This window comes from Deltaproteobacteria bacterium, assembly GCA_019308905.1.
Lineage (GTDB): Bacteria > Desulfobacterota > BSN033 > WVXP01 > WVXP01 > JAFDHF01.
The window spans coordinates 1-57671 of sequence record JAFDHF010000013.1 but is presented as its reverse complement, the minus strand read 5'-3'; the positions used below and the strand labels follow the sequence as shown (position 1 = coordinate 57671).

Here is a 57671-nt window from a genome sequence, read left to right as displayed (position 1 = left end):
ATTATCAAAGCCTATGAACGGGCCGAGAAGAATCTCCGCCTGGTCAAATCAAAAGAAAGGAATGCGTGAGGTTCCCTGTGCAGCCTCGACATGATGTGATCCGCCTCGGCAAAGAGGAACGGACAAGAAAGACCGAAGAGAACGGGCTGAAAAGGCCCCCCAACTATCTGAGCCGCCTCAAGAAGAGGTGGCTCGGCCGAATGGGGGTGGTAGGCGGTTTCTTTTCCAACCCCACCGTACAAAAATCGATGATCCTAGCCGGAACAGGGTTGGTTTTGGCAGTCCTCCTCTCACCGACCTTCAGGCTCCCCCCCCGGGAATATGCCGCAGGAGATATCGCCCTCAAAGACGTCAGGGCGACACGTGACATGCTTGTGGAAGACAAGGCTTCCACCGAAAAGAGGCGCCGTGACGCGGCTGAAAAAGTACGTTCCGTCTACGACTTTGACCCCGGCGTCCTCGAGGAGACGGAAAAAAGGGTGAAAGAGGCTTTCGATCTTCTGGAAGAACTCCTGCCGGCTCAGTCTCTTTCCCTGGAGTCGAGGGAGAACAGGAGGAGGCAGATCCAAGAGAAACTCGGGGTTAGACTCAGCCCAGAACAGTGGAAGGTCCTCGAAAAGCATTTTGATCCTTCCCTGGGGGAAGAGATCCTGGGACTCGTGCGTCCCTTGCTGAAAAGAGAGATCGTCAGCAACCGGCGGCTTCTCGAAGAGGACCGAAAGAAGGGACTCACCATCAGGAACATCGTAAACCATGAGGAGAGACAAGAGGATCGAGTAATATCCATCGCCGACCTTGACATCGCCAGGCGTTCGATCAAGAGGAGTTCGGAGGGATTGATCAAGACGCGGGGAAAAGCCGTTGCCGCCTTGGTCAACCGGATTGCAGGCGCCCTTGTCAGACCCAACCTGACATTCAACCGCCAGGAGACAGAGGACAGGAAGAACGCCGCGGTGAAATCCGTGGAACCGGTCTACCTGAGCATAAAAAAGGGGGAAATACTGGTTCGAGAGGGCGACCCGATCCATCCTGACCAGCTTGTCAAACTCCGGGCTCTCGAAGCCCTCCGGACACGGGTCAACACCCCGATGATGATAGTGGGATGGATGCTGGTAATCGTACTTATCCTACTGATCCTGTACACTTTTTCTACTGGAAATATTCGCAAGATCTCCCCTTCCACCAAAGATCTTCTCTTCCTGGCTCTCCTCGCCGTAGGCACCGCTCTCTCTCTGCGGATATCGGGTCTTGTGACCGGCTCGCTGGAAAACAGCTTCTCCCCTATCCCCTCCACGTCCTACTACTACCTCTTTCCGGTTGCCGCCGGAGCGATGCTCGTCCGTATCGTCTTGAACTCCGAGACCGCCCTCGTGTTCTCGGTCGTCATCAGCTATCTGGCCGGGCTGCTCCTGGACAACAGCCTCTTCTTTTTCGTCTATACGTTTGTCGGCGCCGTCGTGGGCGCCCACAGGGTTGCACGCTGTGAGGAGCGATCGACCCTGATCAAAGCCGGCCTGGCAGTTGGTCTTGCGAACGTCCTGGTGATCTTTTTCCATGCCATGGCCTCGGGAGAGCCCTTTAGCCGGGCGGTCATCTTTCAAACACTTTACAACTGCGGATTCGGATTCATGGGGGGTATCTTCTCGGCTTTCGTGGTTCTGGCGATCACGCCGATCGTAGAGACCGTCTTCGCATACACTACGGATATCAAACTCCTGGAGCTGGCCAATTCCGAACAGCCCATACTCAAGAGCCTGATCATTCAGGCGCCTGAAACCCACTCTCACAGTGTCATCATCGCCAGTCTTGCCGAAGCGGCGGCAAGAGCCATCAATGCCAACCCCATACTCGCCAAGGTAGCCGCGTACTACCACGACATCGGCAAGATCAAGAAGCCCATGTATTTCATAGAGAACCAGAAGGGTGCGGAAAACCCCCACAACAGGCTGACACCGAGCATGAGCAGTCTGATACTCCTCTCCCATGTCAAAGACGGCGTGACCATGGCCAGGGAGAACCGCCTGGGGCAGAAAATCATCGACATCATCCAGCAACACCACGGAACGAGTCTCATCAGCTACTTTTACGAGAAGGCCAAGGAGCGGGAAAAGGAGAATCCCGGGGTCCAGGAGATCAACGAGAAGGATTACCGCTATCCAGGACCGAAACCTCAGACCAAGGAGGCAGGCATCGTCATGCTGGCCGATGCAGTCGAAGCGGCCTCCCGTACCCTCTCCGATCCGGTACCCTCCAGAATCAAGGGGCTTACTCAGCAGATCATCAACAAGATCTTCACCGATGGGCAGCTCGACGAGTGCGAATTGACTCTGAAAGACCTCCACCAGATCGGCAACAGTTTCGATCGGATTCTGAATGCCATATTCCATCAACGCATCGGGTATCCATCTCCGGAGGAGCCCGGAAAAAAGAAGAAGAACAATGGCAATCTTGGTTCAAGATCAGCAGCGCATTCAAAGAATAGATCCCAGCAGAATAAGAAAAAAAACTCAGAGAATGCTAGAAATACTCGGACTGGAGCAAAAGGACCTGAGTATCCTCCTGGCAGACGATCCTACTATAGCTGACCTCAACGAGAGATACCTGGGAAAAGCCAGGCCCACCAACGTGATCGCCTTTCCTATGCAAGAGGGGCCTTTCAGTGAGATCAACCCTCGCATGCTCGGCGACGTTGTCGTGTCCATTGAAACCGCCCGCCGGCAAGCCCGAGAGGCCGGTATCGCGGTGGATGACGTCATCGACCGCTTGCTGGCCCACGGCATCCTCCATCTGGCCGGTTACGATCACGAGGGACCTGAGGATCAGGCTCGACGGATGGAGGAAAAGGAAGAGGAGATCCTCCGGACACTTGAAAGAGAAGACGGTTCTCATATGCGGCGGAGGCGACCGAAGGGGGGTGAACCAGACTCGTGAGCCACGCTTTGTGGAAGCGGCTTCGTGAGTTTCTCCGTTTTTTCACAAGACGCGCAACCGTAACCAAGGAGGATATCCATTCAATCATCGATGCAGGAGAGGAGGAGGGCGTAATCAACCTGGATGAACACGAAATGATCCACGGGGTTCTCGGGCTCAAGGGAAGAATCGCCAGGGAGATCATGGTCCCCCGTACGGAGATTACCTGTGTGAACAGCCGGGTCACGATCGAGGAGGCGATCCAACGGATCCTCGAAGACGGTCATTCCCGTATCCCCGTCTTCGAGGAAGATCTCGATCACATCGTGGGAATCCTGTATGCCAAGGATCTTCTCCGCTTTTGCAAGGAACAGAAAATCCGAATCTCCCCGAGAGAGATTGCCAGAAAAGCCTATTTCATTCCGGAGACCAAGGATCTCGAAAGCCTTCTCCGAGAGTTCAAGATGAAAAGGGTTCACATAGCCGTTGTGGTCGATGAATACGGCGGAACATCGGGCCTCATAACCATCGAAGACCTCATCGAGGAGGTCTTCGGAGAAATCGAAGATGAATACGATAGAGAGGAAAAACGGCTCGTACGCCTGGAGGACGGTTGGGTCCTGGCAGATGGAAGGCTGGAAATCGAGGAACTGGAGGAGTGCCTGGACATTCAGATCCCCAAGCGCGGTTTCGAGAGCGTCGGCGGGTTCATCTTCGACCTCATCGGAAGAGTCCCAAAGCGGGGAGAAACCATCGGATACCCGGGGCTGGAGATAAAGATCGAGGAAGCCGATGAGAGGAGGATCGAAAAGGTCAAGATACGAAGGATCCCAGAACAAGGCATCTCCCCTTCCGGCCAGTAGGGAGGGGAGAGATTCCGGCTTCTCGGGGCGAGAGGCCGGAATCCGCAACGCTTCCGACCGCCTGATGAGGTGAGAAACAACAGGGAAGTTCTGAAAGCATACCTGGGGGGTGAATGATGCTCGATGTGGAAGAGATTCACACCTTCTACGGGCTGAGCCATGTGCTGTTCGGCGTCTCTCTCGGAGTGGAGGAGGGGAGGGTTGTCTGTCTTTTGGGCCGGAACGGCGCGGGAAAGACAACCACCCTCAAAAGCATTATGGGCCTTACCCCGCCGAAACAGGGAAGCATTAGATTCAAGGAGCAAGAGATCGCCGGTAAGCCCCCCTATCTACTCGCTCGGATGGGTATCGGTTACGTACCTGATGACAGGCGGATCTTTGCATACCTGACGGTGGGAGAAAACCTGGAGATCGCCGCAAGGAAGGCCAGACCAGGCGAAGGATGGAACAAGGAGAGGGTTTATGAACTCTTCCCGGCATTGGAACGCATAGATTCTCGGAGCGGAGGGCTTCTCAGCGGCGGGGAACAGAAGATGCTGGCCATTGGGAGAGCCCTCATGGGTAACCCAGAGCTTCTGCTTCTCGACGAACCCACGGAAGGCCTGGCTCCTGCCCTGGTCCAAACACTGGAAAGGCGGATGACGAGGCTGAAGGAGGCGGGTCTGACGGTTCTGCTAGCAGAACAGAACGTAAAGTCTGCACTGAGACTCAGCGGCCGCGGGTACATTATCGACAACGGGAAGATCCGTTACCATGGAACCATCGAGGAAATAAGGGAGAACGAGGAGCTCAGGAAGAGGTATCTACTGGCTTAGAGGCACAGTCGGCCCTCATCGAGCGATCCTTTCAAATGAAGCCATCCCATCTATTCCGTCTCCCCTTTCAAAGGGACGATCTCCAGGCGCTTTTTTCGGGGATTCTCCTGGCCCTGAGCTTTCCCAATCCCTTGAACGTGTTGGTATCCCATTTCCATTTCGGTCTCCTGGCGTGGATCGCTCTTGTCCCCCTTCTTCTCTCCCTGGAAGACAAGCCGCCTCTTGCGGGCTTCCGCCTGGGGTGGATCGCTGGTTTCGCCGGTTTCACAGGCATTCTCTATTGGGTGGTCATAGCCATGCACCGTTACGGGGGGATCCCCGTCCCGATAAGCCTCCTGATCCTCATTGCCCTCACCCTTTACCTCAGCCTCTATGTCGGCGCCTTTGCCGCCCTGGTGGGCGCGGTTCGGAACAGTACCGGTTGGAGCCTCTCCATCACCGCCCCTCCCCTTTGGGTAGGGCTCGAATACCTGCGATCGACTCTGCTCACGGGTTTCCCATGGGAAGATCTCGGCTATTCTCAGTACCTGAACCTCCCCGTGATCCAGATCGCCGACGTCACCGGTGTGTTCGGAATCTCCTTTCTCGTGGTTCTGGCCAACAGCCTGGTTTCAGGCGGCATCGTCAGGTTCAGGAAGACCGGAAAGATTCCACTGGGGATCATCCTCATTCTGGCCATTCTCGCCGGTGGGATTCTTTCATATGGATACCTGAGAATCGAAAGCGAAACGAGGAGAACTTCCAGTCAAACACCAATAAGAGTAGGAATAGTCCAGGGAAACATAGACCAGAGCCTCAAATGGGACAAGGCCTACCAGAGAGAGACCCTCCGGATATACCAGACTCTCACCCGGGAGATCGCCCAAAACCATCCCGACCTTATCATATGGCCTGAGACCGCCGTTCCCTTCTTCTTCCCCTATGACCAGCCCTTCACCCGCATGGTCCGGAACGTTGCCCGTGAGACGGGGGCACCGCTGCTCTTCGGAAGCCCCTTCTACGAGGTGGACAAGCAAAGGATACGGTACTTCAACAGTGCCTATCTCGTCACCCCCGAGGGAAAGATCGGAGGCCGGTACGACAAGATCCATCTGGTTCCCTTCGGGGAGTATGTCCCCCTGGCCCGTTTTCTCCCTTTCATCGAGCCTCTTGTTGAAAGCGTCGGAAATCTCGTTTCAGGCAGCAATACCCTTGGAACCGTCGTCTTCTCCATTCCCAGGGCAAGGTTCGGCGTGCTTATCTGCTATGAGATCATCTTCCCCGGTCTGACTCGGAGGTTCATCGGCAGGGGTGCCGACTTCCTGGTAACCATCACAAACGATGCGTGGTTCGGAAAAACGTCGGCTCCCTACCAACACTTCTCAATGGCCGTCTTCAGAGCCGTGGAAAACCGGACCTATGTGGCAAGAGCGGCCAACACGGGGATCAGTGGAATCATCGATTCCACAGGCAGGATCATTCTCGAGACAGAGATCTTTTCCCGCGTGGCCGTATCAGGCGAGGTATTTCTCCGGGAAGCCAAGACCTTCTATACCAGGTACGGGGATCTATTCGCCCACGCCTGTCTCGGCTGGGGGCTTCTCTTGCTTGGAGGAGCCTATTCCGCCCGGAAAAGGAAGTACCCCGGCCTTCATCCCCAAGCAGGATGATCGGCCGGTCCGCATGGATACGGGTTCCTCTGCTTCTACTGCCGGACCCTTCCGGCAACAGGGCGGCCGACCGGCTCCGGACTCTTACCTGTAATCCTCCCTGGGAGGGGCGAAAAAATCGGCCACCCGTACAGGCGAATCAAAGACCCTGCCGCCATGGGAGACCCCGGACGGCACGTAATACCCGTCCCCCTTGCGCACCACCCTTCTCTCCCCCCCGATCGTAAGCTCAAGTTCGCCTTCAAGAACGACCCCCATCTGCTCGTGAGGATGAGAGTGCTCGGCCATCACCGCACCCGGCTCCATGGAAAAAAACACCGCCATCATCTTCTCGCCGGAGAAAGCCTTTATTTCCACCCCTTCGGCGATGTTCCGGGAACGCAAATCATCGATACTGAAGAAAGCCATCCTCGTCTTCTCCTCTCCCTCAGAATAGGTCCAGCCTCGTGTCGAGGTCTTGAACACCCCGGGTGTCCCTCACTTGCAGACCCTCTTCTCGACTCTCAACCGAGACCCGACCTCCGGGAGAGGAATTAGCAAATTCCAGCCTCCTTGTCAACGCAGTGGCTGAGAAGAGTCTCGCGACATGTGGTTCGTGAGTCGTGTTCGTGGGTCGTGAGTCGTGTTCGTGGGTCGTGTTCGTGGGTCGTGAGTCGTGTTCGTGAGTCGTGATTCGTGAGTCGTGATTCGTGAGTCGTGATTCGTGTTCGTGAGTCGTGTTCCCGGGGAAGGGGCAGGAACTGCCCACCAGCCAACCCTGATAGGGTCACCACACCGTTTTCCGTATTGAGTCCAGGCTCTCTTTGTGAGATATTGGAGGTTCCAGAGAAGAAACCAGGAGGAAACCTATGGACGGGGCACTGAAGAAGAGGATCGTCGTCGCCCTCGGGGGGAATGCCATACTGAGGAGCCACGAAAAGGGAACGATCGAGGAACAGCAGCGGAATGTGGAAGAGACCTGTAAACGCCTGGCCTCGATGATCACCCAGTGGTATCAGGTGGTGATCACTCATGGCAACGGGCCCCAGGTGGGGAACATTCTAATCCAGAACGAGGCGGGCAAGGATAGGGTGCCGGCCATGCCCCTGGATGTCTGCGGGGCGGAGAGCCAAGGACTGATAGGTTACATGATACAGCGTTCGCTGAGAGCGGAACTGCTCAGGCTGGGCAAGACGAGAACCGTTGCGTCCCTGATCACCCAGGTCAGGGTCGATGAGGATGACAGGGCCTTTCGGCATCCTACCAAGCCTGTTGGGCCGTTCTACAGCAGGGATTACGCCGAAAAGGAGATGAAGCTGAAGGGAGAGCGATGGGTGGAACAGAAGGGCAAGGGGTGGAGAAAGGTTGTGCCTTCTCCCGATCCCAAGGAGATTGTGGAGAGAGAGGCCATCCTGAACCTGATCGATTCAGGGGTTGTCGTGATCGCCTGCGGCGGAGGGGGGATCCCGGTTGTCAGGCGGGGAGAAGGCAGACTCGAGGGTGTGGAAGCGGTGATTGACAAGGATCTGGCTGCTCAGCGCCTTGCACAGGACATCGGTGCAGATCTTCTTCTCATCCTCACCGATGTCGAATCCGTCATGATCCGTTTTGGCCAGCCTGATCAGGTGGCTCTCAGGGAGGTCTCCGTCGCCGAGTTGAAAAGTTATCGAGAAGAAGGACACTTTCCTGACGGGAGCATGGGGCCCAAGGTGGAGGCGGCTCTCCGTTTTGTAGAGGGGGCCGGGAAGACCGCGATCATCACCAGCCTGGGAAGTGCCCATGAGGCATTGAAGGGGAAGATAGGGACTCGGATCGTGACCTGAGCCAAGGAACACCCCGGTGTCAGGAGACCTTCAGAATAGGCCCCGCAGGCTGGTATTCCTTCAGGCCCTTGGGTTCGAGAGGCTTTCTCTTCAGATCCTGGATACCAAAAACAGCGGCCGAGGCTCCCGAGAGGGTCGTAATACAGGGCACTCCGTTTGCCACTGCCTGCGATCTGATCTCCATGAGGTCCCTTCTCGGCCGCTCACCTCTGGGTGTATTGATGATGAGATGAATCTCACCGTTCTTGATAAGATCCACCACATCGGGCCTTCCCTCGGCTATCTTGTAAACGCTCTCCACCCTCAGTCCGTGTCTGCCGAGAGCCTTTGCCGTCCCCTCCGTGGCGATAAGGGAAAAGCCGAGATCGAGGAGCTTCGCGGCAATAAAAACAATGGGCCGCTTGTCTTGATTCCTCACACTGATAAAGGCCTTACCCTCAAGGGGAAGGGGCTGCCCGATGGAGATCTGGGATTTTGCAAAGGCGGAACCAAAGGTTTCGCCGATTCCCATCACCTGACCGGTCGACCTTGGCTGGGGCCCAAGAACCGGATCTATCTCGGGAAAGCGATCCAGTGGAAGGACGGCCTGTTTGACGGCTATGCTCGATGGTTCAACCTCGTGGCTCAAGCCGACCTGCCTGAGACTCTTGCCCAAAACGAGTTTCGCCGCCGCTTTTGCAAGGGGGATCCCGAGAATCCGACTCGTAAAGGCAAGGGTGTCAGAGACCCTTGGATGGATCTCCAGGACACCGAGCTCCTCGTCTTTCAAGTAGTAGTGAACGTTCAATAGGCCCTGGATCTCGAGTCCCTGGGCCATTCTGATCGTATTGGTCCGGACTTTGTCGGAAATTTCCAAGTCCACGGTCAGAGAAGGCAGAACCCACGTGCTGTCCATGGGGCTGATCGAGGTCCCCTCGATATGTTCGATGATGGGTCCTACAAACACCGCTCGACCGTCTGCCAGGGCGTTTACCTCGAATCGAATCGCATTCTCTGAAAACTCCTTGAGAATCACAGGACTCGCAGGCGAGATGGTGATACCGGATGCCATGAACCTCTGGAGATTTTCCTCGTCGTAAAGGATCCTGGACAGAGCCGCACCGTGTCTCCCCCTAGCAGTCATGATAAGGGGGAAGCCCAAGGTTCGTGACTTGACGAGGACCTCTTCCGGATCTACCACAAGCTTTGTCGATGGAAATGTGAGACCCAGCCCGTCGAGGAACCGCGCCTGGAGGTCGAGATCCATCACGGTCTGAAGACTGGAGACCGGGGTACCCAATACCCGGTAGCCCGAGCCCTCGACCCACGAAGATTGAGAGAGTGAGATGTCCCCGCCGAACTGGGTGATTACCCCTTCCGGCTCTTCCATTGATAGAATCCGGCCCAGAGTCTCCTGATTGAGAGGCTCAACATACGCTCTGTCATAGAGTCCGTCGAAAAAACGGACCGTCTCGGGGCAGTTGTCAAGAAGGACGACCTCATGGCCCTCTTCCCGAATCACCCGGAGAGCACTGGCACAGGAGTCGTCCACTTCCGAACCCAAGGGTGGGTGGATGGTTCCCCCACCGAGTACCAAAATCCTGGTCTTGCCCTTCTTCCTCGAAGGCAGGACATCCTGTTTTTTCCCGTAAGTGAGAAAAGCCCTGGTCTTGGGTTCTATCTCTCCCTTCCCTACACCCACAAACCTGAAACGGGGAAGAGCCCCTGATTGATGCCTTGTTCGCGTGAATACCTCGGTGGATGTTCCAATCAGGCGGGCAATGTCGCTGTCGTAAAACCCCACCTCCTTTGCCTTTGAAAGGGCGGAAGAGATCCTCTTTTCATCACCCTGATCGATGGATTCCCTCAGGTTCTGCCGTATCTTCGACTCTTGAACGGTCAGTTCCAGCAGGTGTTTCAGATAGAACCGATCGATCCGTGTGAGTGCGTGGATCTCATCAAGCTCCATCCCCTGTCTGAAGGCCTCCTGGATGTAGAGCACCCTCCAGGGGGAGGGAATGGCAATATGCTGGACAATCTCGCGGGGATCAACCCTGTCAAGAAGAGAGCCACCCCGGCTTCTCAGGGGCCAGGTGCCCTTCACAAATGCCTCTTTGAAGGAGGCACCGAAACTGAGCGAGTTGCCTATGGATTTCATCGAGGCATTCAGGGCCAGGTTCGAATCGGAGAGCATCTCCGCCGCAAAGCATGGAACCTTCAAGGCGAAAAAATGACCGCCGGTCTCGAGGTCCTTCAGAGCGGCTTCCCGGTCCGGTCCCAGGAGATCTTCCAGACTGTCGCCGAGGGCCAGCCTGGTGGCCATGTCGGCCAGTCTCAGGCCGGTTGCTCCTGAAAGCAGGGCAGCATCCCTCGTGAGCCCCGGGCTGACATCGACAAGGACCGACTCCCGGGATTCCGGATCGAACCCGTACTGAATGTTGGCGCAACCGATAATATCCAGAGCCTGTACAATATCCTGGGAGAGGATTCTGAGCTCCTCCACCACCCGCCGCTGAACGGTCTGGAATGGATAGACCGAAAGGCTGTCCCCGGTATGGATTCCCAGAGGATCTAGGTTCTCGAAGGAGGCAAGAGCCGCGGTCTTGCCCGAAGCGTCTCTCAGGACTTCGAACTCTATCTCCTTCCAGCCAACAAGAGCCTTCTCAACCACGACCTCACCCACCGGACTCAACCCGAAGGCCCTTGCAGCAAGGGTTTTGGTCTCCTCCATGTTGTACGAGATGAATCCACCAATACCCTTCGGTGCGAAAAGCGGCCTCAGGAAGACCGGATAGGTCAGGTCTCGTGCCACCCTCACACTCTCAGCAAGGGTCGTGACCAACCTCCCCTCCGCCATTCTCACCGGAAGGGACCTGAGGGTGGCCGTGAGAAGCTCCCTGTCCTCGGCCTTCATCAGAGAGCCGGGGGAGCTGCCGAAGACCTTTATCCCATACCGATCGAGGATTCCCTCCCGATCGGAGAAAACCGTGAGGTTAATCGTATTCTGGTCCCCCAAGACCTGGAGCATCCCGTCCGGTCTTTCAAGGGCAAAGACCTTTTCCACCGTCTCCATGGTCAGGGGTTCAACATAGACAGAGCAAAGGAGGTCCGGATCTGTCAGAATCGAGACAGGGTCGTCACTGATCGTGACCGCCCGAATGCCTTTCTCTGCAAGGACCGAAAGGACCTGGTAGGAGAAGTTGTCGTATTCTCTTCCCTGGCCTATACGGCATGGCCCGGCACCCGTTACCATCAATTTTCTCGGACCCTCGGAGCGACTCATAACCCCCCTTCCTTTCTGCTGAGAACTCAAGCCGCGCCGGTCACCATGGCCAGGAGAGCCATTCTCACGAAGATCCCGTTTCGTACTTGCCGGAAATAGGCTGCCCCAGGATGGGCGTCCACGTCTGTGGTGATCTCGTCGACCCTCGGGAGGGGATGCATGATGGTGGGCTCCTTCTTCGCCTCCCTGAGCAACCGATCGCTGATCACATAGGTCCCTTTGATCTTTTCGTACTCGGATAGGTCGGAAAATCGTTCCTTCTGGATTCGCGTCACATAGAGGAGGTCGCTCGCGGCCAGGGCCTCGCCGAGATTATCGGTCTCCGTGACTTGGACCCCCTTTTGCCTGAGCTTTTCGGTGATCTCCACCGGCATCTTGAGATTCTCAGGCGACACAAAGACGAGTTTGACGGGGTAGAGGCTGAGCAGCTCAACCAGTGCGTGAACCGTACGGCCGTACTTGAGATCCCCCACCAGGGAGACCGTGATCCCTTCCAGGGAGCCGAGCTCCTTCTGGATCGTATAGACGTCGAGCAGGGCCTGGGTGGGATGTTGACCTGCCCCGTCCCCTGCATTGAGAACGGGAACAGAGGCTGCCTCGGCTGCTTCCTTGGCTGATCCGATCTTCGGGTGCCGGATCACGATCACGTCGGCATACTGGGAGACCGTTCTCGCCGTATCCGCAATGGTCTCCCCCTTGGCCGCCGATGAAGTCTGGGCCGAGGCCACACTGATCACATCCCCCTGGAGCCTGTGCATGGCCGCCTCGAAAGAGAGCCGGGTGCGGGTACTCGGCTCAAAGAAAAGGGTGGCCAGGATCTTCCCTTTCATGAGAGGGGGAATCTGTTGGGCTTCTGCTTTCTCTTCCAACCCCCTGGCCACTTCCATAATCTCTTCCAGATCCTGTCTGGAAAACTGACCGCCGTGGAGAATGTGCTTTCCCTTGAAATGATGAGTCATCGTAACCTCCGTCACTTTTTGATCGAGATGGGTAGAAATTGGGAGGTCCCCGGTCCTTTTTCGAGTCGGTCCTCTTTCAGAACCACCCTGCCCCGCTGCAAAGTCAACACCGGAGCTCCCAGGCAGGTTCTCCCCTCGTACAGGGTGTAAGACGCCTTGGAGTGCTGAGTCTCCTGAGAGATGACCATAGGAAGGGCAGGGTCGAAGACGACCAGATCTGCATCCGATCCTTCCTGGATCGCCCCCTTCTTGGGATAGAGTCCGAAGATGCGGGCCGGATTTTCGGCCAGCACGCGGACCAGGCAACAGATGTCTATTCGTCCTCGGTTGACGCCTTCATCATGAGAGACCGTAAGCAGGGTCTCCGAGGATGGAGAACCGAAAGGGGCCTTGAAGAAATCGTCGTCCGCCTTCTTGTCCTTGGGCGCATGGTCGCTCGCGATAACATCGATAACACCCTCTTCAACCGCCTTCCAGAGGGCGTGGTTGTCCTCCTTTGTCCTCAGGGGCGGTCCTATCTTCGCCAGGGGGCCTTTCCTGCGGACTTCGTCATCGGTGAGGGCCAGGTACTGGGGACATGTCTCGGCGTAGACCCTCAGTCCTCGCTCCCGAGCCCTCCGGATCGGTGCAACCCCCCTGCCGGCGCTCACGTGGGCGACGTAGAGAGGGCACCCCATCACCTCGGCAATGGAGATGGCACGAAAGACCGCCTCGGCCTCCAGGGCGTCCGGTCTGGTCTTAAGAAAGACATCCTTCTGGGCCCCCCCGCTCTTCAGGTACTTGTCCTCAAGGTAGTCTATGGCCAGGCCGCTCTCGGCGTGCACCATGGCGAGCCCGCCCTCCTGAGCCAGAACATCCATCGCCGCTGCGAGGTAGTAATCATCGGTCATCCATTTCAACTTCGCATAGGTCATGAAAAACTTGAAAGACGACACCCCGAGCTTCATTGCTTCGGGGATCTCCTTGACCTGATTGGCGGCGTCAAAGATCCCCCCGTGGAGTCCGAAATCCAGAAGCGACTTCTCTTGACATTCCTCCTTGAAACGCTCCAGGGTCTCGGTGAGTTTCATTCCAGGCCGGGCATAGGCGTAATGGATCACCGTGGTGACTCCACCGAAGGCAGCCGTCACCGATATGGCTCCCGGGTCGTCGAGATAGACCGGGTGCATGTGAGCATCAATTATGCCGGGCATAACGAGTTTCCCCGAGACATCGATTGTCTCCCCTGCCTCTTCCGGATCGAGGCCGGGGCCGAGTTCTTCGATGACTTCTCCTTTGACCGCAATATCCTCCATGGTAATTCCTGAGCCGCGAACCACCCGGCCCCCTTTGATGAGCCTATCGTATCGTGCCACTGTCTATCCTCCTCGGAAAGTAGGATGTCTCCGGTGCCCGGGCTCGGCTCCATCGAGTCGTCTACTCGTACTATGTCGAGTCCGGCCTTGGATCCTGGCCTGTGAACTTCTGAATCTCCAGGACGTGTCCTTCGGGGTCTTCAAAGAGGAAGGACCTGATCCCGATCTCCTTCTTTGTGAGAGGGGAAGAGAGCAGTTTCACCCCCTTCTTTCGAAGCTCCTCGTACCACTCATCCACATCTTCGGTGACCAGGCTGATCATGACGGATTTCCCGGAACCTGATTGCAGAAACCCCCTCCTTTCGTCCATAACCCCGATCAGGGCATTGCCGGCTACCTCGTAGATTCTTCCGTACCCCTGATCGATCCGCACCTTGAGGCGTAAGATTTCTTCAAAAAAGCGATATGCCTTCTCGATGTTGCGAAAATAGAGAAGGGTGATTTGAGACTGGAACACGCAAGGGTCTCCTCTCCACAGGGGCAGCTCGCCTTCATGGCTCCTCCTGCTGTGCCCTCTTGATCTTTTCTTGTTCAATGTAGTTGGTTATCTTTTCGAACTCTTCCTGGCTCAGCAACTCAACCTGAGTGAGCCATGCAAATGCTTCAGATACCTTGAAGAGGATGTGGGGCTCAACATAGGCCCTCCTCAGCCTCTCGCTCCCCCCCTGCTCTCGGTCCAGGAGAACGACCAGCTCGGTGGCGATTCCTCCCTGTTCCCGGACGGCCTCGGCAGCCTCTATGACACTCTCACCGGTCGTAATCAGATCGTCAACGATCAGGACCCGATCGTTTCTCTCCACAGAACCCTCGATCTTCTTCCGGACGCCGTGTTCCTTACGGGCTTTCCGGTAGTAAATGAGTGGAAGGGCGAGTTTCTGGCTCACCATGGTTGCAAAGGGAACTCCCGCCGTAGGCACTCCGAGGATCTTGTCGATCTTGTCCCTGCCGATCTCGTTGATAATGATGCGGACCAGCGAGTTCGAAATCCAATCCATTGTTATGGGGCTGGAGATGGTCTGCCTGAGATCGATATAGTAGGGACTCTTCTTGCCGGAAGTCAATGTGTAGTCGCCGAACTTGATCGACTCGTTGCGGACCAGCATGAGCCCGATCTGTTTCATGAGGAATCTCTTTTCCTCTTCCCAGATCTGCCGCTCGATCTCCTGGAATTTGTCCACCATCGTGATCGCCTCCTAGAAATAGGAGGGGATAGCCCACCCGGCATGGAGACTCCCCTCCCTCCCAGGGGAGCGAAAAACACACGGGCTGGCAGGGGAGGTTTGGACTCTTACTCGAGACTCACCCAGATATCTCCCGCATCCGCTCGAAAAACAAATTATGGCAAAAACCTGTACCAAAGTCAATGCTGGCTCCCGGCGGAGTGCCCCCCCTTCTCGGATTGCACGTCCTAACTTCTTCTTATTCTTGAGGACCGTTGCCCATCCCGGCCTGGCCGAGCGGGGATCGGTCAGGGCTTTTGAAAACATACGAGGCGCGCCCGCAGCCCGAGACTCTCTCTCACAGCCCGGCAAAACACCTGATAGGCCTTTTCGCCCTGTATGAGGCCCCTCTTGATCTTAATTTCTCGAAGGACCTTGAGGACCCCCGGCAAAGGGCACTCCACCCTCAGGGTACTGGAAAAGCAGGGTGTATCCTTTTTCACCTCGGGCGGGAGGTACTTGACCCTCCATGCTGCCGGATACCGGATCTCGAGATCGAGCCTTCCTGTCAGGGTCGAGAAGACGGCAAAGGGGCCGAGACGCCTGTCACCGACCACGAGGTACTTCATGAACCTATCCTCAAGGGGTAGAGGGGAGAAAAGGTTCGCCCCTATCCCGGGAATTCCCCTCGGAACACGGTAGGTGGCCCGTATCTCAGGGGGGACTCCCGATTGGAGGAGATGGAGAACCTCCGGTCCTGAAGTTGCACCGGCGAGGGGGTCCAGATCGTTCATCCACCTATCCCAGAAAATCCTTTTTCTTTCCCTCCCCATACCAGTCAAGGCCTCCCGCAGTTCCACCCCATAGAAACCGTGGTGGACCTCGGTGACTCGACCCTGGATCTCGCCGGGGTTCTCCAGATGGAGTACGATTCTCGAGTCCTTCCCGCTCATCGACCTGCTCCGTATCTTCTCCCACCTGCACGCGGGGAGAAGCAGGCCCCACCTCCCCATTCGACCGGTGTACCCTGGATCGTAGTAGCGGCTCCTACTGCTGAATTCGTAGTAGGACCGGCCCACCTTTACCATCACCTGATTGAAGAGCCCGGGAGAAGGAACGTCCTTGAGTCCGTCGAGGAAGATATCACCGCCGTTGTAAAGGACGAGCTGAGGGCTGAATCCCCTTGCTCTCAGCAACTCAAAGAACAGGACCGAAGCGTCCTTGTTGTCGGCGTAGTTCCTTTTCAGGACCACCGAAGGACTGGTAACCTCATATCGACTCTTATCGAGATCGATGTCCACAATGGAGAGCCTCTTGACAAGGCGGCTGTAAAGCTCATCAGGGGTGTCCCACGGAGGCGCTGAGGAGAGCAGGCCCTTGAGCTCGTCCTCTTTCAGATCCGGCAGCAACCTCGAGATGAACCACCTGCCCACATCCTCCCATCCCGTAGCAGAGGAGTAAAAGAGTGTGGGGTAGAGATTCTCAGGAGAGGGCTGGTGGCCTTCTTCTGGCAGGCCCTCTATCATGCTCCCCCACCAGGCGCGTCTCGTCCTGCCGTCATGGAGGACCTCCTGCTTGAAACCGGTACCAACTTTTCCAAAGGTGGACAGCACGAAGTTGGCCGGAGTGATCAATTCGAACCTCGCGTTCCTGACCGGGTCTGTTCCCTGGAAGATCGTCCTCCCCCATACGACCCCTACCGGTCTTCGGACGATCTCATATTCTATCTCCACCCTGTCCCCCACCTCGACGCCGGGAAATTCCACCGTCACTTCCCGGTACTTTGAATAGAGGGCGGCGGACGCCGTCCTGGGAGCCATAATCTCATGGATCCACTCGCCCTTGACTTCGATCGTGGTATTGTCGGGCTTTATGGTCCTTGCAAAGACCACTCGGAGGGTTTCGTATTCCCGATTGAAGTGGAGCTTGCAGTGGGCGTGTTCCTTCTTCCCCTTGTAGGTGAGGATCTTTTTCAGGACGTGTACTCTGGTACGGACTCCGCCCCCCTTTCCTATCACTGTCTCCTTGCTCTTTTCGAGAAAGACCACGTCATATCCGAATTTCCTGCAACTCTGACGTTCCGGAGTGCTCGTCCCGCTTTTCACCGAATTCGGGCATGCCGCAACGGCCACACCGGCAACAAAAAGAACCATGATCCAACGTCTAAACATGCTCCGGGTCTCCCCCTATCTATCGTTCAAAAACGATGGGCAAGAAACGACTCACGGCTCTCCGGTGTTGCAAGGATTTCAGGCTTCCGTACTGAGAAGGCGAAACCAGCACCGAACGCCACAAGAATTCCCGGTCGATAACCACCCGGTCGGGCCCAACCAGCCCGTAAGAGCCCGAATCCCTGAACAGGGGTTGGTCGAGGCTCGGCAGAGGAGGCAGAACGATCTTCCTTACACCCAGCAACCTCAACTCCTCGTGGATCCTTGTACAGAACCGGTAACCCAGCTCTATGGGGTAGCGACGCTTCACCATGTCGGCCTTACCCAGGACCCAGCGGTCGAGAAAGCTGAAGTTGTCGAGAAAAGAAAAAGGAACGAGGAATCCTCTCTTTCCTTCCCCGATTGCCGCGTCCTTGACTCCATAGGTGATCTCCAGAGAGAGGGGACTGGTGGAATCCGCGAGATTCTCGATGCAGAAGCTCTCCACACCCGCCTCGGGCATGCCGCGCTTCAGGAGCCTTTCAACGATCCGCCCCCTTTCAAAGGCACTCCTCTCCATCAACATGCCCCGGAAAATCGTATCTGCAAAACCGGAGTATGTGACCTGGATCCTGCCTCGTAGATGGTTCTGCTCATCCAGGGTAGAGGTAATGGAGACAACGGTCATATTGGATTCTGCCGGCCTCGGCGGAGTGATGGAGAGCTCATTGTTCATGTCCGGAGCCGCCACAAGGTAGCTCCGGTCTCGATCGTAGTCTGGAAGAAACTGACGGCTCGTTTCAGCCGTCGGGTCGAGAAGCATCAGCCTCCCCTTCACGAAGACCCCGCAGATCGCATGGTTGAAGGCAGATCTGGGTATTTCCGGATCTATCTTCGGGCCTATGGAGATCAGTACCGGGTAGGATCGAAACCCTGCAATCCTCAGCATACTGACGAGAAGGGCCATCTTGTCCCGGCACACTCCGGCCCTCTGTGAAAAAGTCTCTTTCACATCGTGGGGTTCAAAACCCGGCTTGAAGGTCTCCGTTGTTATTCCGAGATAGCGGACCCTGCGGGAAACAAAAGAGAAGAGGGCCCTGATCTTCCCCTCTTCCGAGGATTCCTCTGCGGTGAGCTCCTCCACCTTCCGCACCATGGCACCGGAGGGCTTCAGCTTCGGCTCCACTACCCCCCAATACCACTTCGAAATCTCATTCCAAGACGAGAGGGTGGTGAAGAGGAGGCGCATGGCCACCCTGGAGATATGAGGCATATGCGGCTCTGGAACCAGCATCGGTACGTTCCTGAAGCGCCACCGGTAGACCCACTTCCCATCCTCGGTGAGAAGGGTCTCAAAGGTATGGGTGTCCCTCACCTCGTCCTTGAGCAGATACCTGAGCTTGACCGAGGCCGGGCCTTCCACCTCGAAGAGATACTCTCTGATCGGCACTCTGTACTGGGCCAGAATCATTCCAAAGAAATTCCCGGAGATGACAGGCCGGACCCGCCTGTAGAGAACCCGATAGTGGATCGTGTCTCCTACCTCCAACCCAGGAACAAAGACATGGACCTCCCTCTCGTTAGGGTCGTAGATATTCATCATAGCCGAGCCTGGGGGTGAGATCGTCCTGGAATTGACCGACAGATCTACAGGCCGGACTATCCCCCGGGGTTTTATCACCTCGATTTTCTCGATCTCAAAACGATCGTATGCCATGTTATACGAGAATACCTGCTTCGCCTCGCCTTCCAGCCCCCTCTCCGTGAGTATCTTCAGGAAGACCTCGTCCGTAGTGACTCCCTTGCCCGATTCGTCAAAGCTTCTCCTCTCCTTCTCCAGGGCCACAACCACTTGTGCCCCTGGATAGTCACGAGGAGAAATGAGGTCCAGGAAGGAATACTCCCCTCCCTGCAAAGCTTCCCCCCTGCAAGGAATGATCAGCACCATCAAAAGAGAAGCCAGGCCAAGAGCCCCCATCCTGAGACGGCCCATAGTTTTTCTCCCTCTCCGGCCCGGAAGGGCCGGAAATTCAGGATCGAGAGGAGAAGTATATCCTCCAGTCATGCCTATTGAATACCCGAGATCCCGTATAAAATCAATCCGGGGACTCCGGAGATTCCTCACCTCTCGGTAAGGGTCTCCGAAACGCCGAGGAACCCGGGCCTTTCCCGACTTGACAGGCGATCTGGTTTCCTGTCATACTTTGGCAGTGTAGGCCATGGAGCAGACCATCATCCAGGTGGGATCCAAGGGATGAAACCGAGAATCCTGATCAAGATCGGGGGAAGGGCCTTTGATGGACGTGACGGCTTCAGGGCTCTGGCCCAGGCGATCAGAAACCACAGAGAGGCAGAGGTGATCATCGTCCACGGCGGCGGAAAGGAAATCTCTCAGGCCCTCAAGGATGCCGACCGAGAGACTGTCTTTGTCGACGGCATCCGGGTCACCCCGGCCGAGGACATGGAGATCGTGGAAGAGGTCCTTTCCGGAAAGGTCAACGCAAGAATCGCATCCTGGCTGGAACAGGGGGGCATTGCGTGCAGGCGCATGTCCGGGAAGACCGATCGGCTCCTTGTGGTGGAGCCTCTGATCCACAGGGGACGAGACTTGGGCTTTGTGGGCAGGGTGATTCAGGTCAACCCAAAACCCCTTCTCGACAGTCTGGCAAAAGGCGAGGTCCCTGTGGTTTCTCCGATTTCAGTGGATAGAGAGGGAAAGAGTTACAACGTCAATGCCGACAGCGCAGCGGCAGCCCTGGCCGTTGCCTCCCGGTGTACGGATCTCGTCTATTTCACAGATGTTTCCGGTGTTCAGGTGGGAGCCCAGATCCGCCCCTTGCTTACAGTGGAGGAGGCCAAGAGACTCATCGCACGGGGTACAATCAAAGGGGGTATGGTTGCCAAGATGGAGTCCGCATTCGAGGCTCTCAGGGGCCAGGTCCAGCGGGTGCATATCACACGGTGGCACGGCATGAGTACCTTTGAAAGCATGGTCAGGAGGAAGCCCGTACCCGGGACGACCATCAGGTTCTGAGCAGGTGAGATGAGATCACTGGAAGAGAGCTTTGTCCGTGTCCTGGGCGAGCTCGTCGGAATCAACTCGGTCAACCGTTCTCTTGCAAAGGGACCCGGAGAAGAGGAGATCTCCAGGTTCGTGTACCGGTATCTGGCCGACCAGGGGCTGAAACCAGAAATCCAGTCCGTAGAAGAGAAGAGGACCAATGTGGTTGCCCTGGCACCTGGAAGGAATCAGAGGAATCCCGTCCTGTTGAACGCCCACCTCGACACCGTGGGGGTGGAAGAGATGGCTCACCCATTCACCCTCAGAAGAGAGGGCGATAGACTCTACGGCCGTGGAACCTACGACATGAAGGGCGGCATGGCGGTCATGCTGCTGCTTGCCCGTCACTTTGCCAGGAAGAGACCTCCTGCAGACATCTGGTTTACCTTTGTGGCAGATGAAGAGGACAGGAGCATGGGAATGGAGCACTTGGTCGGGAAGTGGCTCCCCTGCCTCCCCTCTCCTCCCCTGGGCGGGATCTTCCTTGAACCCACAGAGGGACAGATCGGGGTGAGTCATAAGGGTTTTGTCTGGTATGAGATCGAGGTAACCGGCAAGGCAGCCCACGGAAGCCGCCCTACAGAGGGAATCGATGCGATCCTCCCTCTCAAGGGAGCCCTCCAAGAGCTCGACAGAATCCGGTCGAAACTCGAGAGGGAGAAACCCGATCCACTGCTTGGCAGGGCAAGCCTCCACGGAGGGCTGATAGAGGGTGGAACAGCGGTCAGCGTAATCCCCTCCAGGTCGCGACTCCGGTGGGAGAGGCGAACCCTTCCGCGAGAAAGCCCTGACACTTTCGAGGAGGAGCTGAAACGGGTCCTCCAGGCTGTCAGAAACGTGCCGGGAAATCACTGGGTGGACGGCCGCATCATGCTCGTGAGGCCTCCCTATGAGATCCAAAGAAAGAGCCGAATCTTGAGATGCCTGCAAGAGGTTTCTCCTGAATCGAGGCTCGTGGGGCTCTCCTTTTGGGCAGACTCCGCGCTGGCGGGAAGGGCCGGGGTGCCGTCTCTGCTCTTCGGTCCTGCGGGTCATGGAGCCCACGCGGCCGACGAATGGGTGAGCCTGAAAAGTCTCGTCGACGTCTACGAAACCCTCAAGCGCCTCCTTACGGCATCCTGCTGGGCCGACGACTGAGACAAGTGGGATCTACTCCTTCATAAAGGGCATCGGCCATTTCCCCATCTTTCTGAGTATTGCATGGTGGGCCTTCAGTCTTACGGCATGTATGTTGATAAAGCCCTTGGAGTCCTGCTGGTTGAAACCGCCCTCCACATCCATGCTGGCCAGATCTTTGTCGTACAGCGAACTCGGTGATTCCCTGCCCAGAACCGTCACGTTACCCTTGTAGAGGGATAGATAGACAACTCCGTCGACCACCTCCTGACTCTTGTCAACGGCGGACATGAGGAAATCCATCTCCGGGGAAAACCAGAATCCGTTATAGATGAGTTCCGAGATCTTCGGGGATAGCATATCCCTCAGCTTCATCACCTCCCTGTCCATTGCGATTCCCTCGATGTCCATATGAGCGATCCGCAGGACAGTCCCTCCAGGCGTCTCATACACACCGCGGGACTTGATCCCGATGAACCGGTTTTCCACGATATCGATCCGCCCGATCCCGTTTTCACCCGCCAACCTGTTGAGGTACTCAAACAACTCGAGAGGCCTCTCCTTCACCGTGCCGTCGTCCCGGTTCACGACCTTCACCGGGACTCCGTCCTTAAAATGGATCTCTATTCTCGTCTCCCTGTCAGGTGCCTCCCTGGGCGAAACCGTCTTTTGAAACATGTCATCCCTTGGAGCTACTCGCGGGTCCTCCAGTATGCCAGATTCGTAGCTGATGTGCATAAGGTTGTCGTCTGTACTGTACGGTCTCTCACTGGTTGCTTCAACCGGAATCCCATGCTCCTCTGCATACCCGAGCAGGTCGGTCCTGCCCTCGAATTGCGCGAGGAACTCCGGATCCTTCCACGGGGTGAATACTTCAACTTCCGGCATGAGGGCGTAGTAGGAGAGTTCGAATCGAACCTGGTCGTTCCCCTTCCCCGTCGCTCCGTGAGACACCAGACGGGTGCCCTCTTTCCTGGCGATCTCTATCTGCCTCTTTGCGATCAACGGGCGAGCCAGGGACGTTCCCAGCAGATACCTCCCCTCGTAAATGGCATTCGCCTTAAGGGCTCTGAATATGTAGTCCCTCACGAACTCCTCTCTCAGATCTTCGACATATACCCTGGATGCTCCTGTTTCCAGGGCCTTCCGTCTCGCCGCCTCCAGATCGTCGCTTTGCCCCACATTAGCGATATAGGCTACAACCTCGTATCCGTTCCCAGCCAGCCAGTTCAAAATAACAGAGGTATCCAACCCACCACTGTACGCCAAGACGATCTTCTTGCCATCCCCATTGCTCATTCCAAACCTCCCATTAGCACTCACCCGGGCAAGGCTCATATCCATACCAAACCCCTACCGGGCTCGTTATCTTAGCATTCCTGAATCCTGCGAGCAAGTGGCTATCTCTGCTAAAATGGGACTCGGAATAGACATGGTATCCCCCTGCTTCACAGGGGGATTGCAGAGGCGGGATACCCACCGAGGATAGGCATAGCCGGGAAGGCTCGACCTGATGCCTGAAAAAGCGTCCTCCCCGAGGGAGGGACACAGAAATAGCAAGAAACTACTCTACTTGAACACCCACCTCAACCGTGCCGGTCCAGGACTTCTCGGTTGAGGACGTTTTCAGGAACCCTCCCCTCCAGGGCGTCGATGATCGCCCGTGTGGATTGGGCTGCCAGATCGATCAACGCCTCATGGGAAACAAAGGCCGAATGGGGCGACACGATGACGTTCGGCATAGAAAGCAGAGGATTCCCGACCTCCGGAGGCTCTTGCGCCAGCACGTCCAGCCCTGCACCCGCGATCTTCTTGGTCCTCAGGGCCTCGATCAGTGCCTGCTCGTCAACCACGCCACCTCTACTGGTATTGATAAGGTAGGCCGTATCCTTCATGGAATCGAAGACCGCTGCGCCTATCAGATGCTGCGTCTCCCGGTTCAAGGGTACATGGAGAGAGAGGTAGTCCGCAGTACGAACGAGGTCCCCTAACTCCAAGAACTCTATGTCCAGAACAGCCCTCCCCGATTCGGGAAGATACGGGTCATAGGCTTTGACGGCCAGTCCGAAAGCTTTGGCCTTCCGGGCCACGGCCCTGCCGATCTTACCCAGCCCAACCAGTCCCAGTATCTGTCCCTTGAGCCTCCGTATGGACCAGGCGTCGAGGCCCTCCCAGGCCCCCTTCCTGGTCAGATCCTGGCATTCCGGCAGGTGCCTGTTGAGGGCCAGCAGCAAGGCCATGGCGTGATTGGAAACCTCCTCTACACAGAAGCCGGGCACATTGGCTGCCAGAATCCCGTGTCTTGTCGCGGCATCCAAATCGAACTCATCAAAACCGATGCCTGTGACCGATATGATCTTACACGAGGATAGCCCCTTGATGTCTTCTTCGCCCAGGGGAAAGTTGACCTGTAGCAGGATCCCCTTTGCGCGCGGAGCGTACTTGGGATAATCGGCTTCATAGGATTCACTGCGGGTAACAACCAGTTCATACCCCCCCTCCCACAGCATTTTCCTCATATGTTCGACTTCCCGGGAATCGAACAGGTCGTCGAGCATCCACACGAGATTCTCCTTTGCAGAAACACTTTGTTCGCTCATGGGAAAACTCCTTCCAGTGCTCAACCGGGAATCCAGGCCTCCTTGATCCACCTTTAGCCACACAAAACGCCGATATTCCAGATGCTGACGGAACCGTATCCGAGGGCCTCCGCCTTCGTCATCTCCCCAAAGGCCACATCCACCAGCTTCTGGAAGATCCTCTCCCCGCCCGCCTGTAGGGATTCCTCTCCTCTACTGATGGACGTGACATCGACATCGATATGGTCTCTGAGGCGTCGGGCCGTCTCCGGATTCCCCGTAACCTTGATGACCGGAGAGATGGGAGACCCTCCGGGCGACCCCCCTCCGGTCGGAAAGATTATGATCTGAGCTCCTGCTGCATTGAGACCGGTCAGGGCTTCGGGAGTACGACCTGGGCCGTCCATGAAGAAAAGACCCTGGCCTTCGGGGATCTCTCCGTATCCGAGCACTCCCTGTAAGGTCTTCTTCCCGGCCTTCATGATCGACCCCAGGGATTTCTCCTCGATCGTCGTAAGCCCGCCGGCGATATTACCCGGTGCAACATTTGCCTCCTGTAGATCCAGATCCGAGGCTTCTGCCCTCTCCTTGAACTCCTCCACTACACGATAGAGCTTCTCCTCCACCTCACGGCTCGCCGCTCTCCCTGCCACAATATGTTCGGCTCCGATGAGTTCGGGAGTCTCCGTGAAGATCACAGTGCCTCCCGAATCGACGACTCTGTCGGCCGCCACGCCGGTGGCAGGGTTGGAGGCGATGCCGGAGGTGGTATCCGACAATCCGCACTTCAGACCCAATGTGAGCTGTTCCATGGTGCAGGGGACCCGCTTGATTTGGGAAGCCTCCTGGAGCATCCTCTCCAGAATCTTCGCTCCCTTGGGAAGTGCTGCCAGCAAACCTTCGTCATCGAGAAAGTTCAGGTACTCCACCGGCTTCTTCGTCTTGGATATCTCATGGGCCAGCTTTTCAGCCGGGATTGTTTCACACCCCAGGCCGACCACAAGCACCGCTGCTACATTAGGGTTCTTACCCAATCCGGCCAGGGTACGGAAGGTCTGATCATTGTCCCTGCCCAGCTGGCTGCATCCCTGCCTGTGTGTGAGTACAAGCACATCGGGATACATGCGCCCGAGCCTGTTGGCCAGATCATTGGCACAGCCGACAGAGGTAAGAACAGCAACACGGTTCCTGAATCCAATAGACCCGTCCGGTCTGGGGTAGCCCGATAGTTTCATCATTCTGCCTCTCCTTGATCTCGACTTGATGAGATTGAATCGACGCCGCGGGAGAGATCTCCCCGGACTCTCAGGCTTTCGACGTTATGGACGTGAACGTGTTGTCCGCGCCCTATCGGTTGGATCGCCCGGCCGATAGGCTCACCGTACTTCACTATATTCTCCCCCTTCCCTATCTCCCTAGTTGCGAACTTGTGACCCAGGCAAATCCTTTCCCTTATCTCAATCTCCGTTGATCCTCCCCCAGTTTCCACTCGCACCTTTTCGCTCTTGTCCACGTCAGCCAGGAGTGTGGCCACATTGTCCTTTTCATCCATTACGATCGCTTTTCGAGCCTCCATCTTCGAACCTCCCAGATCCGGCCTCCCAATCGCCGAGCCGAAATCTTCCCGACCACTTTCAGACTCCCTATTTTCGACTGTTCATCAAATAGAAGGGCTCATAGTCCATCTTCTCCCACCCCTCATACCACTTATGGCAATAAGGCTTAATCCTTTGAAGGGTTTCAGCGTACTTTCTCTGCTCGGGGCTGATCCCTTTGGCTATCTCCTTTCGTACCTCTTCATAGAGACGGTCAACGTCCACCTTTAAGAACCTCCGATCCTCCATGACCACCTCTCCACCCACAATCACCGTGTCGACATGAATCCCTTTGGCCCGGTGAATAAAGACCTCGGCGATGTTCATCTCAGGGGACATCCAGGGATCCTCCATCATTTCACCTAGGTTTACCAGGATGGCATCGGCCTTCATCCCGGGCTTGAGAGCACCGCACTCTCCTTCAAAACCGCAGACACGGGCCGCATTGGTCGTTCCCATCTTTAAAACGTCAAATCCACTCAGAGCCGGTGTGTTTGCAATATCGAATCCGGAAACCCGATGTAGTCGATGTATGACCCTCAGCTCCATGATGATATCGTCATCATCGTTGATGCTCTTATCGTCCATTCCCAGGGCGACATTGACCCCGGCCTTATGGAAATGGTAGACCGGAGCGATTCCGTTTCTGATGGCCAGGTTGCAGCTGGCGTGGTGAGTAATGGAAGACCCTTTGGAGGCAAGAAGCTCGATGTCTGCCTCGGAAGCGAAGACCATATGGCCAAAGGTGAAATTCTCATCCAGGAGGCCAAGATCTTCCAGGTGGGCTATCCAAGACTTGCCATACTGTCTTAGGCCGTATTTCTTGTTTGGGGGGCTTTGCAAAGTGTGAATATGGATCTGGATCTTACCTAGCTCATCTGCCCTCGTCTTTACTCTTTGATGAAAGTCATCGGTAATACCCTCGATCAGATTTGGACCAAACAGAATCCGCGTATTCTCGTCGTTATACTGGTCGTATAGTTCGTCAAAGAGAGCCATGTACTCATCCACCACGGCCTTTTTGTCATAGAAGACCATTGGCCGGCAGAACTCCTGTAGATCCGGCGGCAAGGTCTCGAAAAAGTGCGTATCATCCAGGATCAAGACGTCCTTATTGCACACCCCTGGTGAGTAGGCACACCGAATACCCACCTCGTGGTAACCTCTGATCGTCTTGCCCGCTCGTTCGACCATCTCATCTGCCTGTCCGGCCTTGCCAAAGTTGTTGTGATGCATAGTCGTACAACCGCTGCGCAGATGCCGCACCCCAGAGAGCATGGCGTTCAGTTCAGGATCGATTTCGATCAGGAAGGCCCAGTCGATCAGGATGTTTTCCACAAAATCGTAGGCTCCACCTCTTTGAAAGGGGCTCAACCCCCGGCCATGACTGTGCCCGTCGATAAGTCCGGGCATGAGCAGTTGTTTTCCATTTCCCTTGACCGTTGCCTGCGGATATTTCTTCCTCAAAGATCCGTAATCGCCCACCTCAACGACCTTCCCTCTGGAAAAATAGACTGCCCCATCTGTAAGAACACCATGCTCACCTGCACTGGCATCTGTGATCACGTATTTGCCCCTAGCTACGATATCCATGGATCGGCCTCCAACAGATACAATGATTTCCCATGCGACGTCTCTTCTGGTCAACCCTGATTGGATGTTCAGGGATTCCCCTCAGAACTGTTCCGTTATGAGACATATCCCAACGCCTTCGGGATCCATAGAGAAACAAAGGGGATATAACTCACCAACATGAGAACCCCGATCTCCACCAGCAGGAAGACGAAGATCTCCTTTGCCAGTTTCTCAAAGGTCACACCTGCAAGAGGAGCAACGATAAAGAGGTTCTGCCCCAGGGGAGGAGTGATCAGACCAATCACCAGATTCATGATCACGATGATCCCGAAATGTATGGGCTCGATTCCCAAATGAACCGCTATTGGAGCAAACACCGGGGCAAGGATCAGAATTGCCGGATTCTGATCCATAAACGTGCCCACAATGAGAAAGATTATGTTTATGGTTATGATAAACCCGTAATATCCCAGGGGGCGGACCATGGTTTCGAGTTTCAAGGCCACCTGTTCGTAAGCGATGACAAGACCGAAGATGTTTGAACACCCGATGATGACCATTACGATAGCTGTTATTGCCCCACTTCTGACAAACATACCCGGAAGATCGGAAAGCTTCAGCTCGCGATAGACAAAGAAGGTGATAATGAACGAATAAACAACCGCCACGGCCGCCGCTTCTGTGGGAGTAAAAATCCCTCCTATGATACCTCCGAGGATGATCACCGGTGTCATTATGGCCAAAATGGCATCTTTGGTAGCGACAAGGAACTCCCTCAGCGTCACCTTGTATTCCCTCTTGGGGTATCTGCGCCTCACCGAGATTACATAGCTTGCAATCATCAGTGCGACACCCACAAGAATGCCGGGAATCATCCCCGCCGCAAAGAGGCCACCGATGGAGACACCGCTTACGGCCATAGCATAAATGACTACAGGCAGGCTGGGAGGAATAATCGGCCCTATACAGGAAGAGGCCGCCGTGATGGCCGCTGAGAATTCAGCGTCGTATCCATTCTCCACCATCATGGGGATTTCGATGGAGCCCAGGGCACTGGCATCGGCTGCTGCCGCCCCGGTAATACCCCCAAACAACATACTGGCCATCACATTGGCAAGCGCCAGTCCGCCACGGACAAAGCCGACGCAGATCACGGCGAAATTGAGCAATCTCTTTGTGAGCCCCCCGTAGGCCATGATCTCTCCGGCGAGGATGAAGAAGGGGAGACACAGCAGAGGGAAGACGTTCATCCCTGAAAACCACTTCTGAGGGACGACCATCAAGGGGATACCCATAAGCAAAATCGCCCCCAGGCCGCTTATTCCCAATGAAAAAGCGATGGGAGCACCGAGGGCCATCGTTATTGCCAGAATCAAGAGCAGAACAGTGAGCACCATGGTTCGTTTCCCTTTTTGCCGACAGGGCCAGCCCGATCGTTACAGGCATAGGGATTTCGAAGCGTTCTAAGATCCACTCTCGGGGGAACGGAATCCTTTCAAATCCCTTATCAGGTTCTCCAAGCCTATCAAGAACATGATCCCACACCCGACGGGGATAGCCATGTTCGGGAAAGTCATGGGTATCTCCATCGCAGGAGTAAGGTGATTCCACTGTGAAATAGAGAAGATGAGGCCCTCAACCGTGCAGAATATAAGGAACACCAATAATGAGAGATGAACAAACACGCTTACCACCACAGCCGCATACCCGGTGAGTCTATCCTTTAGGAAAGCGATACTCACATGTAAACCCTCGCGCAGCGCATAAACAGACCCGAGAAGTGAAATCCAGACCAGGAGGTATCTTGCAAGTTCTTCAGGCCACCTCAAGGGGGCGAGAAACACGTACCGCAAAATCACCTGCACAAAAATGATGATCGTCATGACCGGCACCATGGCGATCAAGCCCCCCTTGCAGACCCAGAGTAAGGCATCGTTGACTCTTCCCATGGCAATCCACCTCCGATAAAGGCCAGGATTGAGGTCCTGTGGCTGCCCATCAAACACAGGCCTTTGGGCGGAGGGAAAGGTCTTTCCCTCCGCCCAGACACTCCATCGACCCCGGTCCTCAGTAGGGATACAGCTCCTTTTCCGCCTTTTCAGAGGCCTTGAGAAACTTATCCACCCATTCGGATCCGATCTTCTTCTTGGTCCAATCCACCATGTGGTCGTGGAGGGTGTCTTTCCATATCTTCATCTCCTTCGGGGTAGGAATGTAAACCTCCAATCCTTCCCCCCGGAAATAATCGACCCACAGGTTTTCACCCCAGAGGGTCATTCCCTCGAAAACCGTTATGGCCTGGAGAGCGGCATCCTTGATCAAAGCCTTGTCTTTGGCGGACAGCTTGTTCCAGAATTTTTCACTCACGTACAGGTTGGACATGCCCAGATAGAAATCCGACTTGTTTATATACTTCAGGACCTCATCGAGCTTTATTGAACGGACAAACGGTATGGCCGTGATGCATCCGTCGACGACCCCCTGTTGGAGCGAGGTATAGAGCTCTGAATAGGCGATGGGGGTCGGCGTACCCCCGGCGGTCCTGACGATTTCCATCAGGTTCGGCGTCTGAAGGGTCCTCAACTTCTGTCCCTTAAGGTCGCTGGGCACGCGAATCGGTTTCTTTGCCGACATGAAATTATAGTACGGCCCCTCAAAGCTCCACGCGAGCACCCGGATGCCGCTCTTCTTGGCAATCGATTCGGCCAGCTCGTCACCCAGGGGCCCGGACAATACCTTCTTGGCTACGTTGATGTCCTTGAACAGGTAAGGAATCTGGATCGCCAGGACCTCAGGTGCGAAGTTCGGCAGCGGCCCGCCTGGATAGCCGCTCATATCCATTGCACCGGACCGGAGCATCTCCAGTGCTTCCATCTCACTGCCAAGCTGCCCGGAGGGGAAGATGCTTACCTTGATTCTCCCCCGGGTCATTCTCTCTATGGTACTCTTAAAGGACTGGCACTTGATATGGGTTGAAGCGAACTCACCATTGGTCTTCTCTATGCTGAGCTCGAGGGGCGGGTCGATGCTCCCCATCTTGATGGTGATCGTCTTTGCGAACCCCTGTGGAGCAAAGGCAAGGCAGACAAAAACAAATGCCAGAGCAAGGACTCCCAACCTGGAAACGGTGTTTTTCTTTCTCTTCATTTTGCTCCTCCTTTGAATCGCTGACAGGTTCCTTCGGGTACCTTACCAATCCAGACCACGAGAACGCTTCATCACCCCCTTTCCAAAATGATTGCCGATTCATGGCCAAAAGGAGAGATAACCATCCAGAGCCTTCTGGCCACCTTCTTTTCAGGGAATCAAATACCATGAATCCGACTAAAATCCCTCGACCTGTTTCGGGAAGTAGTCCTCCAAGGTACCTTCCCGGTAGACATCTGCCGTTGCGCAGTGGAGACCACCCCCGAATGGAGAGACTTCATAGAAGGGAACCGGAATCACTTCGAAGCCGTGTTTGTCGAGCAGGTCAATCACCGGGGTCTCACTGGCCTCCACACAGACCGTCTTGGGATCAAGCACGAGAAGGTTCATGTTCAGCCAGATGCTGCAAAAGGTCATCGGCCTCTTTTCCTTGAGAACCGACTTAGGGGCGAGCAGGACCTCCCAGTCGTTCTTCTTGAACAACTCGCCCTGTCCCTTTTCCAGAGGGGTTCGCACCGGATTGATCAGCACCAGACCCGGCCGGAGGGGGACGATGGTCGTGTCCATGTGCCACGGGGTGAGTTCCCTGTACCTCACCTTGTGGATTCGATGGTTCGGATAGTGGCGGCGCAACCAGTCTATGCCGGAGTCGTTCGTCACCATCGACTTCTGGACAAAGAGGTCCTTCCCGCACCGCACCACGTCGGCCGCATCAAACAAGGGCTCGACCTCGGTTATGATCCAGTCGCTCTTTTCGGCCCGTTTGTACTTCTCTTCTTCACTCAGGGAATTCCACTCCTTCCAGAAGTCCTTCTTGTAAGTCCGTTCCGTGAGACGGGGCTTCGGCGCCGCCTCCCACCTCATGTTCGGGTCGTCCTTGAAATACTGCTCCATGAGCGGGCGATAGCAGAGATATTCAAACCACCTGCTGCGAAAAGACATGGTGGCTTCCAGAATCTCGTTGCCCACAGTGAGCAAAAGATCCCGGGGGGGCATGCAGCCGAACATCGACTTCTGCACCCAGTCGGGGGTCTGGACGGTCTGGCTGAAATCAAGCGGGGTGGGCCTGTCTACGCGAACGCCCCGGCTTTCCAGGATTTTTGCAAAATTGTCGAGCTGCTCGTTAGCTTTTTCTTCCATCTCCTTGGGCAGAGGTCCATACTTGCCCAGGGGGAATCCGTACTCGGGCCAGTCCCGCTGAACAGCAGGCTCCGGTGCCTGAACCATGGTCCCATCGGCCCTGCCGACGATGATATGCTTGAGCGGATCCCACTCGTTCCAGCTATTGACAATGTTCTTTCGGTCCTCTGGCATTACGTCTACCTCCTTTGAAGTTGTTTTCTGAACACGGGCTCGGCTATACCGCCCTATGCGGGGGTCATCAGACGAATTATATCATTCGTGTTGCCGAGTGTCTCCAGATTCCTGCACTCTTTGATGAGATTCTCCACGTTTCTCTCGGGAATCTCCGCCGCCCCAAAAGGCGGCATCAATTTGAACTTGCCCGCAACTTCATCCCAAGACAGGGGATTGAGAAACCCTCCTTTGATCTCATCGATAGGGGTCCTCTTTGTATATTCCCTGCCGTCCCGGAGCCTGATAGTCACGATGGATTCAAAGGCCGCCAGACTTTCGTTGACCAGGCACTTCACCTTCGGCATCAAGCTTCGCACTCGAGGATTATGGAGTTCTTCCGGCGTGTAGTCATCGACGAAGATCTTTCCCTTTATGATTGCCGTACATATGGCAAAGGGGGTGCTGAACTGGGCTTCAACCATGGTTTCCGGGTTCCAGGCCACCTGTGGCGGCTGGCAGCCGGCCCTGTGGTTTGCCGGATCAAGCTCGACCGTAATTTCCTCTATCTCGGCAACATCGATTCGGTTCGCCTCGATGAGGGCCCTTGCCCCGCTTATGGGGCTGTGATTTCCGTAGAGGGAAGCATAGAGCTTTATGTTATCCTTGAGGAGCTCCCAGGTCGTACCGAGTCCACGTGTGAGAGGCTCGAATTCACTCTCCCAGACATAATCGATGGCAAAAAGGCCTTTTTCCCCTGTAAAGACGCGATGAGCCCCCGTAACTCCCCTCTGGGCCAGCAGGACGGCGTTGATCGCATCCCGGCAGACAAAGCCGTGGTGTACGCGGACCATCAGATTACGTTCCACGTACATCTGCTCGTCCCTGGCGCTTATCAGATGAAAGGCGATGCCGAGGGCGTTCTGCATCGTTGCCTTGTCCAGACCCAAGAGTTTACCAACCGCTGCAGTTGCCTCAAAATGACCGAGCTGGGGGTGTCTTCCTGCAGCACAGGCCTTGTCACTGCAATGACAGGCGTTCCCTATCCGGCTCCCCACCTCGCACGCAAGAGCGTAGGCGGTGATGAATTCCTCACCCCTCACACCTCCCTTCAACTCCGCCGCCGGAAGCAGAGCCGGAACCACATACTCGCTTATGTGACAGGCTTGCGGGTGTGTATCCCCCATGTCCAGAGCGCGTGCCATGGGACCTATGGCGAAAGCCGCATTGGGAGCCGGTACCTTGCCTCCATACACAAGGATCGTACTTTGCCTGGCACCTCCCCAACCCTTAACCAGGCTGACTATCTCCGAAATGGCCTCCTGCAGGGAACCGCCGATGGTGATTCCCAGGGTATCCAGAAAGAGTTTCTTGACGTGTTCCACCACCTCGGGGGGCAGATGCCCGTAGTCCGTCTCCACGATGAACTCAGCCAGCCGCTCCATCGGCTCTACTGGAGGGATCTCTACGGATTTTCTGGGGTTTCCTGTCTCTTTCCTCAAGATATCGCTCCGTTCTCCTGTCAGACTCGTCTCTCCTTCTCACTGCACATAACCGAGCAGCCTGGGGATCCATAACGAAATGACAGGAACGTAGGTGACCAGAAGGAGTACACCGATCTCCACCAGCAGGAAGGGAAAGATCTCTTTTGTCACCTCTTCGAATGAGACCTTTGCGATAGGTCCCACGACAAAGAGAACAAGGCCCAGCGGCGGAGTGATCAGGCCGATGACAAGATTCACTACCACAATGATCCCAAAATGGACCGGGTCAATTCCCAGGCTGTGCGCTACCGGAGCGAATACGGGAGCGAGAATCAGAATAGCCGGGTTATTGTCCATGAAGGTTCCCACAAAGAGGAAAATCACGTTGATTGCCAGAAGAAACCCGTAGTATCCCAGGGGACTGATGAGCACCTGGAGTTTTTGCGCAGCCTGCTCGATGGCGACGACCACCCCGAAAACAGTCGAGGTCCCGATGATGATCATTACAAGCGCAGCCCCTACCCCGCTCTGAAGGAACATCTTTGGCAGATCAGAGATCTTCAGTTCGTGATACACAAAGTGAGAAATGGCCAGCGTATAAACGACCGCTACTGCTGCCGCCTCGGTAGGAGTGAAGACACCCCCCAAGATACCGCCAAGTATGATCAGAGGGGTCATGAGAGCCAAAAAGGCATCTCTCGAGGCAACAAGGAACTCCCGGAACGTTACCTTCTGCTTCCTCTTGGGGTAGCTTCTCTTTCGTGCTATCACATACGAGGCTGCCATCAGGGCCAGCCCGACGAGAATACCCGGGATCATCCCCGCTGCAAATAGGGCACCTATGGAGACGCCGTAAACGGCCATGGCATAGATAACCACAGGGATGCTCGGCGGAATGATCGGGCCTATGCAGGCGGAGGCCCCGGTGATTGCTGCCGAAAACGACGCATCGTATCCGTTCTCCGTCATCATGGGTATCTCAACAGAACCCAGTGCACTCGCATCGGCAACGGCCGCACCGGTAATCCCGCCGAAGAGCATGCTGGCCACCACATTGGCCAATGCCAGCCCACCCCTGATGAACCCGACCAGAATAACGGCGAAATTGAGCAGCCTCCTGGTGAATCCCCCGTAGCCCATGATTTCGCCCGCCAGGATGAAAAAGGGAACACAGAGAAGGGGAAAACAGTTTATCCCTCCGAATATCTTTGCTGGCAAGATACTCAACGGGGTATGCATGAGGAGTATGGCCGCCAGTCCACTGATGCCCAACGTCCAGGCGATAGGAATACCTATGGCCATCGTCAGCCCCATGATCATCATGAGAGCAGCCAGAATCATCCTTTCCTTCCCCGCTTATCGACCAACAGCCTCAGCCTGGCTTTTTTCGAAAGTTCCTCGGTTCTTTTGAGAGAGTTTCCCCACATCCTTGAGAAAGAGTTCCAAACCAAACATGACCATAATCCCGAACCCCACCGGAACGGCAAGCTTTGGCAGAGTCATCGGTATCCGCATACTGGGCGTTTTTTGTAGCCACTGTGAGTAGGATTCCTTTACGCCGCAGACAAAGCAAAACATGAAGAATCCGATCATCAGAAAATAGCTCGTCCACAGAACGAATGTCTTGAAGGTCTCCGGAAGCCTATCCCTTATGAAAACGACACTTATGTGCATACCCTTCCTTACGGCGTAGGCGGCGCCCAAACACGAAATCCAGACCAGAAGGTATCTCGACATCTCTTCAGGCCACCGAAGGGGGGCCGAAAACACATAGCGCAGAACGACCTGCACGAAAATAATGGCGGTCATGAAGGGAACCATGATCATGATCGATACCGCACAAAAGGACATCAAGTAATCGTTTATCTTCTCCATCCCCAACTCCTGACGGCCTGGCATCCGGTCATCCGGCAAGACCTGTGGCTCGAAGCAGCTGAGACTTCCGGCAGGGACCATGGCGGGATCTGTCCGCAGGCAGGATGTGCGTCCCTCCGAACAGACCCCGCAGGTCCAAGATGACCCTCAGTCTCCGTAGAGCTCCCTTTCGGCGTCTTCTGACGCCTTGAGGAACTTATCCACCCATTCAGAACCGATCTGTTTTTTTGTCCACTTGATCATGTGAGGTCTGATGGTCTGCCTCCATATTTCCATCTCTTTGGGCGTCGGATAGTAGACCTCGATACCCTTTTTCTTGAAATAGTCAACCCATATTGGCTCGCTGAACAGCACCATTCCGTCATAGACCCTCATGGCCTCTAGAGCACACTTTACGATCAGGTATCTGTCTGCCGGCGAAAGGGACTGGTAGAACTTCTCGTTGACATGGAAGTTCGAAAAAGCCAGGTAGAAATCGGCCTTGCAGATGTATTTGATGACCTCGTCAACCTTCGCCATCCGGACAAAAGGCAAGGGACACTCCAACCCGTCAATAACCCCCTGCTGCATCGAGGTGTAGATCTCAGTCCACGGGACGGGCGTAGGTGTTCCCCCGGCAACCTTCACGATCTCATGCATACTCGGAGTTTCCATGACCCTGATCTTCTGGCCCTTCAAGTCACTCGGTACATGGATCGGTTTCTTTATCGACTGAAAATTCGCATAGGGGCCTTCAAACCCCCATTGCAGAACCCGAATCCCCGTTTTCTTGATTATGAGTTGTCTCAGCTCTTCTCCCAGCGGACCGTTTAAGACCCTTAGGGCGACACTGGTGTCCTTGAAGAGATAGGGAATCTGGTACGCCAAGACCTCTGGTACCCAGTTCGACATAGGGTTGCCAGGATATGCGTTCACTTGCATCGTACCGTCTCTCACCATCTCCAATGCTTCCCTGTCGTTGCCAAGCTGCCCAGCCGGGTAGACCTTTACCTTGAATTTCCCTCCACTCGCAGACTCCAAGAGGGATTTGAACACCTGGGCCTTAACATTGGTCGAAGCATAGTTACCGTTGGTCTTGTCCAGGGTCAGTTCGAGAGGGGCGTCATAGCTGCCAACCTTGATCGTGATACTCTTCGAAAAGGCAATCGAACTCCCGGCAAACCCCGCGAACATGACAACAAGAGCGATGACCATTCCTTTCGTAAACGTTTCTTTCGCAAGAATCATTTCAATCCCTCCTCGCACCCCTTCTGGGTGCCTTAAAGAGTGTTTTCCTTAGCCCCTTCCTAGAATAGAAGACGATCCTCACCTCCTTTCGAGAAACCGGCCCCACCCGTGAATCCCCGTTTCGGTCTCTCGGCAAGTTCACCCTACCACCGGATCTGAAAAGCACCTCATCAAAGTCGCCCGATGATCTCAAACCAGGATACTGAATTTCAGATCATTGACATTTGTCCCGGTGTGGCCTGTAACAAGGGCATCACCGAGAGACATGAGGGCAGAAAGCACCTCGTGATCCTCCAGAGACCGGTAGAGATCGATCCCCTTGAGGCGGGCCCTGTCGATAGTCGAGGCGTCTGCGATCGCTCCGGCCGCAGGGGTCGGCCCGTCGGTGCCGTCTGTATCCAATCCGGCAACGGCAAATCCCTCTTGGCCTTCCATGCCCAGGACCGCACCCACCACAAACTCCTGGTTGGGGCCCCCCTTGCCGAAATTCCTTCTCAGGGTTACTGTGGTCTCTCCACCCCCGATCAACACACAGGGGGGGTTGACAAACCCCCCGGATCTTCGAATCTCTTTGCCGATGGCGGCAAAGTTTCTCCCCAGCTCACGGCTCTCCCCGTCGAACATGGTCGATAGGACCACGGGCTCCAAGCCGAGCGATTTCGCGGCGGTCACGGCTCCGTGACAGGCCGAATCGCCGGGCACCAGGATAAAGCTGTGGCAGGGCATTCCTCCGTAATCTTTTGGAGTTTCCTCGCGAGGACCCCCTGCCGCCAGATAGGCCCGAACAGAAGGGGGAACCTTTTTCAGAAGGCCGTATTTTTCGAGGCAACGCCTGGCATCCTCGAAGGTCGAAGTGTCTGGTACCGTGGGATCGGTAATATAGTCCAGTTGATCCCCGATTACATCAGACACCGTGAGATTGATGAGTTCCGCGGGGAAGACGGCTAGGCCGAGGCGCCCTCCCTTGATTCTTGAAAGGTGCTTTCGTACGGCGTTGATTTCGAATATGGAGGCCCCGCTCGAAAGGAGCAGGCGATTCACCTTCTTTTTCTCGGACAACCGAACCGAGTCAGCCGGCATGGGCAAAAGAGCGGAACTCCCCCCCGTAATGCAGGCAAAAACGATGTCTCCTTTGCCTGCCTTCTCTGCCAGCTTCATCATCTCCCTGGCCCCCCGAAGTCCGTTCCTATCCGGGATGGGGTGAGAGGCCTCGATGATTCTGATACGGTCCAGACTCGCCGCCTGCCCTCTTTTCAGTACCACCAGCCCCTCAGAGATCCGATCTCCAAGAATCTCTTCCAGCGCTCTGGCGATCGGGTAGGTGGCCTTGCCCGTGCCGATAACGTAGATCCTCCCCCCTTTTGAGAGATCATAGACGAGAGGTCCCACGGTGAGCCTGTCTCCTTCCAGGCGGACAAGGCTCTTTGCAGCATGATAGGGATTCGATGCCTCCAGGGCCGATTCGATTATCTGGAGAGCCATGGTTCTCAACCGCCTGTTGCCGTGGGACAACAGCTCGTCCCGGTTCCGAACATAGGGTTTCAATGGAATCTCTCTCCAATCGAGCCGGAGCAGTCCCCTCTCCCCGAATTCCGGGACCCTCGATGAGGGTCTCTCCGAGCCCAGGCTGGTCTTCCGCCTCAAGAGATAGTCGCTAAGACCTGGCCCGGTTTTGCCTCTCTTGGTGACCACCGCGGGCTCTCTTCACAAGAACCCCTTTGATCACCTCCAGCGCATCGCCTATGTGTTCTCTTATGCATCTCTCAGCGCGAGGACTGTCACTGCTCTTTATCGCCTCCATCACCGGATAATGGACCTTCAGGAGCCGGTCCCGCTCCTGGTAGGAGGCCTCTTCCATGGCGATGAACACCCTCACCTGGTCCTGCAAGGTCAACCACATCTCCAGGAGTCGCCGGTGGCCGGAAAGCTCGCAGATGGTTCGATGAAACCGCATGTCCTCGGAAAAGACGCCCCCCTTCTGCTTTGCGGCCACCCGGTCCATGGCTTTCAGCACGGATTCGAGCTTCTGGATGTGTCTGGGAGCGAGCTTCTCCATGAGAATCCGCACCGCTAGCTCCTCGAGTGCGCTTCTGAGGCTGTAGAGTTCTTCCAGGTCCTTCAGATCGAACCTGGAAACATAACTCCCCTTGAAGGGAGTCGTCATCACAATCCCTTCCTTGTCGAGACACCGGATCGCCTCCCGGATGGCAAAGCGGCTGATCCCCATCTCCTTGGCGAGCTCGGCTTCAACGATTCGATCCCCCGGCTTCAACTTGCCGGAATGTATAGCGCTCCTGATCTCCTTGAGGGCAATCTCCATGAGAGTCGTTCTCTGCTGCTTCTGAAAGATCGCCATGCTCCTCTCCTCGGGTCTGCACGCGGAGACCGCGGGCTGAGAAAACCGGCCGCGTCGTATAGTCGACTGATGATTAAGGACTGTCGACAGTCAACCATTTTACCATACCGCCCCCGCCTGTCAAGAAAAAAAATCTTCCCCCATCGGCCTTGTCCGAACCGGAACCTGAGCAGCAAAAAATGGCGACAAGAATTAGCAATATAGAATTTTTGAATCTGATATTATGAAAACTACAAGATTGTCGAAGCGGTTTTACTTGACAAGGGCCATCCGGCGTGCTAATAATTTCTGGGACTGATCCCGGCTCTCTGCCCCGGTGGCTGGCTGAGATCGGTCTCGGAGGGCCTGTCGTCACCGAGAAACCGTGCAAAACCGAGAGGCAGAATCGGGGAAGCATCAACAATGGAAACCGGATTTACAGAGGGGATTGGTGAGTAGCTTCAGTATAAGAACAGCACGAGTGGACGATGTAGATTCGATTCTGAGGCTTGTGAATTACTATGCAACTAAGGGAATGATGCTGCCGAAAACCGCCTTCAAGGTGTACAAGAATCTACAGAACTACTTTGTAGTGGAAAGAGATAGTAGTATATTGGCGTGTGCTTCATTGGTAGTCCTTTGGAGGGATTTGGCGGAGATATGTTCTCTTGCTGTAGATGAAAAATATCAAAGACAGGGGATTGGAAGAAAATTGGTTCAGAAGTGTATGGAAAAGGCAAAGGAGCTTAATGTGCCTAAGGTTATTGTTTTAACCTACCGGGACGAATTCTTCGAAAAGATGGGGTTCTATGCCGTGGACAAGGATTCATTTCCCAGAAAGCTCATGTGGGAGTGCCTCGAATGCCCGAAACTCGAACATTGCGATGAGCAGGCTTACGTGATAGATCTGAAGTGAGTGAGTACCGGGAAATGGTCACTACGGTTCTCTGTAAGACTGCTTTTTTCAATGCTCAAATCCTTCAAAGAGAGAGGAGTTCTTATGGCTGAGAATGTAATCATCATGGGCGCTGCTGGACGCGATTTTCACAACTTCAACGTCTATTTCAAGGACAACACCCGTTACAAGGTCGTTGCTTTTACGGCCACCCAAATTCCAGACATTGAGGGGCGTCTCTACCCGCCAGAGCTGGCTGGAGAATCGTACCCCGAAGGGATACCCATCCACGCCGAAGAAGAGCTTGCCGGGCTCATCCAGAAACACAAGGTGGATCTGGTGGCCTTCTCCTATAGCGATGTACCCCATGTTCAGGTCATGCACAAGGCCTCCCTTGCAACTGCCAACGGCGCCGATTTCATACTCATCGGCGCCCGGCATACTATGCTCGCCTCCAGGAAGCCGGTGGTTTCGATCTGTGCTGTCCGAACAGGATGCGGCAAGTCGCAGACTACTCGCCACGTCTGTAAGATCATGACCGATACCGGCAGAAAGGTCGTCGCCGTCCGCCATCCCATGCCCTATGGGGATCTGAAGGCCCAGGCTGTTCAGCGGTTTTCCAGCTACGAGGATTTTGAAAAACATCACTGCACGATAGAAGAAAGAGAGGAGTACGAACCCCTGGTAGCCCAGGGAACGGTGGTTTATGCCGGGGTTGATTACAAGCAGATACTGGAGCAAGCGGAAAAGGAAGCCGACGTGGTTGTGTGGGACGGTGGAAACAACGACACTCCCTTCTTCTCCCCGGATATTCAAATCGTGATCTTCGATCCCCACAGAGCAGGGCACGAGCTGCTCTATTTCCCAGGTGAAACGAACATGCTCATGGCAGACATAGCCGTGATCAACAAGACCGACAGTGCAAAACCGGAAAAGGTCGATGAGGTCCGAAAGAACATAGAGAAATACGCTCCCCGTGCACAGATCATCCTGGCCGAATCGGCGGTCCTCGTGGACGACCCCGACCAGATCCGGGGCAAGCGTGTCCTGGTAGTGGAAGACGGCCCTACCCTCACCCACGGAGAGATGACCTACGGAGCAGGAGTCATCGCCGCCAAAAGGTATGGAGCAGCCGAAATAGTCGATCCCAGGCCCTACATTACCGGAACCATCAAGGAGACCTTCAGGACCTATCCCCACATCGGCACTCTGTTGCCTGCCATGGGATACGGGGAGCAGCAGATCCATGACCTGGAGCTCACGATCAACCGGACCGACTGCGATCTGGTGCTCTCTGCAACGCCCATTGATCTGCCGAAACTCGTTTCGATCAACAAACCGAATCTCCGAGTGCGTTACGAGTACTCGGATCACGGTGAACCGACACTCAAGGAGGTGCTTCTCAGCCGTTTGCAGGAGCTGACCAAGTAAATCATCACAGTTTGTGATAGAAACCCGCAGGCCATCGTGGGCGGCCGGTCAGAGGCTGCCTGCTTGCGGGTTTCAGATTCCAGTGGGAACAAGGAACCAGCATTTCCCATCGACGAGGAGAGGTCTGTATGACGAATTCGCACGCTAAGAAGGAAGTTCTTTTGATTGCTCTTGGAGGCAACGCCCTCATCCAGAGAGGACAGGAAGGCACTGCCGCTCAACAGATGGAGAATCTCAAGGTTCCGGCCCGGCAGATCGCCAGGCTTTCCCGAGATTACCGGATCATAGTCACCCACGGCAACGGGCCACAGGTGGGCAATATTCTCCTGCAGCAGGAGTCCTGCGACGAGGTTCCGAAACTGCCTCTGGAGATACTAGTGGCTCAGACCCAGGGACAGATCGGTTACATGATCGAATCGACCCTGGACACGGCACTCATGGAGATCGGAATCGACACCGAACAACTCCTGGTAAACGTAATCACCTATGTCGTCGTAGACCAGAACGACCCGGCCTTCGATAATCCTTCCAAGCCTATCGGCCCCGTCTACTCGGAAGAGAAGGCCGCAGCTCTCCCCTATCCAACACGAAAGACCGCCAAGGGATACCGGCGGGTGGTGGCTTCTCCCAGGCCGGTCACGGTCATAGAAAAACGAGAGATCAGGAAACTCGTCGACATGGACTTCATAGTGATATGTTGTGGAGGAGGGGGTATCCCGGTCGTCCGTCAGGGCCGGGCTTTTGCGGGAGTGGATGCGGTGATCGACAAAGACCTCTGCAGTGCCAAGCTCGCCGAAGAAGTCGGAGTGGACAGTCTCATCATCGCCACCGATGTCGAGGGAGCAGCCATCAATTACGGCAAGCCCAACCAGAAGATCCTCCGCTCCCTGACCCTGGAGGACATGGCCCGGTTTTGGGAAGAAGGCCATTTCCCTCCGGGTTCTATGGGTCCCAAAGTCGAGGCTGCCATGGACTTCCTAGATAAAGGGGGAAAGAGGGCGGTGATCACCTCCATCGAAAACATCGAAAAGGCAGTAAGAGGCGAGGCCGGCACGGAGATCGTCAAGGCCCCTTCCGGGCAGGCGTAGAGAAACACCGGACCGATCCGTGGCCGGGTACCGGTTTCATCCCTCCTGCACCGGGTTTTCTCCTCTTTCACGGGAGGGAGGGCCTACTCCGTGAGCGCGAGATTTGAAGGGGTCTTCTTCGACGTAGATGGTGTCCTGGAGTTCCAGGGTAAGGTCTATCCCGGTGCCGTCGAATTGATCGAATTCCTCCGCAGGAAGGGCGTCCTCATCCGAATCGTGACAAACAGCACCCTCAAGAGCAGAAAGAGCTGCGCTTCCGGGCTCCAGGCCAAGGGTTTCCAGATCGGTGAAGACGAGGTTATTACGGCCTCTTTTGCCACGGCCGAATACCTCAGGCTCCTCCATCCCAGATCGTGCTGGGTGATGCTGAAAAGGGAAGGCCTCGAAGAATTCAGGGACCTCCCCCACGACGACAGGAATCCGGAATACCTGGTGCTTGGAGACCTCCGGGAGGATTTCAATTTTCAGAACATGAACAGGGCCCTGAAATTGCTGCTCCGGGGTTCCAAGTTCATCGTCATGATACCCGAAACCGTCGACAACAGCATGGGTGGGGTGGAACTTACGGTCGGAGCCTATGGCAAGATGCTCGAAGACGCCGCCCGTGTGAAAGCCACCTACATCGGGAAACCCAACAGATATATCTTCGATATCGCCCTTGCGACGATGAACGTCCCCAGAGACAGGGTCGTCATGATCGGCGACAAGATCCTCACCGACATATTGGGGGCAAAGAAGGCCGGGATAAAATCGGTCCTGGTGAAGACCGGGGAGTTCAAAGAGAGCGATCTGAAGGGCCATATCAGGCCCGATTATGTCTTTGATTCGGTAAAGGACGCTGCAGGACTCTTCTAGTCCTATCTGATCCGGGACGATTCATGAAGGGTTGCAATCATCCGTTCACCTGGATATAGTAGACCGACCCCGGGGGACAAGAGACCCGGCACCTGACAAGGAGGAGGCCATGGCTTTTAATCTGAGAAACCGGAACTTCTTGAAGCTCCTCGACTTCACCCCGAAGGAGATAGAGTTTCTCCTCGATCTCTCGCAGGATCTCAAAAGGGCCAAATACACGGGAACGGAGCAGCCGAGGCTTACGGGGAAAAACATCGTCCTGATCTTTGAAAAGGCTTCGACAAGAACGAGATGTGCCTTCGAGACCGCGGCTTACGATCAGGGAGCAAGGGTGACCTACCTGGGCCCGTCAGGTTCCCAGATGGGCAAGAAGGAATCTATGAAGGATACGGCCAGGGTGCTGGGCAGGATGTACGACGGCATCGAATACAGGGGTTTTGGCCAGGAGATCGTCGAAGAACTCGGGAGATATGCCGGTGTTCCGGTTTGGAACGGGCTGACAAATGAGTTCCATCCCACCCAGGTCCTGGCCGATCTGCTTACTATGACCGAACATTCCGACAAACCCCTGAGCCAGATCGCTTTCGCCTACCTCGGCGATGCCAGGAACAACATGGGGAATTCCCTCTTGGTGGGCGCTGCAAAGATGGGGATGGATTTCCGCTCCGTGGCCCCAAAGGGCGTGCAACCCGACGGGGAACTGGTGAGAAAGACACAGAAGATAGCCGAAGAGACGGGGGCGAGAATACGGATCACCGACGACCTCGAGGCCGGAGTAAAGGACTGCGATTTTCTCTGCACCGATGTCTGGGTCTCCATGGGAGAACCGGAAGAGGTATGGGAGCAAAGGATCAACCTGCTGAAGCCGTACCAGGTGAACAGCGAAACCATGAGGCTGACAGGCAATCCCCGTGTCAAGTTCATGCACTGCCTGCCGGCATTCCACAATCGCGAAACCACGGTCGGCAGGGAGATCTATGAGAGATTCGGCCTCGACGGAATGGAGGTGACCGAAGAGGTCTTTGAATCAGAAGCCTCGATCGTCTTCGACGAAGCCGAAAACAGGGTCCATACCATAAAGGCGGTCATGGTGGCCACACTGGGACTCTAAGTTCCAAGCCCAGATAGGCAGCCCGACGTGTAGAGACCAGGAATTGTCGCCTCGGTGAAGCCAGGCCGGCCCACGAGACTCAAGCCGAGATCCGGCCCCTTCTTTGTGATTCGAGGAGGGCGTCGAGTTTTTCCACTGATAGGTCTTCGAGGGATTCGACCCTTAGGGCCGCACCGTCGAAGTCATAGCGATCGGTCGAGAAAGTGGGCACCACGACGACCGGAATACCGGCAGCCAAGGCAGCCAGGACACCCTTCGGGCTATCTTCGATGACCACGGTTCTTCCAGGCTCACCTCCTATCTTCTCCAAGGCCAGTAGGAAAACCTCGGGATCGGGTTTGACCCGGGAGACGTCCTCCAGAGCCAGGACAAGGACAAAATAGCCTCTCAGCCCGAACAGATCGAGAAGAAACTCCGCGTTCACTCTCCTCGAACTCGTAGCAAGTACACAGGGCACAGCCGACTCCTTGAGCTGTGAGAGCAAGTCCAGCAAGCCCGGTCTGGGAGTTCCCAGCTTCCTGAGAAGGGGAAAATAGATGCTGTCCTTCCGCCTGTAAAGTTCGGTGATTTGTTCAGGATCACCGCCGAGTTCGCCGAACCAGGCTGCCATGGTCTTTCCCTTCTCGGTAACCGCCTTTCGATACTCACTCTCAGAGACGTGGATCCCAAAGCTTCCAAGGGCCTCTATATAGGCTCGTGCGTGGAGGGGCTCCGTGTCGGCAATCACGCCGTCCATGTCAAAGATCACGGCCTCAAGGAGAAAGACACCCTCGCCCCTTTTTTGTCTGTCCGTCAATTGCCCTTTCTCCGAATGAGCTGCTGCTCCCTGTACTGCCTCGCCTGGTGCATGAAGGCCTCGATGCGGGTCAGGCTGTTGGTCTGTTCCTGGCCGTCATAGGCCATGTTGAGGATGGGAAGGTTGTTGTTCTCTTCCCGATACCGCTTCAGCAACGCCCCGACAACCGTTCCCGGCATGCAGGTGAAGGGCATGACGTTGATGACCCCGCTTGCCCCCTTCTTGCAGAAATCGATGGTCTTGCCGATGCTGAGAATGGCTTCCCCTTCGAAGGAGTCGTCCAAGTAGGGGCTGGCCTTTCTGAGCACCTCCCGCGTGGAGGGCTCTTCTCCATGACGCAGGTGCCCCTTGAAGATCCTTTCCAACCGGTGCTCATCTTTCCTCTGGTAGTACTCGGTGAGGGCTATCTTCAAGACGTTGGAGATGTGTCTTCTCTTGAGGCTCCTCCTCCGTCCCATGGCATTGACATAGTGTATCCATTCGGAGATCGGTGCGAGCCAGGCTTCGCCACCGAACTGCTCAACCTTGTCCACCACGTTCTCATTGGCGAATCGATTCGACCGGACATAGATCTCCCCCACAATCCCGATCAGAGGTTTCTCGCCCGAGCCCACAGTCTCGATCGATTCGAACCGATCACGGGCCCACGTAAGCGCTGCCTCCAGATCGCCCTGTTCCTCGATGGTCTTGGTGATTAGCCTGACAGACTCCTTGTAGACCCGTTCGGTCTCTCCTGGATTCTTTTCGTAAGGCCGCGTTTCGAGAAGCTTCTTTGTGAGAAGATCGACGGCAACTATCCCCTGCCACCCCAGCCTGAGGAATCTGCCTCCTATGATATCGAAGTCCGAATAAAGGGATTCGTCCTGATCGGGTGCGTATATGGGAACGTTGTCAAATCCGAGTTCGTCGAGTACGAGGCGATGAAACCGGTGATACTGGCCGAACCTGCAGGGGCCGCTTCCGGAGGGCATGAAGAAGGCGGCCCGGTCGGGTTCGAAGTCGTCTCGCTTGACAACCTTGATCATGTCGCCCGTCGTCAGGATGCAGGGGTAGCACTCCTTCCCCGTGGTGAACTTCCTCCCCCAGACCAGGGTTTCGTCATCTGATTCGGGGAAAACCTCGGCTTCCACGCCGCAAGCCCTGAGAGCGGCCGCCGTGGCATAGGCGTGGTCACACATGTAGGGAATGTATATCTTGCGGGCTCGATCTGTCCTCACCCTGGAACGGGGTTTCTCCCGCTTTTCCGCCGGAGCCTCGACATTCTTGAGACTGTCCAGAAAGGCCTCGCACCGCGTAATGGCTCCGGCGTCGGCCGAATGCTCGTCGATCTCCAACTGGAGATAGGGCTTACCCTTGGCCAGATCCCTGAAGAAATGGCTGATGAACGAGTCCGCTCCGCAGCCGAAATTGGTGATATAGATACCGTGGAGTCGAGGGTCCTCCCTGACAAGGTAGCCGGCACACAGGATCCTCTGGCCGTAACGCCAGTACATCTCCTTTATGCCCTCTCGGTGGGCCATCTCGTCCAGAGGGAAGAAATCCATGGGAACCGCGAGCTCCCCCAGGTCCCTCAGCTTCTTGGGGAGGTCGAGATTTACACCGGGATCACAGGTGTTGTAAGGGCGTCCGATGATCACCTTCAGTTTCTGGTCCGGACCGAGCCCGCCAAGAACCTCCCGGCCTCTCCGGAGCAGTGCCTCTTCAAACCGGGCCTGGTTCTCCTCCGCTTTGACGTAAGCTCTCCGAACCTGAGAGGCCCGCCGGCCGAGAACCTTGCCGAAACCGATGAGCTCTTTCTCCAGGTCATCCCTGTCCCAGCCGAAGTGGATCACCGGGTGGAGGACCTCCGCCCCGAATGCCTTGAAATCGATCGACGACTTGACCGTGTAAGGGAAACTCTGAACATAGGGGCAGACTGTGCTCACCGGGATGTCCGGCCGCGGGCTCTTCAGGCTCACCAGGCTCGGGAGAAAAATCCTCTTGACCCCCTTTTCGAGCAGATCCAGAACATGGCCGTGAGAGACCTTTATGGGGAAACAGGTCTCCGCAACCAGCGTCTCGACCCCCTTGCGGATGAGTTCCTTGTTGCTCGGTTCGCTCAATACCACGCGATATCCCAGCTCTGTGAAGAAGGCCCTCCAGAAGGGCAGGAATTCGTGAAAGGTCAGGATTCTGGGTATGCCGATAACCGGGGCGTCCGGAGGGAGCTGCTCTTCCCCCGGGCAGGGGGCGAAAAGCAGGTTCTGCCTCTCGGCGAAGAGATCCGGAAGATCGCTCCCCTTGCTCCGTTTGATAACATCGTACTTCTCACAGCGACTACCGTAAAAGAGAGGCCTTTCTCCCTCGATGCTGACCTTGCGGATCAGGCAGAGGTTCTCACAGCCCTTGCATTCAAAGCTGGTGATCTCGTACTTCCTCTGGCTCAGATCGAAACCCTTGAACTGAGACCTCTCCCAGTTCCTTTCCTTCATTGCCAGAAGAGCAGCACCGATCGCCCCCGTCACATCGTGATGGGGCGGTACGGTGACGGGTTTTCCGAGAATCCCTTCGAAAGCCGCCACAACACCATGGTTGAACGCGGTCCCGCCCTGGAAGAAAATCCTGTTTCCCACGCGGCGGTCTCCTACGACACGGTTGAGGTAGTTTTCAACGATAGAATAGCTGAGCCCTGCTACGAGATCCTCCGTCGATGCGCCCCTCTGCTGATGGTGGACCAGGTCCGATTCGATAAAGACCGTGCACCGCTCCCCCATACGGACCGGCTCTCTTGCAGCCAGGGCGAGGCGGCCAAACTCCTCTTTGATTGAAATTCCCAGCCTCTCGGCCTGCTCTTCCAGGAAGCTCCCCGTGCCAGCCGCACAGACCTTGTTCATCTCAAAATCCACCACCACTCCCCTGTCGAGGCTGATGTACTTTGAGTCCTGGCCTCCGATCTCGAAGATCGTATCCACGAGCGGGTCGATGTGAACAGCCGCCGTGGCCTGGGCGGTGATCTCGTTTCTCACTATGTCGGCTCCCACAAAGTCGGCAGTCAGATACCTGCCGGAACCGGTGGTGGCCACCCCCTTGATATCGACACTGTCTCCGATCTCCTCTTCCATCTCGGCGAGGCCCTTCCTGACCGCCTCAATGGGACGACCCGCGGTCATGAGGTACCTCTTGGCCAGCACGTTCCCCTCTCGATCGATAACCACGAGGTTCGTACTTATCGATCCCACGTCCAGCCCCAGGTAGGCCTCGATCCGCTCGGACCGGGGCAGGTCCTTCCTAATCGGATAGACACGACGGAGATGCTCCGCAGACAGGACCAGAGGCCTGTGGGATTTCCTCTCCTCCTGGTGATGAGCCAGGTAGTCCTCAAGGCCCTCCATCCCCTGGAGCGGCTTCTCTATGCCCATGTCAAGTCCCACCCAGATCGCGCCCAGGGCTCCCATAGAGGCGAAGTGCCTGGGAATGATCAGATCCTTCTCCTCGAGCCCGAGAATATCCAAGAAGGCTCGGCGCATGCCCACATTGGCTGCAACCCCCCCCTGGAAGCTGATGGGTACGGTAAAAGCTCTTCCCTTGCCGATATTGCTCTTGAAATTCCGCGCCAGGGCGTAACAGAGGCCTGCCACTATGTCGTAGTCGGGAGTGGCGATCTGTTGAAGATGGATCATGTCGGATTTGGCAAACACGCTGCATCGCCCTGCAATCCGAGGAGGGTTACTGGACCGAAGGGCGAGTTTGCCGAACTCTTCGATGGTCAGCCCGAGACGGCTCGCCTGTTGGTCGAGAAAGGATCCGGTACCCGCGGCACAGAGGGTGTTCATGGCAAAGTCACTGATCCTGAATCGACCGTCCTCCCTTTCGATGAGGATCATCTTGGAGTCTTCACCCCCCATGTCGATGATGGTCCGCACCTCTGGATGAAAACGTTCGACGCTCCTGGCCTGGGCGATGATCTCGTTGATGAATTCACCACCCAGGAGTTCTGACAAGAGCTTCCCCCCAACCCCTGTGAAATAGATACCCCCTATCTGCTCCTTCGGGTTCCGCTTCAAGAGCTCCTTCATCACCCTTTGAACAGCACGGAGAGGTTGCCCCATGGTCCGGGTATAGTGTTCTTCCAGGACTCTACCCTCCTGGTCGACAACCACGGTGTTCGCACTGATCGAGCCGACATCGATCCCCACATACCGCTTGTCCATCTCTCTTCTCCTGAGCATTATGAATGTCTCAATTCGAAGGCGACAGTTCTCCGAGGTCGTATGATGGGTGCCTCTGTCATTCGGGAGTACCGCTACGACTCTATATATATAGGATATGCCGGTTCCTTTTCAAGATCACTGCTAACCGGGGTTTCCTGACATTTGGAGCCCGCCCTCTGGAGGAGGTAGTGGGCGAAGATTCCCCACCCGGGAATCCCGATAAGAACACCGCGAGAGCCTCGGAGCAAAGTGGGAAGGGCGTTCTCCTGTCAAAAAGAGAAAAAGCTGTAAACTTAAATACTTGTGAAACTCTCCGGTCGAAGACCCGGTTAGCTCCGGAAACCCGGGAACTTGATTTCATGTCCTGTCTGTGCTAATTTCAATCGGGTTTTCTTCGAGGAGGCATCCGTGGCCGAGGGAAGAAGGCGTATCAGGGTAGAGGGATACGTGCAGGGGGTCTTTTTCCGGGCCACAACGCGCCAGAAAGCCCAGGAGCTCGGAATCACCGGGTGGGTGCGGAACCGGTGGGACGGCACGGTTGAGATTGTGGCAGAAGGAGAGGAAACGCGGCTTGCCGAGCTGACAAAATGGTGTCACCACGGGCCCCCTGGGGCCAGGGTCACCCGAGTCCTGGTGGAAGAGGAACCCTATCAGGGGGAGTTTACCGACTTCGATATCTTTTACGGCTGAAACAGCTCGCCCCATGGACAGCCTGGATTTGTCACGGAGTTTCCAGGCCGATCCGGACCGGAAGAGGGTTCCCGTCGTTTTTGGTGGTCCCAGGGTGGATCCCCTCTCCTGGTGAGAGGTGGACTACCCCGATTCGCGGATGAAAGAGGGGTCATGCACTTCGACTTCTACTGTCTGGCGGTTCTGTGTTACGCCTGTGGAACCATCAGCCTTCTCGTCTACATCATCTCTTTGAGGGAGCTCTTCTCCAGGATAGGTTCGGGACTCCTCTCTGCCGGTTTCGTCCTCCATACGGTAGCCTTGATATTCCGTTACTATGCGGCAGGCTATCTTCCCGTAACCAATCTCCATGAATCCTTCTCTTTTTTCGGTTGGGCGGTGGTGCTCGTCTATCTTGCCGTCAATTACAAGTATCGGATCCCGGTCATGGGGGCTTTCGTCGCCCCTGTGGTGCTGATCTTCAGCATAATCGGTCTGGCTCTCCCAAAGGAGATACTCCCCCTCCACCCTGCCCTGAAAAGCTACTGGCTTCCCTTCCACGTGATATTCGCATTCCTTGGGGACGCGGTCTTTGCGCTGGCCTTCTGTGTGGGAATCATGTACCTCCTCCAGGAGCGGCAGATAAAGTCCAAACAGACCGGCGGGCTGCTCGTGCGGCTCCCCTCCCTGGAGATTCTCGATGAGCTCAATTACCGGTCTCTAACCCTGGGTTTCCCCCTCCTGACCGTGGGGATCGTCACCGGTTCGGTCTGGGCGAGCTACGCATGGGGTTCCTACTGGAGCTGGGATCCAAAGGAGACATGGTCCCTGATCACGTGGTTCCTCTATGCAGCCCTGCTTCACCAGAGGCTGGCCATCGGATGGCGAGGTAAGAAAGCCGCTATGATGGCTATTGTGGGATTCCTGGCTGTTCTTTTCACCTTTCTCGGCGTGAACCTGGTGCTGAGCGGGCTCCACTCATACAGCCGGTGGAGTTAGGCCGGAGAGCACGTCTTCGCAAGGCGGGAAAAGCCCTGCAAAAAGTGGAAAGATGGATATCATCGTTATCGGGCTGAATCACAAAACCGCGCCTGTAGAGATCCGGGAAAGGGTCTCTTTCCCAGAAAAGAGGCTTGAGGAGTCTCTGAAAAGGATCCTCTCCCTCTCCTCTATCAAAGAAGACATGATCCTGTCGACCTGCAATCGGGTTGAGCTCTATGCGAATGCCCACAATGCGGACGAGGCGGTCCATGAATTGAAGCTCTTTCTATCGGAGTTCCATGGAGTTCCGGCAGAGGATCTGGAGAGATCTCTTTACATCCATCACGGGGAGGAAGCCGTGCGCCACCTCTTTCGAGTTGCCTCCAGCCTCGATTCCATGGTGGTCGGCGAGCCCCAGATTCTCGGGCAGGTCAAGGGCGCCTTCGGAACAGCATGCCGCCACCGCACTGCAGGAACCATCCTGAATAGGCTCCTCCACAGGGCCTTTGCCGTGGCAAAGAGGGTCCGTACAGAGACAAAGATCGGGAACAGAGCCGTATCTGTCAGTTTCGTGGCCGTCCAACTGGCACAGAAGATATTCGGAAACCTCCAGGACAAGGCTGTCCTCCTGGTGGGCGCAGGGGAAATGTGCGAACTGGCGGCGAGGCACTTGGTCACACGCGGAGCATCCCGGGTCACTGTGACCAATAGAACCGCGGAGCGGGCCCACCAACTGGCCCGGATGTTCGGCGGCGATGTGCTCCCCTTCGATCGACTCACGGATGCTCTCAGGGCAGCCGATATCATCATAACCTCCACGGCGTCTCCCGGTTATCTGATCCGGTACGACGACATGGCGGGCATCATCAAGGCCAGACGAAACCGTTCCATGTTCTTCATCGATATCGCCGTACCGAGGGACGTGGACCCCCGGGTCAACTCGATCGAGAACGTCTACCTGTACGACATCGACGACCTCCAAGGGGTCGCCGATGCTAACATGAGAGACCGCAGGAAAGAAGCGGAAAAGGCGGAAGAGATCGTGGAGAGAGAGGTCGCACGTTTCTGCCAGTGGTACAGATCTCTGGAGACCGTGCCCACTGTCCGCCTGCTTAGAGACAAGTTCGAATCGATCCGCCAGGGAGAACTCAAGAAGGCCTATTCAGCTCTGCCGGGTGCCTCGGAAAAGGAACGGAAAGTGCTGGATGCCCTGACCTCGGCCATTGTCAACAAAATCCTCCATGACCCTATCACCATGCTCAAAAGGGCAGATCAAAACTCTTCGGGCGAGGAGCTGGTGGATGCTGCGAGGAGACTCTTTCACCTGGAAAAGGCAGAAGGGATTGGAAGAAGTGAGAATCAAACACCTCAGGATAGGCACCCGGGGAAGTGAGCTCGCCCTCAGGCAGGCCGAACTGGTTAGGGAAAGGCTGGTCAGGCTCCATCCCGGTCTGGCCGCGGAGCTGGTGACCGTCAAGACCAAGGGGGACATCATTCTCGATGTCCCCCTCGCCAGGGTTGGAGGCAAGGGACTCTTTGTCAAGGAGATCGAAAACGCCCTCCTGGATGGCAGGATCGACCTCGCCGTGCACAGCATGAAGGACGTTCCCACCTCGATTCCCCCTGGTCTCGTCCTGGGCTGTGTGGCCTCGAGGGAGGACCCCTCTGATGCTCTTGTTTCCAGAACCGGCCAGAGGCTAAATGAATTGCCCCTTGGAGCACGGATAGGGACCAGCAGCCTGAGGCGACAGGCCCAGCTTCTGCACTTCCGGCCGGATTTTGAGGTGGTCCCCCTCCGGGGAAACCTTCAAACCAGACTCAGAAAAATGGAGGAACAGGGCCTCCATGCCATCGTCCTCGCCTCGGTCGGCCTCAGACGGATGGGGCTCGATCACATGATAGCCGAAACCATTCCAACCGAGATCTGCCTCCCCGCCATCGGACAGGGCGTCCTGTCCGTCGAAACCAGGGCAGAAGACGGTACGGTCAATCGGGCCGTCTCCTCCCTTAACGATCCAGAGACGGCTACTGCCATGAAGGCTGAAAGGGCATTTTTGAGGAGGCTCGAGGGAGGATGTCAGGTCCCCATCGCGGCCTATGCTTGGCCGTCGAGAGGCGGACTCGAGATGGAGGGAATGGTGGCTTCACTGGACGGCAAAAGACTCATACGGCAACGCACCTGGGGCAGAGAGCAAGAGGCAGAGGCCTTGGGTCTCGACCTTGCCGAGACCATACTCTCCATGGGAGGGGACAGGATCCTCAGCGAGATCTATGACAGGAGCCCATGACGGACCACCCCTCTCATCTCCGGGCTTGGGAGCTCCGGCCCGTTGCTCGGAGACCAGACACATTTCGAGCCGGGGAGAGAGAGGAAGAATCCGGGTACCCCATTCCACGCAAGGCTCCTTGGCTCGATTCTCTTGGAGGGCCCAGGGGATAACCAGGCTTTAGATCACCAAGAGCAATGGAAGCGGCTACATGGGAAAAGAGTCCGAACCTCTGAAAGGAAAGACCATCGTCGTCACCCGTCCCCGGAACCAAGCAGGTGAATTCAGCAGGCGGCTCATGGAGTTGGGGGCCGAGGTCGTCGAATTTCCAACCATCCGAATCATCCCCCCCAAGAGCTGGAAAGCCCTGGACGAGGCGATCGACAACATTCACCGGTACGATTGGGTTGTTTTTACCAGTGCCAACGGCGTGAGCTCCTTCGCCGCAAGGCTCAAGAAAGCCGGTGTGAATCCCCTGGAGCTCAGAGGGATCAGCTTCTGCGCGATCGGCCCCCGGACAGCGAGGCAATTGGAGAGGAAGTCCATGGAGGTTCACCTCGTACCCGAGGAGTACCGGGCAGAGGCAGTGGTGGAGAGTCTATCGAGAGAGGGGATCAGGGGCAAACGGGTTCTCCTCGCCCGGGCGGCCCGTGCCAGAGAGGTGCTCCCAGAGCAGCTCAGGAACCGCGGAGCGATGGTGGATGTGGTCGCTGCCTACCGGACCGTCCTGCCCGCGGCCGACACCTCCCGGCTGCTCGAGCGCCTCGAGCAGGGGAGGATAGATGCTGTCACCTTCACCAGCCCCTCTACGGTCTCCAACTTCGTGGAGATCTTTTCTGCCAGCCGCGAACGGCTCTTCAGAGGTTTGAGGGGCGTCGTCATCGGGACTATCGGTCCCATTACCCGGCGGAGAGCCCTTGAGCTGGGAATACAGGTCCAGGTCAGCCCTGTCGAGTACACCACCCAAGCTCTGGCCCAGGCCATGGCGGAGTACTTCCTCCTTCATGGAAGTGGGAAGGCGGCAGAAGAAGGGCCGACAGCGGGGGATCAGGTCCCGGCAGGTACAGCAGGGACCGGCAGGGGGTAGCCTCACAGAGGAGGATGATGGATTCTGCGAGTATAAGGGACAGACTGCTTGGCCTCGAACGCCGGGAAGGGGTAAGGCTCTATCTGATCCGCCACGGTGAGGCGGCCAATGTAAGGGACGGCGTTTTCCGGTACAACGGCCACATCGATGTGGAGGTCTCTCCCAGAGGTGCAAGGCAGTTGGAGCAGGTTGCCAGATGCCTTCGGGACAGGCGGATCTCGGCGGTCTACTCGAGCGATCTCCAGAGGGCAAGGACAGGGGCGGAGGCGATTGCCAGATACCATGGTCTGGCCGTACATGCCTTGCCGGAGTTCAGAGAGATCAAGATGGGCATCTGGGAAGGATTGACCTTCAGCGAAATCCGCGAGCGCTATCCCGATGAAGTAGACAGAAAATTCGGCCGGTTTGTAGACTACCGCGTCCCTGGCGGGGAGAATCTCATCGACGTGCGCGGCCGGGCCGTCCCCAAGATACGTGAGATCGTCAGGTCGCACCCAGGAGGCGAGATAGTCCTGGTCGGCCACGGAGGGATGAATACGGTTCTTCTCTGTGACGCCATGAATCTCGGGCTTGAGAACTTCTTCCGTATCACCCAGACAAACGGATGCCTGAACATTATAGACTATTTCGACGAGACGGCCCTTGTCAGGTTGATGAACGGCTCTGTTCGCAAAGGGCTGCCCTGAGGTAACCCGCAGGGATACGACGGTGGAAGCCGTGAATCCTCCCAAGGACTATTCCTTTTTTCGAGAGGGGGCAGAACGCCTCGAGACCGCCCTGGGAGGCGTCCCCGATCATGTGCCGGTTTTCGCTCAGATGCACGAGTTCGTAATGAAAGAACTCGGGGTGGGAGCAAAGAGGTTCTACACCTCACCGGAACTCCTGGTGACCGGCACCCTGGAGATTTGCGAAAAATACGGTTTCGACGTCCCCTTTCTCGATTTCGACGTATACAATATCGAGGCCGAAGCCCTTGGACAGAAGATAGTCTACACCGACCAGGGCGTCCCCGATGTCGACCGGTCAAAGCCCCTCGTCCGGGACCGGAGCGATCTGGAAAGGATAAGGACCCCTGCCTTTGATTCAGACGGGCGTTTCCCCCAGGTGATCGAAATGTACTCCATCTTCGAAAAGCTGACCGGTATTGCCCCGGCTCTTGAATTCTCAGCCCCTTTCAGCCTGGCCGCCAATATCAGGGGCATCGAGACCCTGCTGAACGACATATACGAGGCACCCGATTTTGCCAGGGACCTGCTCGCCCGCCTCACCGAAGAGGTGGTCGCCCCTTGGATCGATCATATGAAGAGGCGTTTCCCAAAGGCGAAAAGCATCGGAGGGAGCGATGCCACAGCCTCCATCCCGATTGTGAGTCCCGGGATTCTCGAACAATGGGTCATCCCCCCACTCCTCCGCCTGAGAGAGCTGTGCGGCCCCGAAGTCTACGTGCCCAACTGGGTGGGGGAGAGGTTTCTCAAGGATCCAAGGGAGATGTTTGAACTCAAGCTAAGGGTCTGCCCCGGTTTCCTGGAAGGACAGGATCCGGACGTGGAGGTGCTCGGGCCAGCATATTACAAGGAGTATGCCCAAGAGCGGGGCGTAGCCCTCATCCTCGGCATCGGGGCCGGCTTTCTCGCCGCCAGCCCACCGAGGGAGGTGGCGGAGCGGGTGAGATCCTATGTAGAGGTCGGCGGAGGGGGAGGGCGCTTCGCTCTCTACCTCTGCAACCTGGGGGCCACGACCCCTTCCGAGAATGTGAAGGCCGCCCTGGATGCCGCCGGAAGGTACGGTGCTTAGTAGATGTTGGGAGAGCCACCGGTCTTCTGCCATCGCAGCAACGCTTTGGGGGAGATTCGAGACAGAGTCAAATCAGCCACAGGTGGAGGGGAGATGTCTCCTCCACCGCAGGAAGTCAACAGGTTATTCCCATTTTGACGCGGCCTGGGGAGGATATTTCGATGTTGCCGTTTACCGAGATAGTCCGAAGGTGTTTTGAAGGCCCCTACATCGCCCAGGAGGACTTTGATCTGCAGGTGTTTGTCCGCCATCTGGAGGCTGTAAGAGAAGAGTACGGAATCCGATTTCAGCCAGAGACTCCCGTGCCATGGGATGATAGTCTTGCAGACCGGGTTTTTCAGGCAGGGGTCGAATTCTACCGCAGGGTGGGAACCTACTGTATCGATACGGAGAGAATGATTCGATTCAGCGAAAGCGAGATCCAGGAAGCCCTCCAAGCGGCCCCTGAAGAGACAGAGTTCGGGGAGGGGAGAGACCGCAAGCGGCTCAAACCTCGGGCCCCGGAAAGCGAAGCCGCGCCATGGTGCTTTCTGGGCGCAGCCGGGGCACCGGTCTCGTGTGAGGATGTGTTCCTGAGCATTGTAGAGGGATACGGGCGCATCCCCCTGGCCGATTCCATTACCTCCCCCACCCTGACATCCATAGGCGGAACAAGGGTGAGGGCCAATACCCCTCTGGAGATTCTGGCCTGTATCACTTCGAGCTCTCTGGTCAGAGAGGCCCTCAGCCGTGCTGATCGCCCCGGCCTGCCGGTGATGAACTCCATTGCCACCGCTTCCTCAGATGCAGCAAAGATTGCGGGAAGCCAATTCGGACTCCGGCCCTCAGACGGGTGGCTTATTGGATCTCTCGCAGAACTCAAGATCACCTTTGAGAGGTTGAACGAGGTTGCCTATGTCAACGGTATCAAGGGGCGGATTTGCGGCGAATCCGGGCCGCTCCTAGGCGGTTACTGTGGCGGTCCAGAGGGGGTGGCCATAGCCAATGTGGCCTATCACCTGCAGGCGATCCTCGTCCTCCGCGGAGTCTGCCACGTCACCTTCCCCTTACACTTCAACAGGGTCTGCAACTCGAGCCGCGATCTCCTTTGGGCCATAAGTGTCAGCAGCCAGGCTATCAGCCGTAACAGTCATTTTCCCTTCTTCACCATCCCCAACACTGCCTCGGGCCCTGTTGAGGAGATGTGTTTTCTCGAGACGGCCGCCATTGTGGCGAGTCTGGTGGCAAGCGGGAGCTCCCTGGAGGCACTTGGGGTATACAGGAACGCAACCGTGGATCTTCAGACTCCTCAGGGACCTCAGTTTGCGGCAGAGGTGGCCCACGGGGTTCTCGGTCTGAGCCGAAGGGAGGCCAACCGCCTGGTCCTACGACTGCTGGATCGATACGAGAGGAGCCTAGATAGCCCCCCTCGCGGCAAGACTTACCAGGAGAGCTACGACTTTAAGACTGCAAAACCAAAGGCGGAGACACAGAGGCTCCATGACCGGATGAAACGGGAGATCTCTCAACTCGGAGTGGGATTCAAGCGCTGAGCGACGGGCACTGAAACCGGAGCTTCCGCTGTCTGAACCAAATCTTCGAAATCTTTCTGGAGACCAAGGAGGCGGCAAATGTTCGAACCCCTGCCAGAGAAGGCCGTTGAAGAGATCCATGAAGGGTCCCTCGAGATACTCGCCGAGGTGGGTATCAGGGTTGACAACCAACGGGCGAGAGAGATATTTTCCACTCACGGGGCAAGGATCGCAGAAGGGCACCGAATCACCATCCCCCCTGACCTGGTGGAAAAGGCCCTGAACACTGTCCCGCCCTCCTTCGCTCTCTACGGGAGGCAAGAGGCGAACAACATCTATTACGAGGAGGGCTCTTTCTACACCTCTACGGGCGGTTCGGCCATGTATGTCTTGGACCTCGACACGGGCCAGAGGAGACTATCCACTTGCAGAGACCTTCACGACATCGTCTCCCTGGTGGATGAACTCCCCTATATCGATCTGATCTCCCTGCCCGTTTACCCCAATGACCTGCCAAAGGAGCATGTCGATGCAAACCGCTTCTTTGCAGGATTGAAGAATTCTACAAAGCACATCATTGGCGCCGTATACACCCCCGAAGGACTGGCCAGGGTCTCCAGGATGGCCGAGATCGTTGCCGGGAGGGATTGGAAAACCCGACCCATCATCTCCCTGGTTCTCTGCCCACTGATAAGTCCCTTGCGTCTGGACGAGACAGCCACGGAAATCCTGGTTCAGGCCGCAGAACAGGGAATCATCACTCACAATTTCAGCATGACACAGG

General features: G+C 56.1%; 49 protein-coding genes (1 of these 49 running past the window's edge). 24 read left to right on the top strand and 25 right to left on the bottom strand.

From position 1 onward, the window contains the following. From JRJ26_06770 to lnt, 7 genes are all read left to right on the top strand, one after another. Positions 1 to 69, top strand: partial view of a PhoH family protein gene (locus JRJ26_06770; GenBank protein MBW2057182.1) — the end only. Its footprint begins 927 nt before the window's first position; only the last 69 of its 996 coding nucleotides appear in the window; its start codon lies off the left edge, out of view; its stop codon occupies positions 67 to 69. Between the two features lie 8 nt (positions 70 to 77). Continuing rightward, on the top strand, positions 78 to 2585 hold the full coding sequence (locus JRJ26_06765) for an HDIG domain-containing protein (protein MBW2057181.1): 2508 nt from the start codon (positions 78 to 80) through the stop codon (positions 2583 to 2585). Then, entirely contained in the window at positions 2515 to 2931 is a 417-nt protein-coding gene (gene ybeY, locus JRJ26_06760; GenBank protein ID MBW2057180.1) for an rRNA maturation RNase YbeY, read from the top strand. The genes JRJ26_06765 and ybeY overlap by 71 nt, the downstream gene beginning before the upstream one ends. Next, positions 2928 to 3773, top strand: a complete 846-nt coding sequence (locus JRJ26_06755; protein MBW2057179.1) for an HlyC/CorC family transporter — start codon at positions 2928 to 2930, stop codon at positions 3771 to 3773. Before ybeY ends, JRJ26_06755 begins: the two co-directional genes overlap by 4 nt. A gap of 69 nt (positions 3774 to 3842) precedes the next feature. Continuing rightward, entirely contained in the window at positions 3843 to 3890 is a 48-nt protein-coding gene (locus JRJ26_06750) for a hypothetical protein (protein MBW2057178.1), read from the top strand. After that, positions 3890 to 4588, top strand: coding sequence for an ABC transporter ATP-binding protein (locus JRJ26_06745; protein MBW2057177.1), 699 nt, complete (start codon positions 3890 to 3892; stop codon positions 4586 to 4588). Before JRJ26_06750 ends, JRJ26_06745 begins: the two co-directional genes overlap by 1 nt. A 35-nt stretch (positions 4589 to 4623) precedes the next feature. Further along, positions 4624 to 6237 carry an apolipoprotein N-acyltransferase gene (gene lnt / locus JRJ26_06740; GenBank protein MBW2057176.1) on the top strand — a complete coding sequence of 538 codons (1614 nt, stop codon included), beginning with the start codon at positions 4624 to 4626 and terminating at the stop codon, positions 6235 to 6237. A gap of 84 nt (positions 6238 to 6321) precedes the next feature. Here lnt and JRJ26_06735 read toward each other — a convergent pair whose 3' ends face one another. Then, on the bottom strand, positions 6322 to 6645 hold the full coding sequence (locus tag JRJ26_06735; GenBank protein ID MBW2057175.1) for a cupin domain-containing protein: 324 nt from the start codon (positions 6643 to 6645) through the stop codon (positions 6322 to 6324). 452 nt (positions 6646 to 7097) lie between these two features. Between JRJ26_06735 and arcC (JRJ26_06730) the strand changes: the two genes are divergently transcribed. Then, positions 7098 to 8039 (top strand): carbamate kinase, encoded by a 942-nt coding sequence (gene arcC / locus JRJ26_06730; GenBank protein ID MBW2057174.1) that lies wholly within the window; start codon positions 7098 to 7100, stop codon positions 8037 to 8039. Between the two features lie 19 nt (positions 8040 to 8058). Here the strand turns inward: arcC (JRJ26_06730) and carB are convergent, their stop codons facing one another. From carB to JRJ26_06695, 7 genes are all read right to left on the bottom strand, one after another. Next, positions 8059 to 11301: a carbamoyl-phosphate synthase large subunit gene (carB, locus tag JRJ26_06725; protein ID MBW2057173.1), complete on the bottom strand. Its 3243-nt coding sequence runs from the start codon at positions 11299 to 11301 to the stop codon at positions 8059 to 8061. A gap of 26 nt (positions 11302 to 11327) precedes the next feature. Continuing rightward, positions 11328 to 12260: an aspartate carbamoyltransferase gene (gene pyrB, locus JRJ26_06720; protein ID MBW2057172.1), complete on the bottom strand. Its 933-nt coding sequence runs from the start codon at positions 12258 to 12260 to the stop codon at positions 11328 to 11330. Between the two features lie 11 nt (positions 12261 to 12271). Beyond that, positions 12272 to 13615, bottom strand: coding sequence for a dihydropyrimidinase (gene hydA / locus JRJ26_06715; GenBank protein ID MBW2057171.1), 1344 nt, complete (start codon positions 13613 to 13615; stop codon positions 12272 to 12274). A gap of 70 nt (positions 13616 to 13685) precedes the next feature. Continuing rightward, positions 13686 to 14072 (bottom strand): VOC family protein, encoded by a 387-nt coding sequence (locus JRJ26_06710; GenBank protein ID MBW2057170.1) that lies wholly within the window; start codon positions 14070 to 14072, stop codon positions 13686 to 13688. A 34-nt stretch (positions 14073 to 14106) separates the two neighbouring features. Then, positions 14107 to 14796 (bottom strand): orotate phosphoribosyltransferase, encoded by a 690-nt coding sequence (locus tag JRJ26_06705; protein MBW2057169.1) that lies wholly within the window; start codon positions 14794 to 14796, stop codon positions 14107 to 14109. A 287-nt stretch (positions 14797 to 15083) separates the two neighbouring features. Beyond that, positions 15084 to 16946, bottom strand: a complete 1863-nt coding sequence (locus JRJ26_06700; protein ID MBW2057168.1) for a DUF3857 domain-containing protein — start codon at positions 16944 to 16946, stop codon at positions 15084 to 15086. A gap of 19 nt (positions 16947 to 16965) precedes the next feature. Continuing rightward, positions 16966 to 18918 carry a DUF3857 and transglutaminase domain-containing protein gene (locus tag JRJ26_06695; GenBank protein MBW2057167.1) on the bottom strand — a complete coding sequence of 651 codons (1953 nt, stop codon included), beginning with the start codon at positions 18916 to 18918 and terminating at the stop codon, positions 16966 to 16968. A 261-nt stretch (positions 18919 to 19179) separates the two neighbouring features. Here JRJ26_06695 and argB point away from each other — a divergent pair, with 261 nt between their 5' ends. Together argB and JRJ26_06685 are read left to right on the top strand one after the other, a co-directional pair. Beyond that, entirely contained in the window at positions 19180 to 19959 is a 780-nt protein-coding gene (gene argB / locus JRJ26_06690) for an acetylglutamate kinase (GenBank protein ID MBW2057166.1), read from the top strand. 9 nt (positions 19960 to 19968) lie between these two features. Next, positions 19969 to 21123, top strand: coding sequence for a M20/M25/M40 family metallo-hydrolase (locus JRJ26_06685; protein MBW2057165.1), 1155 nt, complete (start codon positions 19969 to 19971; stop codon positions 21121 to 21123). A gap of 12 nt (positions 21124 to 21135) precedes the next feature. On the opposite strand, the gene JRJ26_06680 is transcribed toward JRJ26_06685, so the two are convergent. The 15 genes from JRJ26_06680 to JRJ26_06610 form a co-directional block, all read right to left on the bottom strand. Continuing rightward, the gene (locus JRJ26_06680; protein MBW2057164.1) at positions 21136 to 22401 is read right to left on the bottom strand and encodes an argininosuccinate synthase; all 1266 of its coding nucleotides are present in this window, start codon (positions 22399 to 22401) and stop codon (positions 21136 to 21138) included. A 287-nt stretch (positions 22402 to 22688) separates the two neighbouring features. Continuing rightward, positions 22689 to 23702, bottom strand: a complete 1014-nt coding sequence (locus JRJ26_06675) for a C-terminal binding protein (protein MBW2057163.1) — start codon at positions 23700 to 23702, stop codon at positions 22689 to 22691. A 53-nt stretch (positions 23703 to 23755) separates the two neighbouring features. Beyond that, positions 23756 to 24919 (bottom strand): UxaA family hydrolase, encoded by a 1164-nt coding sequence (locus JRJ26_06670; protein MBW2057162.1) that lies wholly within the window; start codon positions 24917 to 24919, stop codon positions 23756 to 23758. Next, positions 24916 to 25257, bottom strand: coding sequence for a UxaA family hydrolase (locus JRJ26_06665; protein MBW2057161.1), 342 nt, complete (start codon positions 25255 to 25257; stop codon positions 24916 to 24918). Before JRJ26_06665 ends, JRJ26_06670 begins: the two co-directional genes overlap by 4 nt. A gap of 67 nt (positions 25258 to 25324) precedes the next feature. Beyond that, entirely contained in the window at positions 25325 to 26869 is a 1545-nt protein-coding gene (locus tag JRJ26_06660) for an amidohydrolase family protein (protein ID MBW2057160.1), read from the bottom strand. A 95-nt stretch (positions 26870 to 26964) separates the two neighbouring features. Beyond that, complete coding sequence (locus JRJ26_06655; GenBank protein MBW2057159.1) at positions 26965 to 28245, bottom strand: TRAP transporter large permease; 1281 nt, start codon at positions 28243 to 28245, stop codon at positions 26965 to 26967. A 69-nt stretch (positions 28246 to 28314) separates the two neighbouring features. After that, a complete protein-coding gene (locus tag JRJ26_06650; GenBank protein ID MBW2057158.1) occupies positions 28315 to 28800 on the bottom strand; it encodes a TRAP transporter small permease in 486 nt (161 codons plus the stop codon). Between the two features lie 118 nt (positions 28801 to 28918). After that, the gene (locus tag JRJ26_06645; GenBank protein MBW2057157.1) at positions 28919 to 29998 is read right to left on the bottom strand and encodes a TRAP transporter substrate-binding protein; all 1080 of its coding nucleotides are present in this window, start codon (positions 29996 to 29998) and stop codon (positions 28919 to 28921) included. A 177-nt stretch (positions 29999 to 30175) separates the two neighbouring features. Continuing rightward, a complete protein-coding gene (locus JRJ26_06640; protein MBW2057156.1) occupies positions 30176 to 31312 on the bottom strand; it encodes a serine/threonine protein kinase in 1137 nt (378 codons plus the stop codon). 53 nt (positions 31313 to 31365) lie between these two features. Next, positions 31366 to 32793 carry an MmgE/PrpD family protein gene (locus JRJ26_06635; protein ID MBW2057155.1) on the bottom strand — a complete coding sequence of 476 codons (1428 nt, stop codon included), beginning with the start codon at positions 32791 to 32793 and terminating at the stop codon, positions 31366 to 31368. A gap of 39 nt (positions 32794 to 32832) precedes the next feature. Next, on the bottom strand, positions 32833 to 34098 hold the full coding sequence (locus JRJ26_06630) for a TRAP transporter large permease (protein ID MBW2057154.1): 1266 nt from the start codon (positions 34096 to 34098) through the stop codon (positions 32833 to 32835). A 33-nt stretch (positions 34099 to 34131) separates the two neighbouring features. Next, on the bottom strand, positions 34132 to 34650 hold the full coding sequence (locus JRJ26_06625; GenBank protein ID MBW2057153.1) for a TRAP transporter small permease: 519 nt from the start codon (positions 34648 to 34650) through the stop codon (positions 34132 to 34134). 147 nt (positions 34651 to 34797) lie between these two features. Further along, positions 34798 to 35877, bottom strand: coding sequence for a TRAP transporter substrate-binding protein (locus JRJ26_06620; GenBank protein MBW2057152.1), 1080 nt, complete (start codon positions 35875 to 35877; stop codon positions 34798 to 34800). Between the two features lie 189 nt (positions 35878 to 36066). Further along, positions 36067 to 37359, bottom strand: coding sequence for a glycerate kinase (locus tag JRJ26_06615; protein ID MBW2057151.1), 1293 nt, complete (start codon positions 37357 to 37359; stop codon positions 36067 to 36069). 172 nt (positions 37360 to 37531) lie between these two features. Then, on the bottom strand, positions 37532 to 38233 hold the full coding sequence (locus JRJ26_06610; protein MBW2057150.1) for a GntR family transcriptional regulator: 702 nt from the start codon (positions 38231 to 38233) through the stop codon (positions 37532 to 37534). A gap of 445 nt (positions 38234 to 38678) precedes the next feature. Between JRJ26_06610 and JRJ26_06605 the strand changes: the two genes are divergently transcribed. From JRJ26_06605 to JRJ26_06585, 5 genes are all read left to right on the top strand, one after another. Then, entirely contained in the window at positions 38679 to 39128 is a 450-nt protein-coding gene (locus JRJ26_06605) for an N-acetyltransferase (protein MBW2057149.1), read from the top strand. Positions 39129 to 39212: 84 nt separating this feature from the next. After that, a complete protein-coding gene (locus JRJ26_06600; GenBank protein MBW2057148.1) occupies positions 39213 to 40538 on the top strand; it encodes a GTPase in 1326 nt (441 codons plus the stop codon). A gap of 128 nt (positions 40539 to 40666) precedes the next feature. Further along, complete coding sequence (arcC, locus tag JRJ26_06595; GenBank protein MBW2057147.1) at positions 40667 to 41626, top strand: carbamate kinase; 960 nt, start codon at positions 40667 to 40669, stop codon at positions 41624 to 41626. Positions 41627 to 41716: 90 nt separating this feature from the next. Continuing rightward, positions 41717 to 42481, top strand: coding sequence for an HAD-IIA family hydrolase (locus tag JRJ26_06590; GenBank protein MBW2057146.1), 765 nt, complete (start codon positions 41717 to 41719; stop codon positions 42479 to 42481). Positions 42482 to 42590: 109 nt separating this feature from the next. Beyond that, entirely contained in the window at positions 42591 to 43592 is a 1002-nt protein-coding gene (locus tag JRJ26_06585) for an ornithine carbamoyltransferase (protein MBW2057145.1), read from the top strand. 79 nt (positions 43593 to 43671) lie between these two features. On the opposite strand, the gene JRJ26_06580 is transcribed toward JRJ26_06585, so the two are convergent. Next, complete coding sequence (locus JRJ26_06580; protein MBW2057144.1) at positions 43672 to 44388, bottom strand: HAD family phosphatase; 717 nt, start codon at positions 44386 to 44388, stop codon at positions 43672 to 43674. Beyond that, positions 44385 to 48578, bottom strand: a complete 4194-nt coding sequence (locus tag JRJ26_06575) for a CoA activase (protein MBW2057143.1) — start codon at positions 48576 to 48578, stop codon at positions 44385 to 44387. The genes JRJ26_06580 and JRJ26_06575 overlap by 4 nt, the downstream gene beginning before the upstream one ends. 408 nt (positions 48579 to 48986) lie before the next feature. Here JRJ26_06575 and JRJ26_06570 point away from each other — a divergent pair, with 408 nt between their 5' ends. From JRJ26_06570 to JRJ26_06530, 9 genes are all read left to right on the top strand, one after another. After that, on the top strand, positions 48987 to 49268 hold the full coding sequence (locus JRJ26_06570; protein MBW2057142.1) for an acylphosphatase: 282 nt from the start codon (positions 48987 to 48989) through the stop codon (positions 49266 to 49268). Positions 49269 to 49421: 153 nt separating this feature from the next. Beyond that, a complete protein-coding gene (ccsB, locus tag JRJ26_06565; protein MBW2057141.1) occupies positions 49422 to 50246 on the top strand; it encodes a c-type cytochrome biogenesis protein CcsB in 825 nt (274 codons plus the stop codon). A gap of 52 nt (positions 50247 to 50298) precedes the next feature. After that, positions 50299 to 51621: a glutamyl-tRNA reductase gene (locus JRJ26_06560; GenBank protein ID MBW2057140.1), complete on the top strand. Its 1323-nt coding sequence runs from the start codon at positions 50299 to 50301 to the stop codon at positions 51619 to 51621. Continuing rightward, complete coding sequence (gene hemC / locus JRJ26_06555; GenBank protein ID MBW2057139.1) at positions 51581 to 52516, top strand: hydroxymethylbilane synthase; 936 nt, start codon at positions 51581 to 51583, stop codon at positions 52514 to 52516. Before JRJ26_06560 ends, hemC begins: the two co-directional genes overlap by 41 nt. Before the next feature lie 190 nt (positions 52517 to 52706). After that, positions 52707 to 53582 carry a uroporphyrinogen-III synthase gene (locus JRJ26_06550; GenBank protein MBW2057138.1) on the top strand — a complete coding sequence of 292 codons (876 nt, stop codon included), beginning with the start codon at positions 52707 to 52709 and terminating at the stop codon, positions 53580 to 53582. A gap of 14 nt (positions 53583 to 53596) precedes the next feature. Beyond that, positions 53597 to 54268, top strand: coding sequence for a histidine phosphatase family protein (locus JRJ26_06545; protein MBW2057137.1), 672 nt, complete (start codon positions 53597 to 53599; stop codon positions 54266 to 54268). 22 nt (positions 54269 to 54290) lie between these two features. Continuing rightward, positions 54291 to 55376 carry a hypothetical protein gene (locus JRJ26_06540; protein ID MBW2057136.1) on the top strand — a complete coding sequence of 362 codons (1086 nt, stop codon included), beginning with the start codon at positions 54291 to 54293 and terminating at the stop codon, positions 55374 to 55376. Positions 55377 to 55537: 161 nt separating this feature from the next. After that, positions 55538 to 56908 carry a monomethylamine:corrinoid methyltransferase gene (locus tag JRJ26_06535; protein MBW2057135.1) on the top strand — a complete coding sequence of 457 codons (1371 nt, stop codon included), beginning with the start codon at positions 55538 to 55540 and terminating at the stop codon, positions 56906 to 56908. A 78-nt stretch (positions 56909 to 56986) separates the two neighbouring features. Beyond that, positions 56987 to 57671, top strand: a 685-nt coding sequence (locus JRJ26_06530) for a trimethylamine methyltransferase family protein (GenBank protein MBW2057134.1), incomplete at its 3' end; no start/stop codon positions are given.

Excerpts from the sequence above, each read along its gene's own strand:
- JRJ26_06650 (MBW2057158.1), bottom strand. The coding sequence starts at position 28,800 with ATGGGAAGAGTCAACGATGCCTTACTCTGGGTCTGCAAGGGGGGCTTG.
- JRJ26_06550 (MBW2057138.1), top strand. The coding sequence starts at position 52,707 with ATGGGAAAAGAGTCCGAACCTCTGAAAGGAAAGACCATCGTCGTCACC.
- JRJ26_06685 (MBW2057165.1), top strand. The coding sequence starts at position 19,969 with ATGAGATCACTGGAAGAGAGCTTTGTCCGTGTCCTGGGCGAGCTCGTC.
- JRJ26_06615 (MBW2057151.1), bottom strand. The coding sequence starts at position 37,359 with ATGGCTCTCCAGATAATCGAATCGGCCCTGGAGGCATCGAATCCCTAT.
- JRJ26_06640 (MBW2057156.1), bottom strand. The coding sequence starts at position 31,312 with ATGCCAGAGGACCGAAAGAACATTGTCAATAGCTGGAACGAGTGGGAT.
- lnt (MBW2057176.1), top strand. The coding sequence starts at position 4,624 with ATGAAGCCATCCCATCTATTCCGTCTCCCCTTTCAAAGGGACGATCTC.
- JRJ26_06585 (MBW2057145.1), top strand. The coding sequence starts at position 42,591 with ATGGCTTTTAATCTGAGAAACCGGAACTTCTTGAAGCTCCTCGACTTC.
- ybeY (MBW2057180.1), top strand. The coding sequence starts at position 2,515 with ATGCTAGAAATACTCGGACTGGAGCAAAAGGACCTGAGTATCCTCCTG.
- JRJ26_06560 (MBW2057140.1), top strand. The coding sequence starts at position 50,299 with ATGGATATCATCGTTATCGGGCTGAATCACAAAACCGCGCCTGTAGAG.
- JRJ26_06660 (MBW2057160.1), bottom strand. The coding sequence starts at position 26,869 with ATGGATATCGTAGCTAGGGGCAAATACGTGATCACAGATGCCAGTGCA.
- JRJ26_06735 (MBW2057175.1), bottom strand. The coding sequence starts at position 6,645 with ATGGCTTTCTTCAGTATCGATGATTTGCGTTCCCGGAACATCGCCGAA.
- JRJ26_06680 (MBW2057164.1), bottom strand. The coding sequence starts at position 22,401 with ATGAGCAATGGGGATGGCAAGAAGATCGTCTTGGCGTACAGTGGTGGG.
- JRJ26_06600 (MBW2057148.1), top strand. The coding sequence starts at position 39,213 with ATGGCTGAGAATGTAATCATCATGGGCGCTGCTGGACGCGATTTTCAC.
- JRJ26_06700 (MBW2057168.1), bottom strand. The coding sequence starts at position 16,946 with ATGTTTAGACGTTGGATCATGGTTCTTTTTGTTGCCGGTGTGGCCGTT.
- JRJ26_06665 (MBW2057161.1), bottom strand. The coding sequence starts at position 25,257 with ATGGAGGCTCGAAAAGCGATCGTAATGGATGAAAAGGACAATGTGGCC.
- ccsB (MBW2057141.1), top strand. The coding sequence starts at position 49,422 with ATGCACTTCGACTTCTACTGTCTGGCGGTTCTGTGTTACGCCTGTGGA.
- argB (MBW2057166.1), top strand. The coding sequence starts at position 19,180 with ATGAAACCGAGAATCCTGATCAAGATCGGGGGAAGGGCCTTTGATGGA.
- JRJ26_06695 (MBW2057167.1), bottom strand. The coding sequence starts at position 18,918 with ATGGGCCGTCTCAGGATGGGGGCTCTTGGCCTGGCTTCTCTTTTGATG.
- pyrB (MBW2057172.1), bottom strand. The coding sequence starts at position 12,260 with ATGACTCATCATTTCAAGGGAAAGCACATTCTCCACGGCGGTCAGTTT.
- JRJ26_06575 (MBW2057143.1), bottom strand. The coding sequence starts at position 48,578 with ATGGACAAGCGGTATGTGGGGATCGATGTCGGCTCGATCAGTGCGAAC.
- JRJ26_06670 (MBW2057162.1), bottom strand. The coding sequence starts at position 24,919 with ATGATGAAACTATCGGGCTACCCCAGACCGGACGGGTCTATTGGATTC.
- JRJ26_06675 (MBW2057163.1), bottom strand. The coding sequence starts at position 23,702 with ATGAGCGAACAAAGTGTTTCTGCAAAGGAGAATCTCGTGTGGATGCTC.
- JRJ26_06630 (MBW2057154.1), bottom strand. The coding sequence starts at position 34,098 with ATGATGATCATGGGGCTGACGATGGCCATAGGTATTCCTATCGCCTGG.
- JRJ26_06745 (MBW2057177.1), top strand. The coding sequence starts at position 3,890 with ATGCTCGATGTGGAAGAGATTCACACCTTCTACGGGCTGAGCCATGTG.
- JRJ26_06610 (MBW2057150.1), bottom strand. The coding sequence starts at position 38,233 with ATGGCGATCTTTCAGAAGCAGCAGAGAACGACTCTCATGGAGATTGCC.
- carB (MBW2057173.1), bottom strand. The coding sequence starts at position 11,301 with ATGAGTCGCTCCGAGGGTCCGAGAAAATTGATGGTAACGGGTGCCGGG.
- arcC (MBW2057147.1), top strand. The coding sequence starts at position 40,667 with ATGACGAATTCGCACGCTAAGAAGGAAGTTCTTTTGATTGCTCTTGGA.
- JRJ26_06645 (MBW2057157.1), bottom strand. The coding sequence starts at position 29,998 with ATGAAGAGAAAGAAAAACACCGTTTCCAGGTTGGGAGTCCTTGCTCTG.
- JRJ26_06545 (MBW2057137.1), top strand. The coding sequence starts at position 53,597 with ATGATGGATTCTGCGAGTATAAGGGACAGACTGCTTGGCCTCGAACGC.
- JRJ26_06705 (MBW2057169.1), bottom strand. The coding sequence starts at position 14,796 with ATGGTGGACAAATTCCAGGAGATCGAGCGGCAGATCTGGGAAGAGGAA.
- JRJ26_06620 (MBW2057152.1), bottom strand. The coding sequence starts at position 35,877 with ATGATTCTTGCGAAAGAAACGTTTACGAAAGGAATGGTCATCGCTCTT.
- JRJ26_06535 (MBW2057135.1), top strand. The coding sequence starts at position 55,538 with ATGTTGCCGTTTACCGAGATAGTCCGAAGGTGTTTTGAAGGCCCCTAC.
- JRJ26_06625 (MBW2057153.1), bottom strand. The coding sequence starts at position 34,650 with ATGGAGAAGATAAACGATTACTTGATGTCCTTTTGTGCGGTATCGATC.